Raw genomic sequence first — 57,671 nt, forward strand, 5'->3', positions numbered from 1 at the left:
ATCACGCCGGCGAGGCACAGGTGTCGAGCTCGCGGCGCGCAGAGGATCGCACGTGGCACACGTCTCGCTGCGATCGAGCGGGCACGAGGCGCGATCTTCTGCCCTCCGGCGGCCTCGACGCTCCTCCAGATTTCGCCCGGAGAAGCCTCGGTTCGAGGAGGAGGATTCAGGAGATCGTCACGGCGCGCGGGCTCCCTGGGCCGCCGCTCTCTTCGCTTCTGCCTTCAGCTTCCTCAGGTGTCCGTGCAGGGTCTCGGAGTCGAGGCCATGTAGCGTCAACCGGAAGCCGGCCTCGAGCGTCGAGCTGGGCACCATGGGATGATGGTTGTGCACCAGGGCGACAGGAAGCGGGTCGTTCAGGATCTTGCCGACGTAGAGCGCGATGATCTCGTCCAGCTGCAGCGAATTGCTCGCCCGCCAGAAATGGTGATCCGACAGGAACAGCGCATAGAGCGGCGTGTATATCTCGATGGCGGTCTGCAGGTCGACGACGTTCCGCCAGGTGTTCGGGAGATCGTCGATGCTCGCGTCGTCATCTGTGATGGCAGAGAAGTCGATCTCTTTCCGGGGCTCGATCTCACGCCCCTCTGCGCGAAGCTTCTCGTTCAGCTCGATGATGAAGTTGTAGAAGATCAGATCGTGGACCGTGAACGTGTTGTCCAAGAGGTCCTCCAGCCTCCTGGTCCTCAGCGGCGTCGTCGTCCGGATATCGATGCCCGGGACGTTGTCCTCGATGAACTTCAAGATCTCCGTGCCGATGGTGAAGTGGCGCAGGATGAGGTAATTGGCCTCCGGAGCGACGAAGAGCCTCAGGCCCCAGTAAATGGACCGGTGCAACAACCACGGAGATTGCCAGCTCGTCGGGACAAGAATCTTCATGAGCTTGATGCCGGAGATCGACAGGCGGGCGAACGGCCTGATGATCGGCATCACGACCCTGCGCGTGGTGCTGCGCTGGCTCTTCAGGAAGGCGGCTTTGGCCCTCTCGTCGATCGGCAAGGACCGGTCCAGGTACAAGGCCAGCCACGGATCGGGATCCCCGGGGTCGTGCTTCATTCTCCTGAAAAAGCCCTGAAAGTCCATGTCAGTAGCTCCCGATCTCCTCGAGCTGGAGGCGGTAGAGTCGCGCGGTGACCCGGGCGGTCTTGAGGATTCTCGGCGCCATCCGCGGGAGGTTCAAGATACCACAGTGGAGCGCCTCTTCCAGCTCGCCCAGGTGATCTTCGTCGGCCTTCGCGTGATAGAAATAGAAGCTTACCGCCTGCGCCTCCAGGCGAAGGGCGGACTGCACATGCTCGGCCCACTGGGCCGCGACCCGCTTGCCGAGGCCTTCGATGATGTACATGGCGCCGAGGAGATCGAAGGGGTTCGGCTGATCGGCTCGATGGAAGATCCAGGCAGACAGGGCCTCGCTGCCGATGTTCAGCTCGTGCCGCGCGAGCCCGGCCGGGTCGCCGCCGCTCTTCAGGTAGTCTTCCTCCAGCATCAGGTAATCGCGATGCTCCGCGGCCGCATGGCGGATGAAGCGCGAGCGCAGCTCGGCGAACTCGTGGCCGATGTTGGAGGCGGCGCGCGCGATCCAGAGCGCCCCGTTCATGACCTGCGCCCGGTGGTTCAGCAGGAGCTCGTGGTAATCGGCCAGGCGAATGCGACGCTCGATCACGCGCCGCACGATCGGGATGTGATGCACCTGGGACTCGAAATCCAGCCAGATGGACGACAGCCCGCGCAGGACGGCCTGCGGTGAATCTTCGTCTCGAGGCGATGTACGTTCCGGAAGCATGCTGAACCTCCCTGGTGATGACGGCGGGTCAGACGACCGTGAGCAGCATGAAGGCGATGACGCAGCGGCCGCTCTCCGGGATGAAGCCGAGGACCTGCTGGCCCGGCTGCAGATCCCGCTCCTCGATCAGCTGGTGCAGCATGAGGAGAATGGATGCGGCCCCCGTGTTCCCCTGGGAATAGAGGTTCGTGAACCAGCGAGCCTCGGGCACCATCGCCCCGGTCTTCGCGAGCAGCTTGACCATCTCTCCGCGGAGAGAGTGGGACGAGTAGTGCGCGAGGAAGTGGTCGATGGCTCCGGGCCTCAGACGTCGCCGATCCACGAGCTCAAGGTAGTGCTTCGCCCACACGGGGAACATGCGGTAAAGCAGATCGAAGTCCTGCTTGAGGACGACGGCGCCCTGCTGCGCCGCGAGCGCAGGGCTGTCGTAGTGACTCCAGGGCTTCCTCTCACCCGCCCGGTTCCTGGAGGTGCCCGCGTACATGCAGGGGTCGAAGCGGTCGGCGTAGGAGCAGAGATCGATCCATTCCACCCTCAGGGAGCGGCGCCCCTCGTTCGGCCTGGTCTCCAGGAGCCAGGCGCCGGCCCCGTCGGAGAGGGTCCAGCGGAGGAACTCGGTCTCCATCAAGGCGGAGGAGTCTTCGCCTTCCTGCTCCCGACCGGCGTAGAAGCCGGGTCGGAAGAAGCGACTGGAGAACTCGGCGGCGCAGGCCACGCCGCAGTCGTGCTCGCCCGCCTTCAGCTGGAGGTAAACGGACTTGAACGCCATCATGCTGCTGGCACAGACGCTTTGAAAGCTCGCGATCTCCATGGGCCGCAGGCCGAGCTCGCCGTGGACCGCGCTGGCAAAACCGGGGACAAGGAGGTCGCCCTGGGTGGTGGCCGCCGCCAGGAAGGAGAGCCTCTCCGCGGCGATCTCGCTGCGCGAAAGCGCGTCCCGGATCGCACGAGCCGCCATGTCTGCGCTGCTGTGAAGGTGCGCGCCGTCCGGCGTCAACGCATAATGACGTGTCTTGATGCCGTTCTGCCGGAGGACGAAGCGCCCGAGCCTGGAGCGCCTGTCGTTGATCTCGCCGATGTACTGCTCCATCTCCTCGTTGAGGACCGGCTTGCCAGGCAAGAAAGCGCCAGTGCTGGTGATGTAGACGGAACGATCCATGATCCTTCTCCGTGGCAGACATGGGCTTGGAGCTCGTCACGGCGGCCATCAACACTACCTCAGTCGCCCTCGTCGCGCCGAGGCGTAACCATGTCCCGTCTCGCCGGCCGCCGGCTTCGCCCGCCGGATGCTGGCCCGGCTTTCGCGTGTCCACGATCCCGGCGGCGGCACCTCGCAGCGCCCGGGCGCGATGAGGCGATTTCGTCGCGGGCGTATCCAGCGTCCCTGCCATCCTCAAGATGGGGTCGCTATGGATTCATCAGATCATGCCGGTCGCGTTTTCCCGCTCTCGCTCGCACCCGTCTTGGTCGGAACCTGCGCGATCGTGCTCCGGGCCGTCGAAGAGGCGAACCGCGCCGAGCTCGAGGGCATCCGCGCAGATCGAGCACGGCATGCCTGTCGATGAGCTGCAGAGCTCGGCGCCGCCGCCCAGGTTTATCCGCATCCTACGGCCGGTCGGCGCCATCCATGCGGGCCGACCTGGCTGCCGTCGTCGCGGCCAGACACGAGCTTCGTGCGCGGTGGCGCCCTGCTTGCATCAAGACGGCGGCGTCAGGTGAAGCCATGGCGCAAGAAGCCCCCAAGCCGGCCGAGAAGAGACGGCCAAAGCATGTACGCAGCCCCCTGAAAGACGTTGCGCCGAGCCGCCCCAGGGGACTGCCCGCGCAGGATGATCGAGAGCAAGCGCCGAAGGCCGAGAAGGATCGCTCGCCCGCGCCGTCTGGCGAGCGGTCGACCCAGGCGCCCCACGGGGTGCCTCCGCGTGGGCACGAACCGCGCGGCGGGCGCGACCGGACCGAGGGGCAACACCGAAGCAGCGCCGAGCAGGCTCACGGTCAGCGTGAGCTCGCTCAGCAGCTTCGTGTCGATAGCCTCCGCTGCTCGACGATGGCCGGCTCCGGGCACCCGACCTCCAGCCTGTCGGCGGCCGATCTCATGGCGGTGCTCCTCCGCGACTACCTCCGCTGGGACCTGAGCCATCCGGAGAACCCGAACAACGATCACGTGATCTTCTCGAAGGGCCACGCCTCCCCGCTGCTCTACGCGATGCTCAAGGCGGCGGGCGTCATCTCCGACGCGGAGCTCCTGTCGTACCGGCGCTTCGGGAGCCCGCTGCAGGGGCACCCGGTGCCGACGCTCCCCTGGGTCGACGTGGCCACCGGCTCCCTGGGTCAGGGGCTCCCCATCGCCGTCGGGATCGCGCTCTCCGGGAAGTACCTCGAGAAGGCTCCCTACCGTGTCTGGGTGTTGCTCGGCGACAGCGAGATGTCCGAGGGATCCATCTGGGAGGCGTTCGACCACGCGCGCCACACGAAGCTCGGCAACCTCATTGCCATCCTCGACATGAACCGCCTCGGGCAACGCGGACAGACGCCCCTCGGCTGGGACTCCGCGGCCTATGCGGCGCGCGCCCGCGCGTTCGGCTGGCGTGCCGTGGAGATCGACGGCCACGATCCAGCCGCCATCTCCGGCGCCTATGCCGAAGCCCTCCGCGCCTCGGACGCGCCCGCGCTGATCGTCGCGCGCACGGTGAAGGGAAAGGGCGTGTCCCTCGTCGAGGACAAGGACGGCTGGCACGGAAAGGCGCTCGACAAGGCGCAGTGCGCGAAGGCGATCGACGAGCTGGGGGGCATGCGCGACATCGTCATCGAGCCAGAGGCGCCTGCGGCGGGTGAGCCTGCTCCGCGGCCCGCCGCCGGGCCGCTGAGGCTCCCCATCTACGAGCGCTCCACGGCCGTCGCGACGCGGAGGGCCTACGGCGACGCGCTCGAGGCGCTCGGCGCTGCGCGCGCGGATATCGTCGCCGTGGACGCCGAGGTCAACAACTCGACCTTTGCCGAGGAGTTCGCGAAGGCTCATCCAGATCGCTATTTCGAGATGTTCATCAGCGAACAGCAGATGGTGGCCGCCGCCGTCGGGCTGAGCGTCCGGCGCTGGTCGCCCTTCGCGTCGACGTTCGCGGCTTTCCTCACGCGCGCCCACGATTTCCTCCGGATGGCCGCGGTGTCGAGGGCCGATATCCGCGTGTGCGGCTCGCACGCGGGTGTATCCATCGGCGAGGACGGCCCGTCGCAGATGGGGCTCGAGGATCTGGCCATGATGCGCGCCGTCCACGGGAGCACCGTGCTCTATCCGTGCTGCGCCAATCAGACCGCTCGGTTGGTCGCCGCCATGGCCGATCAGAAGGGCATCGTCTATCTCCGAACGACGCGCGAGAAGACGCCCATCCTGTACGATGCGACCGAAGCGTTCCCCATCGGCGGGAGCAAGGTGCTGCGCGAGACACCCCACGATCGCGTGACGATCATCGCTGCGGGCATCACCGTCCACGAGGCGTTGAAGGCCCACGCAGAGCTCGAGGCGAGCGGGCTCTCCGCTCGAGTCCTCGACGCGTATGGCATCAAGCCGATCGACGCCGCCGGCATCCGCGCGGCGGTGCAGGCCACCTCTGGAAACGCCGTCGTCGTGGAGGATCACTGGGCCGAGGGCGGCCTGGGGGACGCCGTGCTCGAGGCCCTGGCTGGCGAAGAGCCCGTCGTCGCGCGCGTCGTCCACCTCGCCGTGAGGGAGATGCCCGGCTCGGGCACCCCGGCCGAGCTCCTGCGCGCGGCGGGGCTTGATGCTTCCGCCATCGCTGGCGCGGCGAAGCGCCTCCTCTCCGACGCAGCACGCCGCGCGCGATAGCCCTGGCCTCGCGCGCGGCGAGCGCGGGCACGCCGCAAATCGGGCGATGTGGCGAAAGGGCTCGCGTCGTTGAAGGCGGACCTCGCGTCGGGGGAGTGGGATCGCAAGTACAGGGCGCTGCGACGCCTGGAGTCGCTGGACCTGGGTCATCGCGTGCTGCTCGCCGAGCTGGCGTGACGCACCACCTGGGCAGAGCGTGCCACGCAGCTCGTCTCCGGTGACAGAGGCGTGCCCTGCGTCTCGCGGTGACCCGCCTCGGCACCCGCGCGGGTGCCGAGGCGGAGGCGCGGACAAAAAGAAAAAAGAGCGCCCGTCCGACGGTGTGGGGGGGGAAACCGTCCCTCAGGCGCTCCGGGGTCAGGGTTATGCAGGAGCTAGGCCAGGGATCTCCTGACGAGGGTCCGTGAATTTACGTAGGCGTTGTACGGGTGAGGCTTTCGTTTTTGGTGTGGCGGATTTCGTTGGTGAAGCGCAGGGGCGCCATCTCCCGCGAGCGGTGGCACGGTGGCGCTCGCCCGAGCGCCAGACGAGCGCTGCGCCTGAGCAGCCAGGCGAGCGCTGCGCCTAGGCAGGGCGGTGGGGCGTGCCGGCGATGGCTCCTACGCGGCGCGTCTTCGCCACGCGCCTCGCCTGCTGCCGGATGTGCTCCACGGCCTTCTCGAGGAAGGCCTCGGGGGAGGTCTTGCTGACGGTGATCTGCTCTCCGCCGATGAGGACGACGAGGAGGCCCCTGTCGGTCCTGCCCACCGCGAAGAAGTCGACGGTGAACGGCAGCTCTTCCTCGACGGTGAGGGACAGCTGGCACTTCAAGACCTCGCCGACGCCGGGCTGATTCTCGACGACGAACCGCTGCAAGAGCCCGTTGGCGTGGGCGTCTCCGGCGATCCGGTTGAGCGCCCACTTGTCCCTCGGCCAGGCCATGTGGTCACGGAGCTCGGTTATCCATTGCAAGAGCTCCTCGGCGACCTGGCCGATCGCCGCCTTGGAGGCCTCATAGGACAGCTTGATCTGCTCGTATTTCGTCATCGGGGCTCCATCGCTCTCCGGCGCGCGCCCTCGAGGCTACCAGATCGCCGCGCCTCGCCGCACGCGGATCGGGCCCCTCGGCCTCGCCGACGCCGCGGGATTCTTCGGCGCAGCGCGCGGCGCGCGGCGTCGCGGGCGGCCTCGAGGCGCTCGCGCTCCCTGGTCTCTGGGCGCCGCGGCCGACGGGACCGGCCGGGCTCGCTCAGGCGTATTGTTGCAGCAGCGCGCCGCGCATGGGGTTGTCGCAGGCCTTCACCGCCGCGCGGAGCGCGTCCCTGTCGACCGGCACCCTGTGCAAGCTGACGTTGACCGCGCCGCCCTGCGCCTCCACGGTCGCGTACTCGGCGTGGTGCAGCAGCGTCGGCGGCCCGCCGTTCGCGTACTCCTTGAACGGCATCCCGACGCTCCCCGGGTTCACGAGGAGCGTCCCGCGGTGCTGGCGGAGCATCTGGAGGTGCGTGTGCCCCCCGGCCATCACCGTCGCCGCGTGGCCCGCGAGGCGGCGATCGAGCTCCTCCGGCGGGGTGTTCGCGAGGAGTTCCTCCATGTGAGACCGGGGCGAGCCGTGGAACACGAGGAGCGTCGAGTGCGCGTCGAGCGGGATCTCGAGGTGCGCCTGGAACGTGCGCAGGAAGGCGAGCTCGTCTCTCGACAGCCGATCACGGCACCAGTCCACCGCGTCGACGACGATGGGGGCCTCGGTGTAGGTGCGGATCAGCTCCGGATCCAGCATGAACTCGTCGTGGTTCCCGAGGATGCACGGGCACCCGAGCTCCTGCAGCATGTCCAGGATGGCCGAGGGCCGCGGCCCCAGCGTCGCGACGTCGCCGAGGCAGATCACCTGATCGACGCCCGTCGCCCGGATGCTGGCCAGCACGGCCCTGAGCGCCACTTCATTGCCGTGGATGTCGGATATCAGCGCGATCCGCATGGCAAGACCCCCTTCAGCGGCCATCGAGACGTTGGAGCGGCTCTCGGCGCCTCGCGGCGTCCGATCGGCGGACTCGTGACGATAGACCATGTCCGCCGGCGCCTCCAGCCCCTCGCGCCCTGCCGGGCGAGGCGGCGCGACGGCGCGGCGGCGCGACGGCTCGCGGCGATGGAGACGCGCGTCACAGCCGCGAAGTTTCCCTGGTCTCCCTGCACGCTCCCTGCACGCGCCGGACCACGAGCGGGTAGGATCGGCGCGTGCGCGCGCTCTGGCCGGTGGACATCGTCGCCTTGAATCCCGTGTCGTGCGGCGCGGTCCTGTGGCGCATCGGCGGCGTGCTGCGCGTCACGATCCTCGTGAAGGCGACGTTCGCCCTCGGCGCGGACGGCGACGCGGATCTCGTGGCGCCCGAGCCCGTCGAGCGCGAGGACCGCTTTCACGACGACGACCCCTCGCGGAGCCTGCGCTCCGCGAGCGACACCGCGCCGTACCTCCCCGGCGCCGGCGTCGTGCTCACCGGGCACGCGCATGCGCCGGACGCCACCGGGCCGGTGATCGGCCTCTCGGCGAGGCTCGCGCTCTTCCGCGATGGGCTGCTGCTCGACAAGACGATCCACGTCTTCGGGGACGCCACGCCCGGCAGCATCGCGCCCACGCCGTTCCAGAAAATGCCGCTCGTGTACGAACGCACGGCGGGCGGACCCAGCCATCCATGGAACCCGGTCGGCGTCTCCGAGGCCGGCGAGGGCGCGCGCGCCGACGCGCTGGATCCAGCGATGGGCGCAAGGCGAGCGCGCCCGAACCTGGTCAATCCTGCGAGCCCCCACCGGCCCGCGTGCTTCGGGCCGATCGCGCCTCACTGGGCCTTGCGGAAGCGGCTCTTCAACGGCTTCGAGCCGGGCGCCACGGGGCGTTCGGCGCAGCTCGGCCCGCTCGGCGCGGACCCCGCCGCCGCGGGGCGCGCGGAGGTGCTCGACATCCCGGCGGACTTCGACTTTCGCGCCTTCAACCCGGCGCCGTTCGATCAGCAGATCCCCTTTCTGCAAGGCGATGAGTGCATCCTCCTGGAGAACCTGAGCGCGGAGAGGCGTTTCGTCTGGACGCGCCTCCCCGCGGCGCGCGCTCGTGTGCGCCGCTACCGCATCGACGCCGCGCGGGCGGGCGGATCGCAGGAGATACCGCTGACGGCCGACACGCTCGTCATCGACGGTGATCGACAGATCGCCTCGCTCGTGTGGCGGGGCAACTTCGCCATGGAGAGCGAGGAGGCGCTCCAGGGCATCCGCCTGTTCGCGGGGGTCGAGACGCTCAAAGGGACCATTCCATGGCCGGAGCACGGCGCGTCGCTCCCCGGGGGCCCTGCGGCGACGCACCGGAGCTCGGCGCCAGCGGTGTCGCTTCCGAGGCCGATCGTGGCGCCCGCCGGGCTTGTGGAGACAGGCCCGCTCTCTAAGAGGAAGATGGAGATACCCGTGCTCCCCTTTCGTGATTCGCCTGCCGCGCCGCAGGCTCCTGCTCCTGTCGCCGTGAGCGGAGGCATCACGGGACCGCTGGGCCAGAGGATGCCGATCCCCGAGGACAGGCTCGCGGAGGTCGGGGCGGAGCGGGCGCAGTTCCCGGTGGCAGCGCCGGGGACGAGCGCGCCGCGCGGGGAGGACCCCATCCCGGGCGCGCCGTGGAGCCCGATGGCCGCGCCTCGGCTCGTCAGCCCCGCTGGCGCCGGGGGCTCGCAGGCCGGGCGCACGCTGGTCGACCGGGGAGATCCTGAGAGCGGTGTCGTGGAATCGGCGCCGCCGCCGGAGCCGGAGCCCATGGCGGCTCCTCGGTCGACGTCATCCGGGTCGACGCTCGTGGCGCGAGAACCATCGGGGCAGGAGGCGGTCTATCCGGCGGTGGAGGTGGCACCGCCCGAGAAGGTGAGTCCGCAGCTCGAGGTGGCGCCGCCGGTGCTGGCCGAGGTGGCGCTGCCGGCGAGGGGGAGTCGGCCGCCCGAGGTGGTGTCGCCGGCAGCCGTATCGCCGCCTGTGACGAGCGAGCCGCTCGCCGGGTTGGAGGCGCGAAAGCGGGCCGAGGCGAGGCTCGCCGAAGGCGGCGATTTCGATGGAGACGACCTGTCGGGCGGTGACCTGTCGGGGCTCGACTTCAGCGGGCGCTCGCTCGCGCGGTGCGCGCTCCGCGGCGCGAGGCTCCGTGGTACCCGCCTCGCAGGGGCCAGCCTCGTCGAGGCGACGCTCGACGAGGCCGACCTCCGCGGCGCGGATCTGTCTCGCGCCGATCTCACGAATGCGCGCGCCGACCGCGCGGAGCTCGTCGAGGCTTCACTCGAGGAGGCGGACCTCCGAGGCGCCTCGCTGCGCGGGGCGAACCTGGAGCGAGCGCGGCTCGCTCGTGCCCGCGGCGACGGCGCGACCCTCTCCGCGGCGAACCTGGCAGGCGCCGACCTGGAGGATGCGCGCTTCGTGGGCGCGTCGTTCGCCGGCGCCAACCTGCGTGACGCGAAGGCCGATCGCGCCGATTTCATGTCGGCGCGGTTCGACCGCGCCGACCTCGGCGCAGCCTCCTTCTGCAAGACCCGCCTCGTCGCCGCGGTGCTGGCGCACGCGAAGCTCGACCTGACCGATCTCCGCGGCGCCAACCTGGAGCGTGCCAATCTGCACGGGGCCTCGCGGAGGCGGGCGAAGATCGCGGGCGCCAACATGAAGGAGATCGACGAGACGGCGCCGGTGAGCCCGGAAGATCCGGAAGGCTCGTGAGCGATCGAGGGCCGAGTCCTCGTTGGGCCGTTCGTCGCTGCCGCCAGGAAGGGCGCGGGCGGCGGGCGGCTTTGGCGAGGTCCCCATGTGGGGATCGGGACCGCGCCGTCGAGACGGCCCTGGGGGCGTCGTGTCTCGGCCGATCGCCCGGATGGGCAGTGAGCCGCGGTGCTAGGCTCGACAGGATCAAGGAGACCCATCGCCATGAAGATCTCTCGTCAGTGTCCGAAGTGCCAGTCCAGGAAGCTCTGGGTCGTGGAGAAAGCCGAGTCCGCTGGCGACGGCGGGGGAAGCAACACGATGAGCGTGGCGTCCGGGTACGTTCTTAAGGGCCCCACGGACGACTGGGGCTCGCCGCTCGAGACCATTCATGCGGGCTTCTTCGAGACCTGGATCTGCGCGCTCTGCGGCTTCACCGAGTGGTACGCGCGCGACGCGAACGAGGCCCTCGCCCGGCTCGCGTCGCATCCGTGGCGGCCCAAGGTTCGCTACGTCGATGGGGAGGCGACCGGCACGCCGTACCGGTGACTGCGACGGGGCCGGGCCGGGTGACGGTTCGAGGCGCGCCGGCACCTCCCATGGCCAACGCCCTCAGGGCGCCAGAACGAGCACGTTGGTGACGCTGGGCACGATCTTGGCGCCTGGCGCATTGGTGTTGTTCTGGATCGTCATGCTGGTGAGCCGCGCGAGCGGCATCCCTCCGACCACCACGGTGAACGCCCCCGTCACCGTGCGTGCAGGGCCCATCACGGTGCCAGACGCGACGCCGGTCGCCAAACCGGCGTTATCACCGTTCGTGAGCATGGGCATCGTGGCCATGTTGTGCGCCGGCGTGCACGTCATGAGGACGTTCGGCACGAACCCCACGTCGGTGGGCTCCATCGCGATGTTCGGATAAGGCACCGGGACCGGAGCCGGCGCAGGTGGGGCCGGCGTGAGGCACACGTCGGGAAACGCCAGGCACATGCCGCCAGCGCTCGTCTTTGCCAACATATCGGGATCTCCTCTCTTCGCGTAGCGGTCAGCCGAGGTGGATCTGCTCGCCATCGACCTTGGCGAGGACACGGGCCGAGATGATCGCGTTCTCTCCGCGAATGCCGATCAGGTTCTGGGCGCGTAGATCGACGGTCCCCGCGCGTGTCTGATCGATCTCCTCCACGAAGCGGAACACGCGCTTGGCGCGCTGGGTCAAGCGGGTGAGGATTGTGTCGGCCTCCTGCGCCACGAGCGCGATCTTCGTCACCTCGGCCTGCACGAGCCTGCCGAAGAAGCCGAGCTCATCGATCGCGATGGCACCCTTCTTGGCGCGCACGTGCACCTCGGCGCCCGTCATGGCCACCTCGCGGGCGCCCACGATGTCGACGCGTTCCGACGCGCAGACCGCGATCCGCCCACCCCGCGCCTGTCTCAGGATTGATCATATTTTCCCCACCTCCCTCGCGGCGCTCCAGCCTTGGACGAGGGTGAGGAGTTGCTCGTAGCCACGGCCCAAGGTCTGCCAGCCGGGCTCGCCGTTTCGCCGGAGGTGTCCGCCGAGCCCGGCGATTGCCAGGAAGGCATCGCGGGCCGTGGCGTTCTCGGGCAGGGGCTTGCGCGCGAAGACCCGCAGCACCTCGATCTGGGTGGGCGTGAGCACGGCGGTCGCGGGCTGCTCCGGAGCGCGCCGAGCCTCGCTGCGCAGCAGCAATAGCTGCCAGGCGATGGGCGCGAAGAGCGCCAGCACGTTGCGCAAGCCGTGCAGGTCCTCGATCTGGCGCTTCTCGTAGGCGCATCCGGTCTTCAGGGCCTTGAAGAACTCCTCCACCATCCAGCGCGCCCGGTACCAGTCGACCAGCTGCGTCAGCTGCTCGACGGACTCGACCGGCTCGCTCGTGAGCAGCACCCACTCGACCGGCGCTTCGCCCGGCGGCGGCTCGATCTCCCAGACGCGTACGACCCACAGCGACAGCGTCGCAGGCAGCTCGCGCGGCTGGGATCTCGGTCGCCGCAGGGTCACGCGCGTGCTTCCAAGGGCGAGCTTGGCCAAGCGTCCTGCGCGCGGAGGATGCAGCCGTTTCTGTTGAGGGCTGCGATTGCCCGCCGGCCGCGGCGAAAGCTCTACCTCGCGTACGGCCACCGCTTGAACATGCGCGAGCGCCTGCTCGAGCTTGGCCTGCTCTCCGAGGGCGTCAGCCTCGACGAGGCGATTGTGCGCGAGCCGAATCACGAACCGATGCCCTGCGCTCAAAAGCTGCGCGAACAGGCCGTAGTCGTCGCCTTCGCGGTCCATGACGTGCACCACGTCGTGCGCAGTAGCGCCCAAGGCCGCGACTCGCTCCACCTGCTCTCCCCAGCGGTCGTGCTCGTTGTCCGTCCTGCCGTCGTCGCGCACGTGCGTGCTCAGATCGAGCACGCCGAGCGGGCGGCGCGTTCCATCGCCGCTGACCGCCAGCGTGAAGTGGGCGAAGAACGTCTGCCCCGAGGAGCGCAGCCGTCCGAGCCCCTGCCGCTGGCCGTCCGAGCGGAAGGACAGGGTCGTGGTGTCATGGATGGCGAGCACGACCGGCTCGGCCTCCATGCGCGCGAGGGTGGCGCGCACATGCGGAGCCAGAATCGCCGCGGGCGTGACGGCGTCGTTGCCGAAGAAACGGTACGCCGCCTCCAGCTCGCTGTCGGACAGCAGCGAGGGGAAGCTCTTGTCCGGCGCCTGCGCCAGCTTCTGCACCAGCTTGCTCTGGCGCTTCGAAAGCCGCGCATCGCCGAAGTGCGCGTCGCTCATCTCCTCGGCGAGCGCCGCTGCGTGCTCTGCTGCAGGTGAACCCATCCGCAGCTTTGATCACGTCGCTCAGCACACATCAAGCGAGATGTGTAGGATCCTGAGGCGCCTGTACCTCCAGGTCGCCGTCGGTCGCGAGCTTGGTAGGCGCGCCGTCGCGACCGTCGAGCACGGCCAGCACATAGACCCCCTCCGGCTCGATGGCGCAGAGCACCTTGTCCCCGGCCTCCGGGGCGACGAGGCAGCTCTTGGCGCGCCGTGCCTCGCAGCTCGACGCGGCGAGGCGTACCAGGAGCGTCGCGCCGACCCGCTCAACGCTCCCCGTCTCGAGATAGGCCTCCGGCCTCGCAAGCTTCTTTACGGCTGTCACGGTATCAACCCTTTCTCCACGTCGTCTGTGCTGTCCCTTGGGGAGCGTCTCCTGAACGACCTGCTCCTCGCCTCGATTGCAACCTGCTTCACGTCTTCACGGGGGGCGCCGCGCCGTGCGTCGGCTGCCATCGTTCCACCCTGGCCAGCTCCTCGTCATCGCCGAGCCACCCCGAGAGCCGTGGCAACACCGCGCCATCGCGCTTTGCGAGGTGGAACCTGGTCCGATACAGGCCCGCTCCGGAGAAATCGGCGGCCGACACGTCGGCGTGCGAGAAGTCCGCCTCCCGGAGCCTGGCATCGACGAACCGCGCTCCAGCTGCCAGCGCGCGACCAAAGTAGGCTTCCTCGAGGAATGCGCCGGAGAGGTCCCCTTTCAGCAGCTCGGCCTTCTCGAACACCGCCTGGGGGAACTGGCCGTTCGAGAGGCGCGCCCCGTGCAGCTTCGCCTCGCCGAAGAAGCACTGCGGCCCCCTCGCGCCCTCCAGCCGGGCTTCGCGCAGGTCGGCTCCCATGAAGTTGCACTGCGCGCAATCTGCCCCGGCGAAGCTCGCGCCGGCGAGATCGCTCTTCATGAACTGCGTGCGAAAGAGCTTCGTGTCGGCGAAGCTCTTGGGCCCGAGCCTGGCCTCGACGAGCGTGGTCAGCGCGAGGTTCGCGGCGGCGAGATCGGCAGTGCGGAGATCGGCCCGGAACAGCGTCGACTTCTCGAGGTTCGCCCCGGCGAAGCTCGTCCGGTCTGCGTCGATGTCGACGAGGTTCGCGCGGTCGAGGTTGGCGCCCGCGAACGACGCTCCTCGGAGCGAGGTCTTCACCCAGCTCGCGATGGGCGCCTCGACGAGCGCGAACGACGCGCCGTCGGCGGTGCACTCGACGAAGGCAGCCGCGATGTGCTTGCCGCCGTCGAAGCGCGCCCCTTCGAGCCGCGATCGGTAGAAGCTCGCGTGGCGCAAGTCCGCGTCGCGCAGATCGCACCGGGTGAGATCGCACGCGATGAAGCTCGACTCCTTGAGGAGCGCGGCGCGCATCGCCGTGGGGAAGCGCACCTCTTCGAAGCTCGCTCCTGACAGGTCCGCCCCGTCGAGCGCGAGGTGCGACAGGTCGACGTGGCGCACCGGCTCGCCGTGCCGGAGCTTGTCGAGGAGCTCATCGCGGTTCATGAGCCACCTCGCTCGGCGTCCGCTCTCGGGAGGAAGCGCACGTGGCCTACCTCGGCCTCGGCGAACGTGGTCCGCTCGTCGCCGGCGACCCGAGATAGGTCGGCGCGGAACAGGTTCGCTCCGGTGAAGTCGGCGCCCGCCAGCCGGGCCTTGGAGGCGAGCGCGTCCATCAGATTGGCCCCCTGCAGCGACGCGTCTCCGAGGTCGGTGCGGATGAGCAGGCCGCCCTTGAGGACGGCGCGCTCCAGGCTGGCCTCGGAGGCGTCGCATCCGGAGAGATCCGCGCCGCGCAGGTTCGCCCGGTCGAGCCGTGCGCCTGCGAGGACGGTGCCGCGCAGGTTGGCCCTCTCCATGTCGGCGTCGCTGAAGTCGGCCTCGGGAAAGGACGAACCGTGGACGACGACGCCCTGCTGAAAACACGCTGATCGAAACGACACACGCTCTCCGTGACAGGCGACGAAGGTCGTTTTCCGGAGCGTGGCGCTCGAGAAATCGGCGCCATCGAGCGTGCTCTCCACGAGGTTCGCGTCCGAGAGATCGGCGCCTGTGAAGCGGGCGCCGGACAGGTCGGCCTTCAGCAGGTTGCACTGCCCGAGCGTGGCGCCCGTGAAGTCCGCGCCTCCCGGCTTCGCCTCGATCCAGTCGGCGCCCGTGAGATCTGCGCCGGAGAAGCGCGCCCCCGCGAGCTCGGCGCGGCTCAGCACCGCCTCCTTCAGGTCGGCACGCTCGAGCGAGGCGCGGCGCAGCGTTGCTCCTCCCAGGTTCGCGCCGCGGAGCCGCGCTTCGGTGAGGTTCGCGCCCTCCAGGTTCGCCCTGGCGAGCACCGCGCCCTCGAGGTTGGCTCGGGAGAGGTCGCACCCCGAGAGGTCGGCCGACTCGAGGAACGCGCCGGAAAGGTCCACGCCGGACAGGGACATCCCCGCGAGGTTCGCACCGGTGAAATCGCGGTTCGCCAGGGGCTCGTCCACCTCCATGGCGAGCCCGACGACCAAGCGCACGCGCTCCGAAGCCTCGGGCTCCATCGCCGCGGCGGCGGGCTGCAGGTGCCCCATCCGCCGGTACATCTCGAACAGGCCCCGCTCCTGCTCCTCGATCGTCGCGTGATACCCCGGGTCGGCCAGCATCTGCTCCACGTCGTCCAGCACGACGCCGGCCTCGCGCGCCTCCGCCGCCATCGAGCGCAGCGCTGTCAGGTGCGCCTTTGCCGAGAACTTGGGCGGCCCTGCGCCCTCCTTGGCCGCCTTCTCCATGGCAGCATCGAAGTCCTCGCCCCTCTCGGCCCAGGCTCGTCTCGCCTCCTCGCGGGCCTGCGTCTCCGACGCTCGGGCTCGATCCATCAGCTCCTCGGTCCTCAGGGACGCGGCCTCGACATAGGCGGCGAGACCGTCGAGGTCGTCTGGCGGCGGCTCGGGGAGGGGAGGCAGCTCGTCGAGGCCGTGGTTCTTCGGGTCGAGCCCTTCGGCCTCGATGCGTGCGCGCGCCTCGGCGAAGCTCCGCTCCTGGCCCCGACGCAGGTTCTGGGCGGCCAGGTTCTCGCTCTTGACCCAGCGTCCCATGTCGCCAAGGTCGATGTTGGGCGCGACGCCCGACGCGCGCGGCGGCATGAGGTCGCCGTCGGAGATCTCTGCGACCGCGCCCTTGTCCTTGTCGAGGCGGCGCGCGAGGGCTGCCTGGTAGTGCTCGATCGGGCGCGGCGATCCGGGCTCCTCGCACGCGCAGAGCAGGTGCACGATGTCGGCCGCGTCGTCCTCGGCGATCGCGAGCACGCCGTGGAAGATGACGACGCCGAGCTCCTCGGCGGGGAACACCCAGACCGTGTCGGGGCGCATCGGGATCTCGAGGAAGCGATCGCCTTCCGGGGTGTGGTGGGTGACGAACGATCGCGTCACGAGGTCGGGCAGCTTACCCTCGAGGCGTGGCTTCTCGGGATGCATGTTCTCGATGAGGATCTCTTCGTTCCCGCGGAAGAGCCCATCGAGCCACTGATCCTCGGATGCCACGTTGAAGAATGTCGGATCCGTGTCCGCGGGGATGCCCGGGAAGTGCTCGTCGAGCCAGCGCTTGTCGTAGGTGCCGGCGCGCCCCCTGCGCTGCGCGAACGTGATGTCCATCGGCAGGAAGCCGGCGGGCTCCGGGCGCTCCGACGGCGTGCGGATCATGGCGCCGTAGAGCTCGACGTTCGGCAGCGGGTGGACGGAGCGACCGCCGAGGTCGAGCGGCCTGTAACCTTTGCCGTGAGGGTTTCTATCGTAGCCGGCCCCGCCGAAGGCGTGCGCCCAGTCGATGTGCAGCGTGGTCATCGGCGCGGGCTCGGTCGGCACGCCGTCGCGCCACGCCCGGTCGCCCACCACCGCGAGGCGCTTGTCGACGCTTCCGATCCGGGCCCTCACATACGAGGCGCGGGTGGGCACGCCGCCGGGGGCGTGAAAGCTGCCCGCGACGAGCAGCTCGCCGCGCGTCTTGGCGAAGCCTTCGTCGATCGCGCCCTGCTCGCCGAGGGCGCCGGTGACGGTGCGCCAGAACGATAGCTCGTCGACCAGGGCGCGAGGGCTGGTGAGCGGGAAGCCCAGCATGGCGGTCACATGGAAGTAGCTCCGCCGCCGGAACTCCAGCACCCGGGTCAACATGGGGACCTTCATCGGCTTAACGATCTTCACTGGACCTCTCGTCGCGCGTGGGTCTTCGAGTCGTGATGGCCGGTCGAGCTCGTCGACGGCGTCATCGATCAGCCGCGATAGGGCGGGCCTTGAGGGCGTCGCAGCTCGCGGACGTGCTTGCCGTCGACGGGGAGGCGCTCTTTCAGGTAGAGCTCGACGTAGCCGCACTGCTGGCAGGCGTACGCTTCGAGCTTGCCGCTGGCACCATCGAGGCCTGGCTTTCCAGTGACGGCGAGTTGAAACTTATTCGCCAGGTTAGCCGTTCCAGGATTAGGATCATTGTTGGCGACGTATTCCACATACCAAAGGCTCGTGCAGAGGCACTTGGGGCAGGTTCCGGTCGTTTTCATGATGGGCTCCGCCGCGATGCTGCGTCAAGTGAGTGCTTTGCATTCACGAGCTACATCGTGGTAATGTCCAGAGCTCAAGACACGCGCTGCCGAGTTACAGGCCTCTGTTGCGGACTCTCTCACGCTGGCATCGAGCATCTTCGACATGGATGTGTGCATCGGCGTCTCCCTCCCGCCCTATGTTCGCCGGCCGGTGATACTACGCTGGCACTCGAGCGCCGTCAAATGAAGTGTGTGCTCGCCGCACGCGAGCGGTGGTACGATGGCTGCGCGAGGACCCGACGCCCATGGACGACAACCCCGAGTCTGAGATCGTGCGACAGTTCCGTGAACTTGCAGGCGCCCCGCAGGGCACGAATGACTTCCACATGAGCACATGTGGCTGTCCGCTTCGGGTGAAGTACTCGCCGGGGTCCGTATCGAGCCTCACGCTGAGCGCGCCGTACCCGTCGCGCATGACAGCGCCCGCGCATGGGCCGCTCGCTGCTTATCGCCACCCGGGCGAGGTGTTCGTCGCCGTCCGCCCGATGAAGATCAAGCTCCGGCGCGAGACGGACGAGGACAGGGGCGCAAGATCTCGCGGCGTCGTGCGCGAGGTACAGACAGGCGATCCGCTGTTCGATGACGCGGTCTACGTCGACTCGCGCAGCGACCCTCAGACCGTGCTGCGAGCGCTCGCATCCCCCGAGCTGCGCGGCGGCGTGCGCGCCCTGCTCGCCGAGGGGATCGAGCATGTGATCCTCGACGATAAGGCAGGGGAGATCTCGGCGCTGCTGCTCCACTTCACGCGGGCCCCGCACTCTCCTGACCGCGCGAGCCGGGTACTGGGCGCGTTCGCTGCTGTTGTCCTCAACGTGCCCAGCGTCAGCACGTCATCCGAACAGAGGCCGGCAGACGTCGAGCGCGCGCTCTTGATTTTTGGAGCTGTTCTCTGCCTACTTCTGCTGTTTATTGGTGTGCCAGTTTATTTGCTTGCGGCAGGCCAGCGCTGCGATTTCGAGAATAATCCGGGCGCCAATGTGCTGTTCTCGCTGGACGGCTGTTTCACGCCGTTTTCGCTGGGTCTTGCGGCGGGGCTCCTCGTCGGACCCCTGCTTGCTGCCGCCGTCGCGAGGCGTTTCCATGGGCGCTCGGATTCTCTCGAGCGATCAAGCGCGGCGTACGCCGTCACCTTGGTCCTGTCTGTTCAGCTCGCGGTCTGGCTCTTCGCGGCGTTGCTGTGGCTTCGGTAGCGAGCCCAGGCCGCGCTGCTGTCGGCCGGGGCGAGCTCGCCGAGCTGGCATTCCAGCAGTCCGGCACTCACGCACTCGAAAGCGCAGCGCTAACCGAGCTTCGTGATGGCCGCGTTCCACATACGGGCCCCCGCGTTCCCGATGGCGGTGGCTCCCTGCTTGATGTGAGCGCCCATGGTGCTGAAGACGGCTCCGAAATTGTCTTTCTTTGCGCTGCCATTCTCGCCCTTGGCAACGAATAACGCCGCCGCGTAGCCAGTTGTCTCCACCTTCACTCCGTAGCCGCTATGGTAGATGGCGGCATAGTCAGCTTTATGAAGACCGATCGCGCTCTTGCTATTATAGCCCTCGAGCGAGCTTGCGGCCCAGCCCTTCCAGTACGCGGTCGACTTGGTCTGAATCTGATCCCCATTGATGGTCACTTGCGGCGCGTCGACCACGATATGATTTTGGCTCTTCAGCGTGATGCTTCCTCCCGTGCTCTCGATACGGACATTGCCGCCCATCTGCGCTGTCCACTTGCCATCGACGTCCGTCTTCCACTCTCCGTAGTCGTCGTGGTTCTGGCCGCTGATCTTTTGCAACCAGCTTCCCAGCACATCCTGCTTGCCGCCGGCCTCGATGGTCTGGGTGAACCCGCCGTGGATGTCCTGTGTCATGCCGCCGCTCTCGACCTTGTCGGTCCGGCCCGAGCGCACCTTGATGTTCTGATGGCTGTTGTAAAACTCGTTCGAGTCGCCGTCGACGTTGATCGTGTGGATGCCGACGTAGTGGATGGTCGCGTCGTCGCTGACGTCGACGTAGTACTTGCCGCCGACGTTCTGCCACCACTCGCCGCACACGTTGAAGCCGGCGTTGCCCTCCGTGGAAACGTAGAACATGCAGTCGACGGGCTGCATGTCGGGGTTCGCGTCCGGCGTCTTCGGGGGCACGACGAACGCCTGATGGGTGGGGCCGCCCATATGGACGTTGGTCGCGCCGACCGGGGTGAACAGGTCGATGTGCTGCTTGCCCTCGAGGTCCTCGACGACCATGTGGTTGCTGCCGCCCGTGCGCAGCACGTTCTGCGTCAGGTTGCGGCTCGTCACCGTGCTCGGCCGGTGAGCGTTCGGCACCACGCCGGCGATGAACGGCCGGTCCGGGTCGCCGCCCTGGAACGACACCATGACCTCGGTCCCCTTGCGCAGCGGGAAGTGCCAGCCCTCGACCGTGCCGCCGTGCGGCTGCATCATGCGCAGGTACGTCGACGTGGCGCCATCGGGCAGATCGCTCGCGTCGAACTTGAGGCGGAGCAGGTAACGACCCATGTCGTCGATCTGGGCATACTGGCTGTCGCTTGGCCCATCGACGACGCCGTTCTCGAAGCCGTAGATGCGCGGCCACGGCGTCGCCTGGGCCGCCCTGAACTGCACGTCGGCCGGGATCGCCACCACCTCGACGCGGTACGTCTCGTCCACGGCCATCCCCGTGAAACGCGTGATGTCGAACGAGCCGCCCGTGATCGCGGCCGCGTGCCGCACCTCGACGGCCAGGTAGCGGGTCGGCATGTCCGAAGGCCCGTCCTCCAGCTCGAAGACGTAGCCGGCCCGCAGCCCTGTCGCGTTGCCGGTCGCGTGCAGGGTGAGCTCACGGCACGCCATCGACTCCGCCTTGACCTGGGCCAGCCGCGTCGCCTCGTCCTGCGTGAAGACGCGGTAGCCGTACTCGCGCACCTCACCGTGGCCGCTCTTGGACACGGCGTGCTCTCCCGACACCGAGGCGGCCGGGTTCGCGTAGTTGTAATCGTTGATCCGCACCGCGGCCGGCAGCGAGCTGAGATCGACGTGCACCTCCCGGAAGCACTCGCCCGCCGACACGTCGTGGCTCGAGGTCGGGTGGTAACGAACCCGGCCGTTGCCGCTCAGCGGCTCGTGCTGATCCTTGCTGTCGACGATGACCATGACCTCGGCGCCGCCGTCGTCGACCGGGTGCTCGAAGTGGTAGTAGAGCCCTTCGCGCTCGAGCCATCGATGGGTGAAGTCGAGGTGGCTCTCCCGGTATTGACAGACGAACTCCTCTTCCGGATAGCGGTCCGTGTCGACGCTGAACCGGAAGTCGCTCGTCGTGAGGCCGCCGTGCGTGAGCGTCTTCGTCAGGAAGGCGTCGATCTTGCTCTTCGTGTGGACGAAGCTGCGCACCGAGTGGCGCTGGAGCCACAGCCTGGGCACGAGCGACCCATGGTAGAGCGCGCGGTCGGCCGACTCGCGCAGCAGCCGGAGGCGCACGAACACGCCGTGCCAGCACATCGGCGGCGAGTCGGCTCCGCGCTGGAGCGTGAGCGTCGCCGGGGCGTTGATCGCGACGCGGACGTCGGTGCCTGCCGGCACGGTGAACAGGACGTCGAACTCGAACGGTCGGCACAGCGCCTCGGTGCCCTTGAAGCCGACGGCACGGGCGGCCGGCAGCGCTGCGCAGTGCATGGCAAAAACGTCCACGCTCATGAGCTCCCCACCAGGTTGTGGTCCACCCGAGGCCCCCTTGAACGCAGCGGCCGCGCGCGGACGATGTCGCGACCGCGAACCCTACACAGAAGCGCGTCCGACGTGCAAGGTCGTCGATGTCACCGCACGACACCGTCGCGTGGTGGTAGCCTGGCCGAGCGAGGAGCCGACGCCGAGGGACGGGGAACCCGAGTCTGAGCTCGTGCGACAGTTTCGAAGCCTGGCAGGCGCCCTGGAGGGCTCGAATGAGTTTCACGAGCGACGCGCAGACCGTGCTTCGGACGCTCGCGTCGCCCGAGCTGCGCGCCGGCGTGCGCGCCCTGCTGGCCGAGGGCGTCGAGCACGTGATCTTCGACGACAAAGACGGAGAGATCTCGGCGCTGCTCCTTCACTTCACACGGGCTCCACACGATGCCCACCGCGCGAGCCGGATGCTGGACGCGTTCGCCAGCGTCGCTCTCAACCTGCCATGCGTCATCACGTCATCCGAACGAAGACCGGCCGACACCGAACGTGCGCTCTTGATCGCCGGCGCCATCCTCTGCGGAGTCAGCTCGCGATCTGGCTCTTCGCGGCATTGCTCTGGCTGCGGTAATGGGCGTGATCCTCGCGCGCGCTCGATCGCGGCGCACGCGCCGACCTGCTCGTCCACCGCTTCAACGGCAGGGCGCCCCGTCCTCGACGAGCCTCATCAGATCATCGATGTTATCGATCGATCGCGATGATCGGCCGAGCTCTGAGGCTACGCCCGTCCGACACCGGGAGACCACCCCCATGAAGAACTCTCGTCAGCGTGACGATTCAGGCGGCCGCGTGGATCCGCCACATGGACCGGCTGCGCCGCAGTTCCATCGCCGATCTGGCCCTCCTCGTCGGATCCCCAGAAGTACGGCGTTTTAGCGATCGCGAAAATGCGCGGAAAACTGGTGAAGACCTCCGCCGGGGGGCGCTCAGTGCGGGGCGACCTGAGATCCGTGGAGGACCTTGAGCCGGACCAACCAGCGGCGGTCTCCGAAGTGATGTGCGACCTGTGCGACGCGTCGGCCCGGAGCGCGGGATGATGAGCGTGCTCTTCCCGATGCCGGCCGCTCCGACCCGGCGCAGCCCTGGCCCGGCACCGCCTGACGCGTCAGCCAATGTGCGTGTGGAGGAACTCGACCGTGCGCTGCCACGCGAGCGCGGCGCTCTTCGGCTCGAACTTGGACGGATCGGTCGAGCGCATGAACGCGTGGCCGGCGTCGTAGACGTAGAGATCCATCGCGCCTCCACCGGAGCGCGCCGCCTTCTGGATCTCTTCGGCTACGGAAGGGTTCGCCCAGTCGTCCACCTTGGCGTAGTGCCCGCAGATGGGCGTCTTCACCTCGGCGAACTCCCCCGGTGCGATCCGCGGAAGACCGTAGAACGGGACCGCCGCCTCCAGGGCCGGCCGCACGTAACGTGCCGCAGCGAGGGTGAGCGCGCCACCCAAGCAGAAGCCCGCGACCGCGACCCTCCCGTTGCACCGGGGATGCGAGCGCAGGTAGCCGACCGCGTGGCCGAGCTCACCTACGGCCTTCTGGAAGTCGAAGGCGCCGATCAGCTTCGCCGCCTCCTCGTCGTTCTCGGCGAGCTTGCCGTGATAGAGGTCGGGGGCGAGCGCGAGGAAGCCCGCCTGCGCGAACTGCTGGCAGTGCGCTCGCATCACCTCGTTGAGGCCGTGCCACTCGTGGACCACGACGAGCCCCCCGACCTTGCCCGAGCCAGGCGGCTCGGAGAGGGCGCCCTTCATCTGCCCCGCGTTCCCCAACGAAAACGTCACCATCGTCGTCATGTTGTCCTGCTCCTTTCGTCACTCACTTCTCTTCACCAGGGCACGGGGCCGCGCGCGTCGAAGAACCCGCCGGTCGGGCCGGCGTCGTCGAGGAGCGCGAGCCTCACGGACGCGCGGGCGCCTTCCTCGACGGTCTGCGTGCCGCGGTGGCCATTCAGGTCGGTCGCGGTGTAACCGGGGTCCGCGGCGTTGACCTTGATGCCCGTCGGGGCGAGCTCCTTCGCATACTGCACCGTCACCATGTTGAGCGCCGCCTTGGAGGCGGGGTACGCGATGGCGTTGAACGACGCGTACTCCCACGCTGGGTCGCCGTGGTTCGCGAGCCCGCCGAGCCCGCTCGACACCATGACGATGCGCGCCGCGGGCGACGCTCGTCGGAGCAGCGGGAGCATCGCATTCGTCACGGCGATGGCAGCGAAGACGTTGACCTCGAACACGTGGCGCACCTCGTCGAGTCGCGTCGCGCTCGGCGTGGAGCGGCCGAGGAGGATGCCCGCGTTGTTCACGAGGACATCCAGCCGCCCGAGGTCGCGCTCGATCGTGCGAGGCGCTTCGGCGACGCTCGCGGCGTCCGTCACGTCGAGCGCGATGAAGCGCGCGTCGATGCCTTCTCGGCGCAGCGCCGCAGCGGCTCGCGCGCCGCGCTCCTCGTCGCGTGCTCCGACGAGCACCGTCATGCTCGCGCGGCCGAGCTGGCGGGCGGTCTCGAGGCCGATCCCCTTGTTCGCGCCCGTGACGAGCGCTGTTCGCTGGACGTTCATGCCCTCCATCTACGATCGAGCGTCCAGAGGAGATTGGGCGATCTTGGCTCGACACGCGTCGTTGGGGAGCAGCCCGAGAACGCCCTAGCGCCGAGAAGGGCCGCGCGGTATCGTCCTCGGCGTGGACCTCTCGGCGGCGCAGCGCGGGCGGAGCCGGATCGCATTCTCACGCCCGGCTGCGCTCCCCGGCCTCACCGTCGGGCAGTTCCGGAGCGACGGGCCCCTGTTCACCTGCGTGACGGACCGCTACGCCACCGCGCTCCACTTCAGTGGCCGCTCCGAGTGGTCGCTTCGAGGCGCGCGCTGGTCGAGCGGCCCGGGCACGATCGACGTGAAGGTCCCCGGAGAGGTCTTCGCAGAGCACGCCCGCCAAGGCCAGCGGCGGTTTCAAGTCGTGATCTTCGACGCGCGCATGGTCGACGAGGCGCGCGCGACGCTGGACTCTCCCGCGTCGCCCCCGACGGAGAACGCGCTCTGCGCGCACGACCCGCGCGCTGCACCGTTGGCGGCGTTGCATCGCTCGCTGCTTCGCGGCGACGCGACGCCTCTCGAGCTCGCGGGTGTGTCGTCCGAGGCGCTCGCCGCCCTGTGCGAGCTCACCACCATGCGCCGAGATCCGCCCCGTCCGCGCAGCGCGTGGGCTCGCGCGGTGACGCGCGCGCGCGAGCTCCTCGATGCCCGGTTCACCGAATCGATCGCGCTCGACGAGCTCGCCGCCCACGCGCGACTCGACAAGTTCCGCCTCTGTCGTGCCTTCCGCGAGGAGGTCGGGCTTCCCCCGCACGCGTACGTGACCTACCGGCGCGTCGGCCTCGCAGGGGCGCTGCTCGCCCGGGGAGTCCCTCAGGCGGAGGTCGCTGCGCGCGTGGGGCTCTACGACCAGAGCCAGCTCCACCGGCATTTCAAGCGCATCGCCGGGGTGACGCCGGGGGCGTACGCCCGAGCCGCCCGCTGACTCTTTCTCCTCGACGCGCCGCGCCTCGCCTACGCCTGCCGGATCAGCTTGTCGATCTCCGGCGGGATGCAGCCGTAGCCTTCGGCGGCGGCGAGCAATGCGGCGTTGTGAGCCGCGAACGAAGAAGGGCATCGCCGCGCCCGGGAAAAAGCGCAGGAAGAGCCGCCGCGAGTAACTGAGCACCATGACGAAAGCCCAGAGCGGGCGCAGCGCCCGGCCGACAGTCAGCTTGCCGAAGTGCGCCCAGTCGACCTGCGCTTGCTCGCCGGGCAACGTGCCGAGCCGCTGGAACGCCTCTGCGGGCTTCTTGGCGCGCAGACGGCCGATCACCCGGCGCAGATGATCGGGACCGCCCGGATAGCCGCGCTCCTTCAACATGCCGAAGAGCCGACTCGAGCGCAGCGAGGGATACTTGCCGAGTTGCTCGACGATGCAGGGCACGAACGGGTCGACCATCGACGGGCGCGGCGCGACGACCTTCGGGTCGACGCCCGCTTGCCCGAGCACGCGCTGCACGGTGGTGTGATGTAGCCCGAGCTGGGCGGCGATGGTGCCAATGGGCCACTTCTCGCCGTGGTAGAGGCGCAGGATCTCGGCCTCCTTCTCTTTCGCGATCACCGCCGCCTCCCGTCACCGTAGAGGCCCACGTGGGACGCGGGGAGCACGGCGCCGCGGGCGGCCAGCCAGGCATCCTGGCCGAACGGCTTGTCACCCGGCGCGCTGGGGTTGGGGGTCATCCCCGGGAGCCGGCGATGCTGCCCCCGCACCAGCGGTCGACGGCGGCGGCGCTCCCGGCCTCGACGAAGGCGTCGAGCGCCGCGTCGTCCGCGGGCGCGGCGCGCTTCCCTGGCGCCGCGCGGGGCGGGCCCGGGAGCCCGCCCCGCCGCGAAGGCGGACCTCAGTAACCGCGGTGCACGTTGAAGGCCAGGTCGTCCGCGACGGTGGTGCCGTCGAGGTTGACGATCGTCCACTTCGCGAGCGTCGTGTTGTAGCGCAGGACGCTCCATTTCGTATGGTACTTGATCACCCCGTCCGGCGCTCGGTTGACATGCGTGAAGAACAGGCGCGCGTCAGGCACGCCGTTCGTGTTCGGATCGTCGATGACGAGGGCGCTGCCGCTGCGCGTCGCCGCGCTCGATACCACGGTGTGGTATCCGCCCAGCTTCACCGCGAACGATGCCCCCATCGGCAGCGCGGCGAGGTCCTCGTTGTAGATGGCCCACCGCTGGATACCCACGTTGTAATAGACCCCCACCGGATGGTTGTTGTAGACGCCCGGCGCCCCCTGCGGGTTGTAGATGTGGCTCACCTGAGGGGCGACGTGGGGGCGCCCGTTCAGCGACGGATGATCGATGTACGTGAAGTTGCCCCCGGCGTTGCCGGCCGCGACCTGGTGCACGAACACGCTGTTGCTCGGCGACATGGCGCGGACGGCGAACCGCGCGCCCGCCGGCATCACGGTGAGGTCCTCGTTGTACACGGCCCATTTCTGCTGGGACGCGCTGTACCAGGCGCCCACGAAATGGTTGTTGGTGGTGATCGTGCCCTCGAGGGGCGACACGAGGACGATGCGGTTCGGCTTCCCGTTGAGCTCCGGATGATCGATGAAGCTCGAGTTGCCCGACGGCGACGTGACCTCGTGGATGAGCGAGACCGAACCCGGCTCTTCGTTGCGGGCGGCGTCGCGCATCGCCCTGCTGACGTTCATCGCCGCGGGCAGATCGATGGTGGTCGGCGTCATCTCCACGGGGTCGGGCAGCCCCTCGGGCCCCGTGGCCATGAAGAGCCACGTGGTCTGGTTCGGGATGTTGGGCATGCCGCCCGTGGGGCTCTTGAACACCTCCCCGCTCGGGGTGACGAGCTGGAACGTGTCTCCCGGCCAGAGCTCCAGGCTGTCGCCGACCTGGAGCGACTTGCCGACAATGGCCGTCTCGATCTGCGAGCTCGCGCGGACGATCCGCGCCTGCCCGCTCACCCCCACGATCTGCGCGTCCTTGGCCCAGGCCAGGAACACCCCGCCCCGCGCCGGCTGCATGGGTATCGAGCGGACGTGCGTCGCTCGCGGATCGATGGGCGGCGGACGTGTCGTGTACCAGTCTCCTGGGAACGCGCACGTGAGGCACGGCCACGGCCACGGCGGTCGGAACCGGATCTTGTCGATGTAAATGCAGCCGCCCTTCGGGCAGATGACCGACCAGTCGATGGCCGGAGGGAACGACTCGTTCGCGCAGTTGACCGAGATGCCGTCGAACGTGTTTGTCTGGTCGAGCCAGCTCTCGCAAGCGTCGCTGGGCGTGTCCGTCACCAGCGCGCCGCCGGGCCCCATGTCACCCACCTGGAGCTGAGGCGGTGAATCGAAGTCCGTCGCCGCGGCGCCGAGGCCGTGCGGGACGCCCTCCAGCATGAACTGCGGGGTCTTGACGAACACCTGGCAGAGATCCCTGAGGGCCTCGTTGCCGTCCGACGCCGCCGGGTACGCCGTGGCGAACGTCGTGGTCAGGGCCTTGCCCAGGAACGTCGCGAGCGCGGTCGCCTCGGCGGCGTCGGTCGAGAGGCCTCGCCCGAGGAGCCGGAAGCGCAGCGCCTCGACCGCGCCGCGCACCGTGACGCCGCCTGTCCTGGCGCGATCCGAGAGCGCGTCGATCCAGTCGCGGGTGAGCGCCGGCGGCCGTTCGCAGCGGCCGCCGGAGGCCTCCCACCCGAGCATGGAGAACTGCGACGAGGTCGGGCTGGCCAGGCTGAGGCGCGAGAGGTGGAGCCCCATCGCGGCCGCGTCGGAGCGGGTCGGGTACGTTGTCGCCGCGGGGAAGTGGGTGACCGGCAGGTTCCAGCCGAGCGCCGACGCCTTCATCCGGAAGAGCAGGTCAGCGGAGCGGCGATGAACGGCGTCGCCCACGTAATCGCTGGTCGGAGCGGCGATGAACGGCTCGAAGACCTTGGGCATGTTCTCCACGGAGGCCGGCGTGCGGTTGAAATACGGCGACGTGACGATCTCCGTGAGCAGTCCCTTGAGAGACCAGTCCCGCCCGACGACGTGGTGCTCGGCGAGGTTCCAGAGCCTCTTCTGTTCGTCGGTGTTGCGAGATACGAAGTTGGCGATGGTGAGGGGCGCGCCGAAGATCTCCCTCCAGATGTCGTTGGCGAAGGCGGCCGCGAGCCAGTACGCGCCGAGCGTGCGCCCCTCGTTCGCGAACCCCGAGCCCGTGTCGAGCGCGCCTGTCTTGTACGACTCGCGCAGCGCGAGGTAGCCCTCCTTCAGCCGGTCGTCGAGCGACCACACGGTCGCGTTGTCCTCGGGGGGGAGCAGGAGGCCGGACCCGTTCGTCGCGGCGGCCGACGTGTCGCTCGCGAAACCGCCGCACGCCGCCTTGCTCCAGCCCGCGAACGGGGCGATCGAGCCGCTCGTGTAGCGAAACGACTCTATCCAGTCGGCGTCCATCGGCGGGCTCGTCCACGGATCGAGCGCGGAGAAGACGCGGCGCTCCTGCCCTGCCGCCCAGCTGTATCCTGGCGTGAACTTCGACGGCGAACAGGAAAATTCCGACCGGTGGCAGTTCAGGCAGGTCATGGATTTGTTCGAATAGACCTGCGTGAAATGCTCCGCGACCTGGCGCTGGCCGATCACCGCGTCCTCGCCGGCGTTGCCCGAGTTACGGATCAGCGCGAAGACGAACCCGCGGTACGCCGGGAAGACGTTGTCGATGAGGAGGGAGCCGCGCACGACGTCGGCCATGTTGTACGTGCCTGGTGAGGCCGGCGCGTTGGGCTCGCCCGCGACGGACAGCGCCGGGTCGGCGCCGGCGCGGTCCGTATGGAGGACGATCTTCGCCGCGGTCTTCCTGGCGGCGTCCGTGGGCAAGAGCGGCTGGGAGAAGCAGTCTGCCTGGCTGTGATCCCCCTCGCGGTCCACGCGCAGGCGATCGAGCAGCACGCCCGTCCAGCGGTCGACGAAGGCCGGCTCGTTCATGAGCGCCTCGGCGAGGCGGGCGCGGCCGACGCGCGCGGTCATCACCGTGAGGAACTTGAGCTCGCCGAAGCTGCGGACGGGCCTCCCGAGGAGCGCCGGGACGACCTGCTCGACCCAGGCCGCGTCCCCGGCGTCCTCCCCTCCAGGGGGAGTGGGATCCGGCGCGAGCGCCGATTGACCCACGCCGAGCGGAGACTCCAGCGTGTCGGACCCGCTGCACGCCGCGAGCAAGCTGCCGGCGAGCAGCCAGGCGGCTCGGCGCCGCCTCGATGAGATGGTCTTCGGGTTCATGGTGTCTCCTCTCACGCCTGAAAAAACGGTGCCTCGTAGGGAGGCCCCGGCGGCAGCTCGCCGACCGCGAAGTTGTCCGTGACGTGCGGATCGATGCCTGCGGCCGTCAGGGCCACGCACGCGAGGTTGGCGGCCGTGTAGCTGCCGAGGGGGGCCCCGGTCATCCAATCGAAGCTGCCGATCCGCCTGGGCTCCCCCGAGACCGTGGGCTGGATCGGACCGCCGAGCAGCACGACCACGTAGCCTCGACCGTAGTGGTTGCGGCCAGCGGGCTGGTCCGGCTCGATGGTGCGACCGAACTCCGTGTTGAGGATGATCAGCGTGTCGTTGATGCTGATGCGTTCCGATTCCGGCGTCGTCGAGCTCGTCACCCGGCTCAGCTCCTTCAGGAGGTTGTACAGGTTGCCGAACGTCACGCCCGCGGTGTGCCCGTGCCCGTCGTACGCCGCCGCGGTGTCGGTGCCGATCCCGACGTCGACCATGCCCACGTAGCGCGTGCCCTTCGTGTTGAAGAGCCACGCCGCCATGTCGAGGCTCGCCTTCGTGGTGTTGAGCGGTGATCCCACGGCGGGTCCGGGGCTGGGGGAGTTCGTCGAGCAATGCACTGCCGTGGGGCCCTCGGTGCGGAGGCTCGAGTTGAACACCGGCACGAGGTCCGGGCTCCCGGGCAAGCTGTCGAGCGCGGCCGCGTAGGCGTCGAACCCGCGCGACCGGGATCCGTCGAGGCCGGCCTCGTAGAGACCGGCATAAACTTGATTCAGCGCGTCGCTCCCCGGAACGACGTTGCTCCGCGCTGCCCAGGCTGCCATGTCGCTCGCGGCGGCGCTCATGGGGACGATCACGGGCCGCGTCGCGGAGCCGTGCATGCCGACCGCGAGCCACGCGTCGAACGCGGAGGCATCCCCGGGGAAGAAGCGCGAGCTCGGGGGCATGAGGACGTAGGAGGTGTGCTGTTCGGGGTAGCGGCGCTTCATCGCCGCGCCGAGGCTGGCCGCGCGGCTATCGCCGAAGCGCCGCCCGGTGAGGGCATACGGGATCGCCACGGGGTGCGCGGTGAACTCGTGCGTCATCGTGACGACGCGCGTGCGGGCGAGGAGGTCGGGTCGACTCCAGAGCGGGGACGTCGCGGGGCTCCACAGCATCCCCCCCTTGGTCTGGGAGTTCGTTCCGTTCCCTGAGCCGCCGCAGCCGGAGATCGACGTCTCATTGAACGCGTCGAGCAGGCCACCAGAATACACCTCGCCGCGCTGCTCGACGTGGAACGTTTCCCATGGAGAGAGCCCTCCGTAGAGGAAGATTTCGAGGATCTTCTTCGGGCCGCCCCACGTGGCCACGTTAGGATAAGGGGCCCACTCCTCTCCTGAAGGGCCATCGGCCCAGGCAGGTTCACGCGGCAATGCCGCCGCGGCGGCGAGCGCTCCGGCGCCCGTCAACAACTTCCGTCGAGTGATCATTGGGTGCTCCTCCTGGTTCACGACAGGACGCGTGAATGGAAGCTCGGCGTTCGGCTTCCGGCGCGGCCGAGGTGTCTCGCCGCGAAGCTGCAGGCGCGCTCGCGAGCTCCGGCTCGCCGGCGCACCGGTGCATCAGTGCACCCTGTGTGCCATCCCCGAGATGGCCGTCTCCCTGCCAGGGTCCTTGTGCAGGCTTCGCGAAGGCGGCTGTCGCGCAGCGTGGGCGGCGTGCGCTCGGCCGCGCCGGGGGCGCAGTCGCAGCGGCGCTGGCGTGACATGTCACGATCGATCCGTGACATGTCACGATCGATTCGTAACATGTCACGGTCGATCCGCGACATGTCACGCCGCGCGCGGAGACAAGGGCTCACCCGGCGCGAGGACGGGCCGTGGACCGGCCCTCCGCGAGCTCCAGTCAACTTCGGGAGGAGCGTGCGGAGAGGGCTGCTGCGCGGCGGCTCGCCGCCCAGGCGAGGCGCGCGCCGTCAGCGGAGCTCGAGGCGCGGCGCCACGACGGGCGCCGCGCCCGACAAGGCGCCTGTCACGAGCGCCGCTCTCGCTCAGGGCTCGAACTTGACCGCGACCGGCGAAGGCTGGTCGCCGACCCCTTGGCCCACGCCGAGCTGCCCGTCGGCGTTCTCGCCCCAGCAGAGGATCTCGCCGGTCGCCTTCAGCGCGCACGTGTGCTGGTAGCCCCCGGCGAGCTGCGCCACGCCGTCGATGGGCACGTCGACCGGCGGCGTGGACAGCATCCCGTCGCCGTTGCCCAGGTAAGTGTCCCGGAGCAGCAAGTTGCTCCTTGGTCAGCTTTTTACGCTGCCGCTCTCCGCGCGGAAAGCCGCTCTCGCCGGCGGGCGCGGTGGTCCGGTCCTGCGGGCGTGGGCGCCTGGCGCGGGCTCGATGCACTCGCGGCGCGGGGCGCGGCGCTCGCCGAGCGCTGCTGGGACCTGCTCCGGCGGCCGACATGAAGTAACCTTTCCCCCGGCGCGGATCGACGCAGTGCGCCGCGCCCGCGCCACGCCGAGAGCCCCCTTCGAGATGAGATGCAGCGCATGAGCGCCGACGGCCGGGATCCCGGCGCCGCGGCCCCCTTCGACTGGAACCGCGCAGAGCCCGCGCCGGGGGAGCGCCCGCCGCGCCCCGGTGAGCTGCTGTCGCCCCCCGGCTTCGGCGGGCAGCTGTCGCCCCCCGGCACCGGCGGGCTGCGGCCGCCCCGCGGTGGCCTGCAGCCGCCCCGCGGTGGCTTGCAGCCGCCCCCTGGCGGCCTGGTGGCCGACGCGTGGGGCGCCGCGCGCGCCGAGGGCGAGGCGTGGCTGCCCTTCGACCGGGGAGCCCGGCCCGTCGAGGTGCTCGACGAGACGCTGCGCGACGGCATCCAGGGCGTCTCCACGGTGAACCCGCCGCGCGCGCTCAAGATCGAGCTCCTCCACGCGATGGCGAGCGTCGGCGTCGACGTCGTGAACCTCGGCATCCCGGCGGCCGGGCCGCGGCAGTTCGACGACGCGTGCCTGCTCGTCCGGGAGATCGTCGCGTCCCGCCTGCCGCTCGGCCTGACCGCGGCCGCGCGCACCCTGGCCGCGGACGTCGAGGAGGTCGCCCGCGTGGCCGAGCGCGCCGGGGCGCCGATCATGGTCTACGCGTTCATCGGCAGCTCGCCGATCCGGCACTTCGTCGAGGGGTGGGGGCCTGACTTCCTGGCCCGCAGCGTGGACGAGGCCGGGCGGGCGGCCGCGGCGGCCGGCCTGCCCTTCTGCCTCGTCGCGGAGGACGCGACCCGCTCGCCGCCCGACATGCTCCGCACGCTCTTCCGCGCCGCCGTCGACGCCGGCGCGGCGCGCCTCTGCCTTTGCGACACGACCGGCCATGTCACCCCGCCGGGGGTCGAGGCGCTCGTCGCGTTCGCCCGGCGGGAGCTGGGCGCGCTGGGGGCGACCGGGATCGAGCTCGACTGGCACGGCCACAACGATCGCGGGCTCGGCCTCGCGGCCGCGCTCTGGGCGGTGGCGAGCGGCGTCGAGCGGGTCCACGCCACGGCGCTGGGCGTCGGGGAGCGGACGGGCAACACCTGCCTGGAGCTGCTCGTCGACAACCTCGGTCGCCTCGGCGCGCGCGCCCCGGTGCCACGCGAGCGCCTCGCGGCGTACTGCGCGGCCGCGTCGCGCGCGCTCGCCTGGCCCGTCGCGCCGGACCATCCGATCGCGGGGGCGCTCACCCGCCGGGGGTGACGTTGCCCCCGCCGACGCGCGCCAGGGCGGCGCGGACGATGGGCGCAGCGGGCGCGACGGCGTCCGCGAGCTCGCCGACGCGGCCCGCCGCGCGCTCGGCGCGGGCCCAGGCCGACGAGAAGCCGAGCGTGCCGGGCGGATGGGCCTCGGCGAGGGCGATCGCTTGCCGGAGGTCGTCGCCGACCGCGGCGATGGCGTGGAGATCTGCCACGCTCGCCCCGCGTGTACGCGCCTCGGCGTAGAGCGCGCGCACGATGCCGAGCAGGTCGCGGGCGGCCTCCAGCGGGAAGGGGTCGTGGCGGATCGAGAGCACGCTGGCCGCAGATCAGGGGGGCCGGGCGGGGGCGTCAAGCGGTGGGTCGAGCGGTCGTGCGTGTGATGCGGTTTGAAAATTGCAGTGGAAGGCCGTCATGAACGACGACAAGGATGAGCTCGCGAAGACGGACATTCCCGGCGACGACGAGGATGCCCCGCTCCCGCCGAACCCGGGGGATCCGGGGCCGGAGCAGCCGGAGCCGCCGTCGCCCGATCCGACGGAGGACCCGCGCTTCCCGCCGCTGGGCGACTTCCCGCGCGGGGTTTGAGGCGAGGTGAGGGCTGCGCTTGGTCGCGTGAGATACGCGGGGCGACGCGTCTGTCGGTGATCATCGTGTCCCGCGTCGGGTCGGTGAAGGACCACCGCGTGCGCCGCCGCGGCGGACGGCTTTCCGCAGTGCGCCCGTGGCCGGCGCCAAGCGGCGACGCCGGCCGGCGGGACTCGCGGCCCGGCTACGGGAGATCCACGATGTGCACCTCCGTGGAATTCGTGCCCGTCGCGTTCTTCTTGATGGCGAACAGATCCCTCTGGGCCGCGATCGCGAAGGCGAAGTTGCTCCCGGTCGGGTGGAGCACCGTGCCAGTCTGGAGAGTGAACTGCTGGTAGTTGCTGGCGGCGGCCAGCACGTGGACCTCGGTCGTGTTGGTCCCTCCGCCTTCCTTCTTAATTGCGAAGACATCTCGGTTCGCGGCGAGGGCGAAGGCCCAGTTGTCGTCCGTGGGGTGGAGCCTCGTCCCGGTTTGCAGGCTGAACTGCTGGTAGTTGCTCGCCGCGGAGAGGACGTGCACCTCGGTGGAGTTCGTTCCGGTTGCCTGCTTCTTGATGACGAAGACGTCGCGGTTCGGGGCGACGGCGAAGGCCCAGTTGCGGTCCGTGGGGTGCAGCGCCGTCCCGGTGTGGAGGATGAACTGCTGGTAATTGCTCGCGGCGGAGAGGACGTGCACCTCGGTCGTGCCCGTCCCGGTTCCCTGCTTCTTGATTGCGAAGATGTCGCGGTTCGGCGCGATGGCGAACGCAAAGGTGTCGTCGGTGGGGTGCAGTGCCGTGCCGGTCTGGAGGATGAACTGCTGGTAGTTGCTCGCGGCGGAGAGGACGTGCACCTCGGTCGTACCCGTCCCAGTTCCCTGCTTCTTGATCGCGAACAGATCCTGGTTGGGGGCCAGGAGGAAGTCGAAATCCTCGTGGGTCTCGTGCAGGACGGTCCCCGTCTGTAGCAAGAACCTCGTGGTCGGAGCCGGGATGGGCGTGAGCGGAGGTCCGCCGGCGACCTTCTGGCAGATGCCGGGGCCGATCGTGCTCGCCTTCTGGATGGCCTCGGCCTCGAGCCCTAGCCGGTCGTGAGCCTCCTCGGAGCTGAAGGAGCCGGTCTGTGCCAGGCGCGCGATGATGGCGGGGAGCTCGGCGGCCACTTGGGAGATGTACTTGACCATGAACTGGACATGTCCGCCGAGGACGCGATATTGCTCGCAGTGCTGGAGCTCGTGGATCAGCCACTTGATGTCTCCACAGTCGTTCAGATCGATGGGCCGCGGGAAGTAGATGTGGCGCTCGACCGTGATGGCCTGCCCATGGATCGTGTTGATGTTCTCGGCGTAGTAGACGTTCCCGAGGTCCACGCCGTAGTGCGGCTGCAGCCATCCGCGCAGCGGCTCGGGGATCGCCTTAAGCTTCCCGCTCGCCTGGACCTCGAGGAACTGGAAGTAGCTGGCGATCAAGGCGGCCGCCGCCGGCGACAGCCCCGCCGCGACCGAAGCGATGGCGAGATCGGCGAACCACTGAAACAACTCGGGTGGGTTCTTGAGGGGGAATAGCAGGTGGGGGACGACAGGGCCGATGACGGGATCCTGGAACACGTCACGGGCGACGTTCTTCAGCCTGTCCAGCACCGGGTTGATCGCCGATCCCGTCACCCTCGCGATGTGATCCCAGAACGCCATGGTTGCCCCCTACGGCTCGCCGGGCGAGCCCGCGCCGCCTGGCTCCGATAGCCGGGTCCGGCGAGCACCCCGCATCCTGATCCAAATATCGAGCGAGCCACGCCCCGGTCAATCGGCGCCGCCGCCGTCCGGGGAGGCATTACCGGCGCCGGGGCCATTCTTCAGCGGGCAGCGTGATGTTGTTCAAGAATCACGATCGGTCATTTAGATGCGGAGTCGTGGCATCGCGACACCGCGCTGCTCGTCGGTTCCGCCGCGGCGTGGGCGTGCGCCCTGCCACGGTCCCCGAACCGCGGTCGCGCTGTGGGCCGTGGCGTGTGGCGTCGAGCGGGTCCACGCCACGGCGCTCGGCGTCGGCGAGCGGGTGGGCAACAGCTGCCTCGAGTTGCTCATCGACAACCTCGGCCGCCTCGGCGCGCGCCCCCCGGTGCCGCGCGAGCGCCTTGCCGCGTACTGCGCGGCCGCGTCGCGCTGTTGACGCTCAGGCTGGCTGATGGTCCGCCGAGGAGTCCGACTGATGGCCATCGCGGGCGTGCGCGGCGACGGCGCGCTACGTCCACACCTCGTTCAGCGGAGGAGCCTCCGTAACTGCTTTCGCCCACGGCGCAGCCGCTTGTTCGTCGTGCCTGGATGCGCACCAAGCTCTGCTGCGATCTCCTCAGCGGTATTGCCCACGGCGGTGCCCGCGAACACGGCACGGATCTCGGGCTTGAGCCGCTCCAGGCAACGAAGCGCCATCCGGGCCTCGATCTGGCCGAAGGGCGAGGGTACATGCCTCGCTATCCCTGGAGCCGCGAACGCCGCAAGCTCCCTGTGCCACCGGTGCAGGCGTTCCCGATAATGGAAGACATGGTGCCAACTAACAGCGAAGAGCCAGCTCTGTAGAGCCTTCTTCGGCGGCACCTCCGGACGGGGCCGAAATCCTCCGCCTTCGACGCTGCGCCAGGCGGACAGGAAGATCTCCTGCATCACATCGGGCTGGTCGCGAGCGGGCACGCCGAACTGGCGCAACACCGCATGGATCATCCTCGAGTGGCGCATGATGGCCTCGAAGGGAACGTGCACTGCCGGGGGCGCACCAATCTCGACTCGACGGGACGTGCGCCTATGCTCCGCCACAGCTTCCTTGCGTGTCATGGACCTGCTCATTCTCCTGGCCCGGCGCAGGGCGGATCTCGGCCTGACGTCGCTCAAGAACCCCGCCGCCTCCACCGCTGGCTATCTGTCTCCAGGGCCGCCGCGGATTCAGCGAAGTTGTAGCAGCAGCGCCTCGCGCTCCCGGGCCAGCTGACCCCGAGGGAACTCCATGGCGTGCATGTCGAGCAGGCGTCGCGCCTCGACGTCAGCCCTGGCGTTGTAGGCTTCGATGGCCTTGCGCGCTTGGAGGATCAAGTCCTTCTCGCGCTCGCTCGCGACCGGGCGCACGGCGCGGACGGGCGGCGAGGAACGCGCAGCTGTTGCGGCCGGTGAAGCAGGCTTGCCGTTCATCGCGACCGGTGCATTCTCGCCGGGTGCCGGGATGCCGCCCTGCACCCGGGGCGAGGCCGCGGCGACCGCGCGGCGTGCGTCTGGCTCGTCGAGGGGCGGCGCGGTGTGCTGCTGCGGGCGCGTGGCCGCACCGGCGTGGATCGCTGCCGGCCGTAACCGCGGGGTCGTACCGGCCGAGCTTGACGAGCGTGGCGCTGTGGCGACGACGGCGCCTGTCAGCACGACGAGCGCCGCCTGCGCGAAGACCTTCGCCCCGACCTTCTGCAGGTGCAGCGCGGTCGTCCACCACGAGCGACGGAACAGGCCGAACGCCACCGGAACGCAGGGCACCTTGTCCCAGCCCCGGAATTCTTGCTGCGCCATCCAGCGCCGCTTCGCCTCGTCCAGCTGCTCGCGTGCCCTGCGGTGCTGGCTCCTCACGGCGTCCAGCTTGAGCCCCAGCTTGGCGGCGATCTCGGCGAGCGACTTCTCCTCGAGCTCGTGCTCGACCAAGAGGTCGCGGTACTTGGGGTCGACCTGCTCGATCAGGTCGCGCATGACGGCTTCCCGCTCCTGCCTCCGGAGCAAGGCTTCCGGGCTCGGTTGGTCCCCGCGGAAGTCGTGCTCGTCGAACGGGGTCAGGACCTCACCCCGACGGCTCGCGTCCCGTAGGTGGCTGCGGGCGAGGTTCAGGGCGATGGTGACGGAGTACGGCGCTGGATCCACGCCCGTCTCGATCCGCCCTCTCGCCTCCCAGTCCCGTAGGAGCGCTTCCTGCGCGAGGTCCTCGGCGTGTCGCGCGGGGACACCGAGCCGCCTGATGAGGCGGCGGAAGCGCTCGAAGTGGGGGGGAGTTCGTGCTGGCTTGCCCACAGCTGGTAGCACCCCTGAGCTGGCCGGAAGGGTTCAAGAAAGAGAAGGGTCGGTCAACTTTGGTAGGATAATGTACGCTTTGTGATGTGCGTACCTGGGCAACTCCACTGCGCGGAGGGGCGACGGGCGCCTTTGCGTCGTCGGGCCGATCTTTGCCTGGCAAAACGTTCTTTCCCTTCGAATTTGTCGCCGTTGACGCCGCGCGCCGGGCGTAAGTACGTTCCGCGCATGCGTGACGTTGCGCCTTCGTTGTTATTCTGCCTGATGCTTGGCGCCGCTGGTGTCTACACGAGCCCCGCCAGCGCCGAGGACATCTATTCGACGCTGGAGCGAAGCGGCAGCTCGACGGTGAAGGACCATGTACGCCGTGCGCAGAGAGCCCGTGACGCAGGTCGGTGGACCGAGGCATACGCGGCCTACAATGCGGCGCTCGATGCGACAGACCCGGCGTCGAACACGGAGAAGGAGCGCGCGGAGATCGCCGGAGAGCTCGGCCTGTGTGAGCTCGAGCTGCGCAAGTACCGTGATGCTGCCGAGCATCTCGCCTGGAGTCTCGAGCAGCGCAACGTCCTGCCCCTTGAACTACAGCTGCGGTTCGAGGCCGGGCAGCGCAAGGCAGCGTCGCACGTCGCGACCCTCTACCTGTCTGTCGACCCGCCGGACGCGGAGGTGCTCATCGACGGCAAGCCCATCAGCGCGCCTGCGCGGAGCTACCGGCTGTTCTTGGAGCCCGGTCAGCACATGGTGCGGGCCCGGTTGGCGGGCCATGAGGAGGCGTTCGCGTCGTTCGACGCGCAGGCCGGGAAGCCGACGACCATCTCGCTGCAGGTACCGCGCGCCGCAGCGCCGGGCGCTCCTGCGAAGGAAACCTCGATGCGGAGCTCGACGCCAGGGGCGCAGGCGTCGTCTTCCGTGGAGCCGTCCTCCACGGCGTCGAAGCTGCGCATCGCTGGCGCGGTCGTGGCAGGGGCAACCATGGCAGCCGGCTGTGGATTGCTGATCTGGAGCGCGTACACCGAGGATGAGCTCCACGACCGAGCTACCGCGCTGCGCGGCGCGGACAAGGATGCGAGCCGATGTGCCGGCCCCAGTGCACCGCGCGCGTGCTCGGAGCTGCGCGACCTGCAGGAGGAGCGGGATCTTCTGAAAACAGCCGGATGGGTGACCCTGGCCTCGGGCGGCGCGATCGGTGCGCTGACGCTCGTGTCTCTGCTCGTGGACCGAACCTCACCGTCCAGCGATGGGGTGCGTGTGGTACCCACGGTGAGCGGGCAGCGCATGGGGCTTGTCATGGCGGGTGTGTGGTGACAAACGTGGAGCTTCGGAGCATGGATACCTCATCGAAAGGTCGACGCCGGGTGGCTGTGGCCACCTTGGTGCCTATCGCGTTCGGGTTCGGAATCGCTTCTGTCGTGTACGGGTGTTCCTCCGGTCACGAGGATCCCATCTGTGTCGACGACCCCACGGTGGAGCCTCCGCAAGATGGGTGCGGCCTGTTCGTCAGCGCAAGTCTCGGCGACGACGCGAATCCAGGAACGCGCGCAGCACCCCTGAAAACACTGCGCAAGGCCCTCGAGCTCGTGGAGGCGGGCGGTCACCCCCACCATGTCTACGCTTGCGCTGAGACCTTCGACGAACGTATCTGGTTCTACGACACCAGCATCTGGGGCGGGTTCGACTGCACGAACGGCTGGCAGCACCTCGGTGCCGATGCGAAGACCGTCATCGCCCCGAAGCAGCCCGAGCGTGAAGTCGTGACGTTCGGAGGGCGGGAAGTCACGCTCGCGAACCTGCGGATCGTGGCGCCCGATGGTAACGAGATGGACCGAACAGCAGCGTGCTCGATCGGAATCGTCGCTGTGCGCGATGAGGCCGAGCTCAAGCTCGTTGCGAGCGAAGTCATTACAGGACGGGGCGCGATGCCGGGCGGCAACTCGATCGGGATCTACCTCTCCGCTGGCAGCGAGATCGAGGTGATCGACAGCCTCATCGTTGCAGGTGACGGAGCCGACGGTGAGCCCGGAGCTCCGGCGGAGGACGCAGCGGCGGCCGATGGGCGGCCTGGACACGCGGGAGCCGACGCGTGCACGGTCGATGACGTGCCTGCAACCCGAGAGGTCACGACGGAGTGTGACGACGAAACCTCGGTCAGCGGCCAAGGCGGCCCCGGTCTGCCCGATGAGGGCTTCAACGCAGGTCATGGGGAGCCGCTGCCCGACCCGAACCCGACGGGCGCCGGTACCGGGGGTGTCGGTCAGCAGGGAAACATGGCGTGCACCGACGGCCAGCGCGGCCTCGACGGTGCGGCGGGTGTGCACGGTCAGGGGGCAAGGCTTCCTGGCGTTGTGGGATGGGTCCGCACGCTGGGCAAGGGTCAGGACGGGACCCTCGGACGCCCGGGTCAGGGAGGCGGAGGTGGTGGCGGCTCGCGCGGCGGTGCGACCGCCTGTGGTGCCGGGCCGGTCGGGGGGGCGTTCGGCGGCTCGGGTGGTTCCGGCGGTTGTGGCGGCAAGGAGGGGACCGGCGGTTTCGCCGGAGGTGTGAGCGCTGGCATCGTCACAAGAGGTTCGAAGGTCACCATCCGCGGATCGACCCTTCAGACCGGCCGCGGTGGTCGGGGTGGCGCGGGAGGGGCGGGACTGCCAGGAGGAAGCGGAGCTCCCGGCGGTGAGGGAGGCGGTGGAGTGCCCGGGGCGCTCCCAGGGTGCCGCGGAGGCGACGGCGGCAACGGGGGGCCCGGTGGTAGCGCAGGCGGCGGGCTCGGCGGTCATTCGGCAGCCATCGCGTACCTGGAGACCGCGGAGGTCACGCGCGAGAACGTCCAGGCGACGTTTCTCCTTGGAACTGCTGGGAAGGGAGGGGACGGCGGCGATCCGAATGTCACGGAGAGCAAGGGCGACGATGGCGTGGCGGCCGAGTTCCTGCCGTTTGCGGCCATCGATCCGAACGACCCAGACTCTCATGAGCTGCAGTAGGGGGCGCAATGTGGGAAGAGATGACGAGATGGGAATCGGGCTTCCGCGCGCTGGGTGCTCGGCCTTTGCTGTTCGGAGTCGCTTTGTTCAACGGGAGCGCGGCGCTCGGATGCGGTAGCGAATCGGGTGTATGGGAACGTTGCGAGGAGACCCTCACATGCGCGCCGGTGGAGTCCTGCAACGCGGATCCCGGCAACGCCGATCGTCCGGTCGACTGCGAGGGCGTGTATGTGGCAGACAAAGGCGATGATGCTTGGCCTGGCACGCCGAATCTGCCGGTAAAAACGTTTGCGCGGGCGTTCGAGCTTGCCCGCGAGCGTGGCATGCGGGTGTACGCATGCGCCGACACATTCTCTGTCGAAGTCCGTGTGCCGGCAGGAATGGACGTGTGGGGCGGTCTCGACTGCCGCGGTCTGCCAAGTCATTGGCCGTTGCATCCACTCGGCGAGCTCACCACGATCGCACCAGGTCCGAACCGGATCCCGCTCACCGTCGTGGACCAGGCGGCGGAGCCCTCGCCCGAGGCCGGCGTGATCACGACGCTGACGAGAATCCGTATGATCGCACAAGATGCCACCGTGCCGGGCGGCGCTTCCATTGCCATGCGCGCCCTGCCGGCAGTGACGGTACAGCTGCGCTTGAGCGAGGTCGTAGCCGGGGACGGTGCAGATGGAGCTCCTGGCGCGGATGGAGGCGTCGATGCAGCACAAGAGGGGGCACCAGGGAACCCGGGAGAGGTGGCGTGCTCTGCCGATACGGTGACGGGAGGGGCGCGAGTCACAACCTCGTGTGACGATGGCATCTCGTCGGGGGGGATGGGTGGTATCGGCACAAACGATGATGGTGGCGACGGTGAAAGTGGTTCCCCTCTGCCAATCACGAATCCGATGAGCCACGGTCTGGGTGGAACTGGGCAAGCCATCCTGTCCTGCACAGAGGGGAGGGGCGGGCTGGCGGGGGATGACGGCGCGAACGGGAACGGCGCATCAGGGCCGGGTCGGGTCACAGACACGGGGCTGGAAGGTGGCGCAGGCGAAGATGGCCACGCAGGGCAGCACGGTTACGGGGCCGGCGGTGGAGGCGGCTCGCGTGGCGGCTCAGCGTACTGCGGCGCAGGAGCGGCACAGGGCGGCGCTTCTGGCGGTTCCGGCGGTGCTGGCGGCTGCGGCGGCAAGCCTGGGAGGGGCGGCGGCCCAGGCGGATCCAGCATCGGGATTCTGTCTTACCACGCCAGCGTCCGCGTAAGTAAAACCAGCGTCATCACGGGTCGTGGCGGAAACGGTGGACGGGGCGGGGACGGCCAGTACGGCGGCGTGGGTGGGTACGGTGGCACTGGCGGAGGCAACAGGGCTGGATCGCAGCCAGGCTGCCGTGGCGGCGATGGCGGGAAGGGCGGCAACGGGGGCCGGGGCGGTGGAGGCCACGGAGGACACTCACTTGCGGTGGCACATTCCGTCGACCAGGGCCCTGACGTCGAACCCGACTCTCCGATCAAGTTCGGCATCCCTGGTGACGGCGGAGGTGCCGGCGATCTGAACGCGAACTCGGGCAAGCCCGGTTCCGCGGCCGTCTCGATGGGCTTCCTGGATTAGAGGCGCGACGCTCCTAAGGCGCCGGCCCGGCATCGTGATCCGCCCCATCGCCGACCTCGGGGGCGAGCGCCTCGTCGCCGCTACCGTCCCGCCTGGCCTCGCGGCGGCGCGGCGAGGCGCCGTAGCGAGCCGGCGCGAGCTCGCCCGGCGGATCATCGCTATCCCGCAGCACGGCGGTGCGGTGCCCAGAATGGCGCACAGGGAATGACAGCGCCACACGGGTGGCCTCCGAATCAGGCGTCTTCTGACCCTGTGCATGCGACGAGCGCACGATTGCGACGCTGGGCATCCGTCATACCGAGCCGCGCCAGGCGCGCGCCCGCTCCGTCGGAGACGCGCGCAGCCAAGCAATCGACCAAGCGCTGGACCGCACAATAGATCGATGAGCACAGCAAACGTCCTCGCTGTGACAATATCGATCGGCGAGCCATACTGTCCCCACTGTGACGGTATTCCTGCTGAGATTGATGCTGTCTAAGGCGTCTCATCAGGTGTAACGTCGCTGGTGGAGGCGAGCTGTCCACCACCGCCGCCCACCGCCTGACCTTTGCCAGCAGCCAGCATCGGGGGAAATCGATGGCACCTCACGAGACGGTTCTCCAATCGCACCATGGTGAGCTTGCCGCCCTGCGCGCTCGTGTGTCCAGGCTAGAGCAGATCGAGCGGGACCTGCGTGCCGAGCTCAGCCGTACGAACGCCGTGCTACAGGCAATTCCGTACCTGCTCTGCGTCCACGATCCGGTCGAGCAGCGAAAGCTCTACGAGAACCGCTCGCTGGCCGGCGAGCTCGGATATGCGCCGGACGAAGCGAGCCTCGCGGGCCTCGACGCGTTCGTGACGCTGGCGCACCCCGACGATCAGACCCGGGCTCGCGAGCAGCTCGATCACGCGGGAGAAGGCCAGGCGAGCGACTCGGAGGAGCTCGCGTATCGGCTGCGCAAGGCCGACGGGTCCTGGTGCTGGGTCACGAGGCGCGAGATCGTCCTCGCGCGCGACGGCGCTGGCAAACCGCGCCAGGTCATGAGCGTAGTCCAGGACATCACGGGTCGAAAGGACATGGAGGTGGAGCAGCGCCTCCAGGCCGAAGAGCTCGGCGTGTCGAAGACATTGATTGACAATGCGCTAGACGGCATCACATTGACGTCCATGAGCGGGCAGGTCGTCTATGCCAACACCGCCTTCAAGGCGATGAGCGGCTTCGGCGACGGCGCGGTCGGCTGTGGGCTGACCGACTTCTATGCACCCGAAACCTTCCGCCAGCTCTCCAACGAGGTCTTGCCGACCCTGATGAAGGACGGCGCATGGCGCGGCGTCCTCAAGATCCGGCGCCCCGACGGGAGCGAGTGGATGGGGCAGACCACCGCCTTCGTGGTCTTGGGCCCGGCGGGCGAGCCGACGGGCATGGCGGCGTTCTTCAGGGACATCACGGAGCAGCTCCGGTACGAGGAGGAGACGCTCGCCCAGATGCGGGTGATCCAGGCGCAGCAGGCGGCGCTCCGGGAGCTCGGCACGCCGCTCATCCCGATCGCCGACGGCGTGATCGCGATGCCCCTCATCGGGACGATCGACCGGGAGCGCGCGCAGCAGATCCTGGAGACGCTGCTGAACGCGCTCGGCGAGAAGCAATCGGCGGTGGCGATACTCGATATCACCGGCGTGAAGGCCGTGGACGGAGAGGTGGCCGCCGCGCTGGTCCGCGTCGCGCAGGCGGCGAGGCTGCTCGGCGCCGACGTCGTGCTGTCAGGCGTCCGCCCCGTCGTCGCGCAGGCGCTCGTCGATCTTGGCACCGAGCTCAGAGGGCTCGTCACCTGCGGCACCCTGCAAAGCGGTATCGCCTACGCGCTGAAGCGCAAGGCACGCTCGATGACCGTCTGAGAGCTCCCACGCATCGTCCTCTGCAGTTCAACAGGGAGGTTCGATCATGCGCGCTCACGCGACACAGGCTCGTCTATCCCACGCACCGGGGGAGCTCCCGCGCGAGCTTTCCGCGCTCGATCTCGCGACCGATCGCCCACGCCCGCCCGCGCCTTCGCGATGTCGCGCGTCGGCGTCGCGAGAGCTGCCGCCTCGGCTCGCCCTGGAGCTCGACCGCGTGCGCCGGGGCTCGGGCGCGACGCTCTTCGTCACCCTGCTCTCTGCTTATGCGGCGCTGCTCTACCGCCATACCGTTCAGAGCGAGATCCTGATCGGGACACCCTGGCCTCGCCGCGGCGGCCGGTGGGGCCGGCGCGCGGCGCCAGGGCCTCGCCATCCGCTCGTCCTTGCCGCCCGCATCGACGAGGAGCTCAGCTTTCGAGATCTCCTCGCGCAGATCGGCGCGCAGATCGCCTCGGCCGAGGACTGCCGCCACCTGCCTCTGGACCAGCCGCTCGCGGGGCTCGGGGCGGCGGAGGACACAAGCGATCACCCGACGTTCCAGACCACCTTCGCGCTCGCGCGACCCGGGGATGTCCTGCGCCGCGCCGCGGTCAGGGCGGCGACAGCGGCGCGGCGCTCGCGCGCCCGCCCGGCAGCGCCGGTCGAGCTGTCGCTGTCCGTCACGGCGCTGGAGCAAAGGCTCGTCGCGACGATGACGTACAGCACCGACGTGTTCGATCCCGGGACGATCGAGCGGATGCTGGACCACCTCGGTCTCCTGCTCGCGGGCGTAGCGGAGGACGCCGAGCGGCCGATCGCCGAGATTCCGTTGCTCACGCCGGACGAGCGGCGCCGGATCACCGTCGTCTGGAACGCGACGCGGACCGCCTACCCGCGCGACGCGTGCATTCATGCGCTCTTCGAGGAGCACGCCGCGCGGACGCCCGACGCCATCGCCGTCATCGAGGGCGACAAGGCGCTCACCTACCGCGAGCTGAACCATCGCGCCAACCGGCTCGCTCATCGGATCTCCGCGCGCCGCGCCGGCCCCGACCTGCGCGTGGCCGTCCTCGTCGAGCGGTCGTCGCACGCGCTCGTCGCCCTGCTCGGCGTCCTCAAGGCCGGCGGCGCCTACGTGCCCCTCGATCCGAGCATGCCAGACGAGCGGCTGCGCTTCATGCTGGAGGACGCGGCGGTGAGCCTCGTCCTCGGGCGGCGAGCGCTGGTGACGCGGCTCGACTTCCGCGGGGACGTCATGTGCCTCGACGAGGACGACGGGGCGCCCGGCGACGACAGGAACCCGGCCATCCCTGCTGCCGCGACCGATCTCGCCTACGTGATGTTCACCTCGGGCTCGACCGGCCGGCCCAAGGGCGTCGCTGTCCCGCACCGAGGGGTCGTCCGCCTCGTACGGGACACCGGGTATGTCGCGTTCGGGCCGTCGGATCGCGTGGCGCACGCCTCCAGCCTCTCCTTCGACGCGTCGACGTTCGAGATCTGGGGCGCGCTGCTCAACGGCGCTTGCCTCGTCATCGTGTCTCGCGAGACGCTGCTGTCGCCGGAAGCGATGCCCGCGCTCCTTCGCCGCGAAGGCATCTCCGTCCTGTTCCTGACCACGGCGCTCTTCCACCACCTCGCGCGTGTGAGCCCGGACGCCTTTCAGGGGCTCTCCTACCTCGTCGTCGGCGGCGACGTGCTCAATCCGAAGCTGTCCAGAGAGGTGCTCCTGAAAGGCGCCCCGAAGCACCTCGTGAACGGCTACGGTCCGACCGAGAACACGACGTTCTCCACGGCTCACCTCGTGCGTGCGGTCCCGGAGGGCGCGTCCCGCGTGCCGATCGGACGGCCCATCGCGAACACGCGCGCCTATGTCCTGGACCGCCGGCTCCAGCTGGTGCCCGTGGGCGTGCCCGGCGAGCTCTACGTCGCCGGCGACGGGCTGGCCCGAGGCTACCTGAATCGACCCGATCTGACCGCCGCGGCGTTCGTCCAGAACCCCTTGCCCGAGGAGCCGGGAGAGCGCCTGTACAAGACGGGCGATCAGGTCCGTTATCTGGCCGATGGGTCGCTCGATTTCCTGGGGCGGATCGACTGCCAGGTGAAGATCCGTGGCTTCCGCGTCGAGCTCGGGGAAATCGAGGCGGCGCTGTGCGCGTGCCCCTCCGTGCGCGAGGCCGTGGTCGTGCTCCACGAGCACGCGCCCGGCGACATGCGCCTCGTGGCGTACGTCGTCTCGGACTTCGGCCTAGGCGGCCCTCCGTCGCGCCCCCCGTGCGGGGATCGGTGGCAGGGAGCGGAGGCCGGCGTGGACAGCAGCGGCCCCGCGTCTCGCGACCTGTCGAGGAGCCTGCGCCGGTCTCTGCAGGAGAAGCTGCCCGACTACATGATCCCGGCCGCGTTCGTCGTGCTGCCCTCGCTGCCGCTCGCCGCGACAGGGAAGGTCGATCGCCGGGCGCTGCCGCCGCCCGACGTCGGCCGGCTGCACACCGGAGCGCCGGAGAGCACCCGCTCTCCGATCGAGCGCCGGGTGGCCGAGATCTGGGCGTCCGTCCTCCATACCGACCGCCCGGAGGTGGACGATGACTTCTTCGAGCTCGGCGGAAACTCCCTGCTGGCGGCGCAGGTGCTCCTCCAGGTGCGGACGGTCTTCCACGTCGACGTGCCCGCGCGCCGGCTGTTCGAGTCGCCCACCCTGGCCGGGCTCGCCCGCGCCGTCGAGGAGGCGCGGCGCTGGAAGGCGCGCGGCGCCGCGGCGTCGATGGGCGCGATCGACCTCCGCGCGGAGGCCGCCCTCGCCCCCGACATCCGCCCTTGCGGCGCGTTCGTCGACACGAGCGCTCCGCCCCGTCACGTCTTCCTCACCGGCGCCACGGGGTTCCTGGGCGCCTTTCTCGTGCGCGACCTCCTCACGCAGACGCGCGCCACGATCCATTGCCTGGTCCGCGCCCCCGACGCCGCCGCAGGCCTGGCGAGGCTCCGGCGGAGCCTTACGGCCTATTCGCTCTGGGATCCCGCGACGAGCGCGAGGATCGTCGCCGTGCCCGGCGACCTGAGGGAGCCGCTGCTCGGGCTCACCCCGGCTCGCTTCGAGGCGCTCGCGCAGCGCGTCGACGCGATCTACCACGCCGGCGCCGAGGTCAATTACATCAAGCCGTACGCGTCCCACAAGGCGGCGAACGTGCTGGGGACACAGGAGATCTTGCGGCTCGCCTGCCTGGGCCGGACGAAGCCCGTGCATCACGTCTCGACGATCGGGGTCATCGGCCAGATCGGCTATTTCACCGGCGCCCAGACCGTGCGGGAGAGCGACGATCTCGATCGCTGGGTGGACCACCTCCACACGGACATGGGGTATTCCCAGAGCAAGTGGGTCGCCGAGAAGCTCGTGTGGATCGCGCGCGCGCGCGGGGTGCCCGTCACCGTCTTCCGCCCCGGGTCCATCCTGGGCCACAGCCAGACGGGCGCCGCCAACGTGACCGACTTCGTGAGCAGGATGATCAAAGGCTGCGTCGAGATGCGCTGTGCCCCCGACCTCCCCGCGCAGAGCAAGGAGCTCGTGACGGTCGATTACGCCAGCCGGGCGATCGTGCACCTGTCGTGCCGGCCGGGCTCGGTGGGGAAGGCGTTCCACCTGGTGCCCCCGCCGCCTCAGCGGCTCGATCTGAACGGCTTCTTCGATCTGCTCGTCTCCCGCGGCTATCCGCTGGCGCGGCTGCCGTACGCGCACTGGTGCGAGCAGCTGCTGGCGCGGGTACGGCGATCGGGCGACAGCCCGTTCCTTCCCCTCCTGCCGATGCTGACCGAGAAGGTCCACGGCGACCTGACCCGATGGGAGCTGTACGCGCGGATGCCCGCCTTCGACTGCCAGAACACGATCGAGGGGCTGGCCGGCACGGCGATCGCGTATCCCCCCATGAACGCCCGGCTGCTGGACACGCTCCTGGCGTATTACCTGCGCAGCGGGCACCTGCGCGCCCCGGCGCCGGCCGCGAGCGGCGTGCGCCTGGCCGCGCCGAGGGCCCGCAGCCCGCTGCGATGGCAAGATGCCGCGCGCCTGCCGCGGCGGGGCGCGCGCGGCTGAGCGCGCCTCCCACGCGCGCTCCTCGCGGAGGCTGTCCTCGCGGAGGCCGCGCGGGCTACCCGCGATCCTCTTCCCGACGCACCTTCACCGCGCAGGCCTTGTACGACGGCTGCCGGGAGTACTGGTCGAAGGCCGGGAACGTCAGCTTGTTCGTGATCTCGTAGTGCATCGGCACGAAGATCTCCCCGGGCTTCACCGAGTTCGTGACGAACGCCCGCGCCTTGATCTCCGCGCGGCGGGACGCGATGACCACCCACTCGTTCATCTCGATACCGATCTTCTTCGCGTCGACCGGGCTCAGCTCGACGTAGATCTCCTTCGGATAGAGCCGCTGCAGCACCGCCGACTTCTTGGTCCGCGTCTGCGTGTGCCACTGGCTGGAGCTCCCTCGCCCCGTGAGCAGCGTGAACGGATACTGCTCGTCGGTCGGCTCCGGCAGCTGGCGGGGCGCCTGGAACGCGAACTTCGCCTTCTGATCCGGGCGGTAGTACTGGCCGTCCTCGAACAGCCGCCGCTCGTTCGTCTCGAAGGCAGCCCCCTCGGGGTAGGGCCACTGGATGCCGCCGCGCTCGTCGAGCATCGTGTAGCCGTCGATGCCCGTGATGTCGCACGGCTGCCCCTTCGAGAGCCGCTTCATGATCTGGAAGACCGCCTCCGGGCTCTTCCACTCCTTGAACAGCTCGCCGCAGCCCCAGTACTGGGCGACCAGCTGGAAGATGTGAAAGTCCGCCAGCGCCTGGCCCGGGGCCCGCGAGACCTTCTTGACGAGGCCGATGCGCCGCTCCGAGTTGATGAACGTGCCCTCCTTCTCGGCCCACGAGGCCGCCGGGAGGACGAGGTGGGCGCGCTCCGCCGTCTCCGTCGTGGCGTACATGTCCTGCACCACGAGGAACTCCAGGCGGCCGAGGAGCTCGTGCAGATCCTCCTGGTTGATCCAGGAGTGGGCCGGGTTCGTCGCGATGATCCAGAGGCCCTTGATCTTCCCCTTCAAGATGCCTTCGATGATCTGGTCGTAGGCCAGGCTGTTCCGGGTCGGGATGACCTCCTCCGGAATGCCGAGGATCCCGGCGATCTTCTTCCGGTGCTCCTCCTTCGTGAAGTCGTGGCCGGCGAACAGGCCCGTCGTGTTGCTGAACATCCGCGAGCCCATCGCGTTGCACTGGCCCGTGATGGAGTTCGCCCCGGTGCCGGGACGGCCGATGTTCCCCGTCATCAGCGCCAGGTTGATGAGCGACTGCGCGACCCGCACGCCCTCGTGGCTCTGGTTGACGCCCATGGTCCACCAGAACGACACCCGCTTCCCGTTATGGATCTTCTCCGCGAACGACGCGAGCTGCGCCTCGCTGAGCCCCGTCGCCTCGGAGACGCGCGCCGGCGTGAAATCCTCGACGTGCGCCTTGAACGCCTCGAAATCGACCGTGTGCGCCTCGATGTACCCCGGGTCGATCCACCCGCGCTGGATGAGGATGTGGGCGATTCCGTAGAACAGCGTCAGATCCGACTTCGGATTGAGCGCATAGTGCGCCGTCGCCGCCATCGCCGTCTCGGTCTTGCGCGGATCCACGACGAGGATCTCGGGGCGGTTCTTGTTCTTGCAGAGCCGTTCCCACATGATCGGGTGGGCGATGCAGAGGTTCGAGCCGACGAGCACCACGACGTCGGACTCCTCGAAATCGCGGTAGGTGTAGGGCGGCGCGTCGAACCCGAACGCCTCCTTGTACGCGACCACCGACGTCGCCATGCACTGCCGGGTGTTGCCGTCCCCGTGCAACATGCCCATCCCGAACTTCGCGAGCGCCCCGAGGAAGGCCATCTCCTCGGTGACGATCTGCCCGGTGCTGATGAAGGCGACCGACTCCTTGCCGTGCGCCTCCTGGATCGCCTTGAACCGGTCGACGAACGTGCGGAGCGCGACGTCCCACTCCACGCGCTCCAGCTTCCCGCGCGCGTTCCTGAGGAGCGGCGTGGTCGCGCGATCGGTCGCGCGGAGCGGCGTGAGCGCCTCCCAGCCCTTCGGGCACGCCATCCCGAGGTTCACGGGATAGTCCGTGTTGGGCGAGAGGTTGATCGCCTCTCCGTCCTTGAGGTGCACGTTCAGCCCGCACCCGGTCGAGCAGAACCCGCACACGACCGTCGTCGTCTGGTCGGGCTTGAGCCGCGCAGGCACCCTCCCGAGGCCGAACTCGCCGGGCGTGAGCAGCAGCTCGCGCGTCAGCGGCCCGTTGCGCTGCAAGAGGAGGTTGTCCGTCTGCTTGGGCGCCGGAGACGTCTTCTTCGCATCGCTTGCATCGCTGGTCGTCATCAGGAGAGCCCTCCGGGCATCTTGGAGGCGGGCGCCGCTGCGAAGAAGAGGTACCGCTCGAGGAACTCGCCCGCGAGGCAGAACAGGAACGCCACGACCGCCATCGCCATCAGAACTTCAGAGCTCACGCCGCTGTTCGGCGCCGAGAAGAGGCTGAGCGCCGGCAGGACGATCCCGCCGAGCGCCCCGCAAGCGAAGCGCCAGCCCGTCGCGCCCTTCAGCTCCCCCGTCATCAGGATCGCGCTCCGCTTGAGCGTCGAGTGGCTCCGCTTCCGGAGGTGCCGGAACATCGACAGCTCCACGAGCAGCTTGAGCGCCGTCGTCACGCACAGGAACGCGCTCAGCGCGCGGAAGCCCCGCGTCAGGAGCAGCGCCGCGTGCTCGGCGCTCAGGAGCAGCCCGATCATCAGGACCGTCGAGCTCCCGAGGATGGCCGCCGTCGTCGCGAACTTGAAGCCCGTCAGGGCCCCGCGCCAGTGCTCCCGCTGCGTCGCGGCGTACACCATCACGGAGCAGAAGACCCCGAGGATCCCGCTCAGCGCGACCGCATAGGAGAGCGGCGCCTGCAGGTGCTCGATGGGGGGCAGCGCCGAGAGCACCGGGAGCGCGGAGATCGACGGTAGCGCAGGCAGCCAGAAGGACGCCGCGTACAGCGTCGCGGCCCCGGCGAAGAGCGAGAACCCCAGGATCTCCCGGCTGAGCCACGACGTCTTGAGCCCCAGGAAGGCCCGGAACGCGAACTGCGGCCGGCCAAGGTGAAAGAGGCTCGCCTTCAGCGCGGCGATCCCGAAGACGAGCGCGAACGTGGCGCTGTGGCCGCCGAAATCACGCGTCGCCTGCGCGCCGAGCAGCTCGTTGAGGGCCAGGCTCACGCAGAACGCGCCCACCGAGAGCTGCGTCAGCACCAGCATCGCGACGAGCGGAGGGTGGGAGTGCTCCCGGCTCACCTGGTAGAAGTCCGCGGGGAGCATGTTGCGCGGGAGCGACTTCTGCGTCTTGTAGGTCGTCGTCGGGATCGTGATCTCCGGCGCCGCCGCCCCCGGCAAGAAGAGGCTCGTCTGGCTCTCTTGCACGGCCTGCTGCTGGTCGACCATCGTGATCCGGATGGCGCCGTTCGGGCACGACTGCACGCACGCCGGGGCCTCGTCGTTGGCCAGCCGATCGCTGCACATGTCGCACTTGCGCACGATCCCCCGCTCCGCGTTGAACTTCGGAGCGTCGTAGGGGCACATCAGGATGCAGTACTGGCAGCCGATGCACTGGTCATCGAGGTGCTTGACGATGCCGGTGATCGGGTCCTTCTCGTAGGCCTTGACCGGGCACCCCGACATGCACGCCGGGTCCAGGCAGTGGTGGCACGCCGTCGTCACGCTCTGCTGCGCCGGCGTCTGGGGCGTGCCGCCGTGGAGGAGCCCGACCGAGCGCCACACCTCGTTGTCGTCGAGGCCGTTCAGGCTGTGGCAGGCGGTGACGCACGCCTTGCAGGCCGTGCACGCGTCGAGGTCGACCTCGAAGCCGTACTGCTGGCCGGGCTTCGGCTTCTCGAGCGGGATCAGGTCGCGGTAGTACTTGGACTGCGCCGGGAGCGCGTGCTCCTCGTGCATCCTGGAGAACTTCTCGACCGCCGTGAGCTTCTGCTGGTCGGCGAGGAGCGAGTCCAGCAGGCTCTTGTTGTTGTCGTGGATCTTCGGCGCCGAGTTGACGATGGGTAAGCGAAAATGAGTGTCCGAGACCTTTGCAACGCTCATCGAAATTCCCTGTCTACCCGGCGCGGAAGCCCAGCCCCGAGAACTCCAAGAGAGACACCGCGAACGGCGGCGCGTCCGCCGCACGGAAGCGCCTGGCGCTGGCTCGCCAGGTCATCCCGTCAGCTCGCCGCCGCGAGCGGCTCCGCCGCGGCCTGGATCTCGACACGCCCGTCCCGGACCCGGAGGGGATACACGGGGATGCTCACGCCCGGGTCGTCCAGGCACTGACCCGACCGCAGATCGAAGCTCTGCTTGTAGATCGGCGAGGCGATCTTGGGGACGCCCCCCTTGTCCCCGACGATCCCGCGGGAGAGGACGAACGCCTTGCTGAACGGGTCGAAGTTGCTGATGGCGTAGACCTCCTCGCCCTCGCCGACCCGGACCAGCGCGATCTGGCGCTTCCCGACGAGCGCGCAGACCCCCGTGTTCGGGATGATGTCCTCTACCCCGCAGACGTCGATCCAACCCTGGGTCATGGTCTCGCTCCGAGGCGCTTCCGAAGTGTGCAGCTCGCTCATGACGGTTTCCCTCAGACAGGGCCCCTCGGCCCCGCTGTCAGATCATCTCCTCGACGACGTTCGACTTCTCCTGCCACGCCGCGGGGCGGTGCTGCGCGCGCTCGCTGACGAACACGATGCTCCGGTCGGGCTCGCCGGCGTTCACGAACTGGCGGAACTGCTTGAGCTTCTCGGGGTCGTTGACCGCGGCCTTCCACTCGCACTCGTAGGTGTCGATGAGGTGGGCCATCTCCTTCTCCAGCTCATCGCAGATCCCGAGCGAGTCCTCGATGATGACCTGGCGGAGGTAATCCATGCCGCCCTCGAGGTTGTTGAACCACACCGACGTGCGCTGGAGCCGGTCCGCCGTGCGGATGTAGAACATCAGGAACCGGTCGAGGTACTTGATGAGCGTCGCCTCGTCGAGATCCGAGGCGAAGAGCTGGGCGTGCTGCGGCTTCATCCCGCCGTTGCCGCAGAGGTAGAGGTTGTAGCCCTTCTCCGTCGCGATGATGCCGAAGTCCTTGCCCTGCGCCTCGGCGCACTCGCGCGCGCAGCCGGACACCGCGGACTTCAGCTTGTGGGGGCTGCGCAGCCCCTTGTAGCGGTTCTCGACCGCGACCGCGAAGCCCACCGAGTCCTGCACGCCGTAGCGGCACCAGGTGCTGCCCACGCACGACTTCACGGTGCGCAGCGCCTTGCCGTACGCGTGCCCCGACTCGAAGCCGGCGGCGATGAGCTCGCGCCAGATGTCGGGCAGCTGCTCCAGCCGCGCGCCGAACAGGTCCACGCGCTGGCCGCCGGTGATCTTCGAGTACAGGTTGTACTTCTTCGCGACCACCCCGAGGGCGATGAGCTGATCCGGCGTGATCTCGCCGCCCGCCACGCGCGGGACCACCGAGTAGGTGCCGTCGCGCTGGACGTTGGCCAGGTAGCGATCGTTCGTGTCCTGCAGCGGGAGGTGCTTCTTGCTCAGGATGTGCTCGTTCCACGTCGACGCGAGGATCGACGCCACCGCGGGCTTGCAGATCTCGCAGCCCTTGCCCTGGCCGTGGCGGGTGAGCAGGTCGTCGAACGTCTTGATCTGGTGGATCCGGACGAGGTGATAGAGCTCCTGGCGCGAGTGGTTGAAGTGCTCGCAGATGTAGTTGTTGACCGCGACGCCGGCCTTCTTGAGCTCCTTCTTCAGGATGTCGGAGATCAGCGTGGTGCACGATCCGCAGCCCGTGCCGGCCTTGGTGTGCCCCTTGATGCCGGCGACCGTGACGTGCTTGTCGTCGCAGATGGCCGAGCAGATGGCCTTCTTCGTGACGTTCAGGCACGAGCAGATCATGGCGGTGTCGGGCAGCGCGTCGACGCCGAGGCCCGCCGGCTTCGCGCCGTCCCGCGCCGTGACGATGAGGTCCTCCGGGTGCGGCGGGAGGACGATCTTGTTCTGCACGAGCTGGAGCAGCTGGCCGTAGTTCGCGGCGTCGCCGACCAGGATGCCGCCGAGGAGGAGCTTGCCGTCCGCGCTGACGACGAGCTTCTTGTAGACGTTCGACGTCGCGTTCATGAAGCTGAGCACGCGCGCGCCCTGCTGGGTCGCGAACGCGTCGCCGAAGCTCGCGACGTCCACGCCCATCAGCTTGAGCTTCGTGCTCATGTCGAAGCCGCTGAAGGTCTCCTTCCCGCCGGTGATGGCGTCGACCGCGACCTTGGCCATGTGGTAGCCGGGCGCCACCAGGCCGTAGAGCTGGCTGTTGTAGCTGGCGCACTCGCCGATGGCATAGATGTCCGGGTCCGACGACTGACAGCGCTCGTTGATGGCGACGCCGCCGCGGTTCCCGAGCGCGAGATCACACGCCCTCGCGAGCTCGTCCCTCGGGCGGATGCCGGCCGAGAAGACGATCATGTCGGTCGAGAGCTCGCTCTGGTCGGCGAAGACCATCCTCGCCACGCGGCCGTGCTCCGCGACGATCTCCGTCGTCGACTTGCTCGTGTGCACGTTCACGCCGAGCGACTCGATCTTCGCCCGGAGGATCGCGCCGCCGGCGTCGTCGACCTGGAGGGCCATCAGGCGCGGCGCGAACTCCACGACGTGGACCTGGAGGCCCATGTTCTTGAGCGCGTTGGCCGCCTCCAGCCCGAGCAGGCCGCCGCCGATGACCGTGCCGACCTTCGCGACCTTGGCGTAGGCGTCCATGGCCTCGAGGTCGTCGATCGTGCGGTAGACGAAGCAGCCCTTCGCGTCTTTGCCCTTGATCGGCGGGACGAACGGATACGAGCCGGTGGCGAGGATGAGCTTGTCGTAATAGACCGTCTTCCCCTTCGCCGACGTCACCGCCTTCTTCCGCCGATCGATCGAGACGGCCTTGTCGTTGAGATGGACCTGAATGCCCGCCTCCTCGTAGAGGCCGGGCTTGACCATCGACAGATCCTGGGCCGATTTGCCGTTGAAGAAGGCGGACAGGTTCACCCGGTCGTAGGCGAGCCGCGGCTCCTCGCAGAAGGTCGTGACGTTCCACTCGCGCAGGAAGCCACCGAGAACCATGTTCTCGATGAACTTGTGCCCGACCATGCCGTTGCCGATGACGAGGAGGTCCTTCTTCTTGCTCATGAAACCCACCTTTGGACCCGGTGAGTCCTTCTCACCGTCACTGCCGCGCTGCCGTCCGAACCATGCATCAGCCACAGTCCCGGACCAAAAACTGTGTACTGTGGGCTCTGTTTCGCAACTGTTTCGCAGGAATAAATTGTCGGCCCGACGGCGCGCTAGGCCTCTTGCAATCGCCTATGCCACCTCATGTTTCCTGCATGTTTCGCGGCCATCGGCGAGCGCAACAGGGCACCGAGCGAAGGCGGGACGCGACAGCGCCAATGAAAGGAAATGGGCGCACCGTTCAGAACTGGAATCGTCTGTTTCAGCGCTGTATCGCGCCCCGGCGCGGCTGCATTGCACTTCTGAAATGGAGCGCGGGCCGATCAGCCGCGCGGGGCGGCTTCGGCGAGCAGGGACAGGAGCTGCTCCGTCGCGACCGGCTTGGTGAGGTGCGCGTCGAAGCCGGCTTCGCGCGAGCGGCGGCGGTCCTGGTCTTGCCCGTAACCGGACAGGGCGGCGATGTAGGAGCGCGTGAGCTCGGGCTCGGCGCGCAGGCGCCGGACGACCTCGTAGCCGTCCATCCCGGGCAGGCCGATATCGAGCAGGACGAGATCGGGCTTCGACGCCCGCGCGGCCTCGAGCGCCGCCGGGCCGTCGTGGGCCATCGAGACGGCGTGGCCGTGGAGCTGGAGGACGCGCCGGAGGCCATCGGCGGCGTCGACGTTGTCGTCGACGAGGAGGACGTGGAGGGGGCGCGTCTTGGCGCGCGGAGGGGCGGCGCCGGGCGCCGGCGGAGCGGGGGCTTCGGCGGGCGCGCTCGGCGCGCCGGCGAGCGGGAGCCAGACGCTGATGGTCGTCCCCTCGCCGGGGCCCCCGCTCAGCGCTTCGACGCGGCCGCCGTGCAGCTCGGCGAGCCGCTTGACCAGCGTGAGCCCGATCCCGAGGCCGCCCTGGGAGCGGTCCAGCGTGCGCCGGGCCTGCATGAACGGCTCGAAGACGCGCGGGAGCAGCTCGGCGGAGATGCCGACGCCGGTATCGGTCACCCGGATCCGCGCGTCGCCGGCGATCGCGGCGCAGGCGAGCGAGACGCGGCCGCCGGGGTTCGTGTACTTGATCGCGTTGTTGAGGAGGTTCACGACGACCTGCTCGAGCCGGACGCGGTCGCCGTGCACGAAGACGCCCGGATCCACCGACAGGACGAGATCGTGCCCGCGCTGGACGAGCAGCGGGCGGACCGACTCGACCGCGGTCTCGACGACCGAGGCGACGTCGAGCCGCTCCAGCGTCAGCTCGATCTTGCCCCGCGTGATCCTGGAGACGTCGAGGAGATCGTCGACGAGCCGGACGATCGTCTTCACCTGCCGCTCGAGGGTCGCCAGGATCTGCCGGTCGTCGCGATCCGCGCGCTCGCCGGCGCTCATCTGGGCGCTCATTTGCAGGAGCTCGAGGCCGGTGGTGATGGGCGCCAGCGGGTTGCGGAGCTCGTGCGACAGCATCGCGATGAACTCGTCCTTGCGCCGGTCCGCCTCGTGGGCCTCGCGGTAGAGCCGGGCGTTCTCGAGGGCGACGCGCCGCTCGCGCTCGACGAGAGCGGCGCGCTCCTCGTGCAGGCGGGCGCGCTCCATGGCCTGCGCGCACTGGCGTGACACCGCGACCAGGAACTCCTGCTCTTCCCGGTCGAACGGGCGCGGCTCCGCGAAGCTCAGCCCGAGCACGCCGATGGGCCGCTCCTGGACCACGAGCGGGAGACAGCAGAGCGACACGGTCGCGCCGGACAGCGCGGCGCTCGCGATGCGCGGGTAGCGGGCGGAGCACTCCTCGCGCGAGCGCAGCCAGACGGGCGCGCCGGTCCGCAGCGCGTCGGTGAGCGGGAGGGCGGCGTCGAGGGGCATCTGCCGGAAGCGCTCGACGGTCTCGCGCTCGTAGCCGACCTCCTTGAGGCACTCGAGCTCGTCGCCCGCCGTCACGACGATGATCCCGGCGTACGCGCCCGCGGCGGCGACGCCGATGTCGACGACGACCTGCGCCACGGCCTCGCTGGTGAGCGCGTCGGCGAGCGCCGCCGTGATCCGCTGGAGGCCGGCCATGCGCTGCGCCGCGCGCTCGGCGGCCCGGCGCGCCTCCTGCTCGGCCAGGAAGCGCCGCCGCGCCTCGGACTCGGCGTCGCGGGCCATGTCGTAGAGGCGCACGCGCTGCAAGGTGACCTCGATGCGCTGCGAGAGCTCCTCGGCGAAGGCGAGATCGGCGGCGCCGTAGGTGCGATCCACCTCTGCGGACGCGAGCGTGAGCGCCGCGAGGACGCACGCGTCGCCGCGGATGGGCACGATCACCGCGGAGCGGCAGCCGAGCTCGCGCAGGGCGGCGAGGTGGTCCGCGCCGGCCAGCGCGGGGTCGGCGAGGTCGGGGAGGAGCCGGGCGTGGCCGCCGTGGAGCACCTCGTGCAGCAGCGACGTCCGCGCCCCGGGCTCCGGAAGGGGGCGGCCGAGCCGAGCCAGCCGTGCCGCGAGCTCCGCCTTGGCCGGATCGGCGTGCGCGACGACCCGCGCGTGGACGGAGCCGTCCGGTTCGAGCGTGTGGACGGCGCACAGATCGGCCACCGAGGCGACCGCGAGGGCCGCGACGCGCCGGAAGCCCGCGTCGCG

General features: G+C 69.2%; 44 protein-coding genes (1 of these 44 cut by a window edge). 16 read left to right on the plus strand and 28 right to left on the minus strand.

Translation table 11 applies throughout. The features are described from left to right. Positions 1-177: 177 nt before the first annotated feature. From WME82_RS45925 to WME82_RS45935, 3 genes are read right to left on the minus strand one after another with little or no spacing between them, the layout of a single operon-like run. Positions 178-1,056: a DUF6999 family protein gene (locus tag WME82_RS45925; RefSeq protein WP_438040497.1), complete on the minus strand. Its 879-nt coding sequence runs from the start codon at positions 1,054-1,056 to the stop codon at positions 178-180. A gap of 28 nt (positions 1,057-1,084) precedes the next feature. Continuing rightward, positions 1,085-1,783 carry an iron-containing redox enzyme family protein gene (locus WME82_RS45930; protein WP_437913815.1) on the minus strand — a complete coding sequence of 233 codons (699 nt, stop codon included), beginning with the start codon at positions 1,781-1,783 and terminating at the stop codon, positions 1,085-1,087. A gap of 28 nt (positions 1,784-1,811) precedes the next feature. Next, on the minus strand, positions 1,812-2,942 hold the full coding sequence (locus WME82_RS45935; protein ID WP_438040498.1) for a beta-ketoacyl-ACP synthase III: 1,131 nt from the start codon (positions 2,940-2,942) through the stop codon (positions 1,812-1,814). Positions 2,943-3,695: 753 nt separating this feature from the next. On the opposite strand from WME82_RS45935, the gene WME82_RS45940 reads away from it, so the two are divergent. Then, positions 3,696-5,627, plus strand: coding sequence for a transketolase (locus WME82_RS45940; RefSeq protein ID WP_438040499.1), 1,932 nt, complete (start codon positions 3,696-3,698; stop codon positions 5,625-5,627). A gap of 48 nt (positions 5,628-5,675) precedes the next feature. Beyond that, positions 5,676-5,804 carry a hypothetical protein gene (locus tag WME82_RS45945; protein WP_438040500.1) on the plus strand — a complete coding sequence of 43 codons (129 nt, stop codon included), beginning with the start codon at positions 5,676-5,678 and terminating at the stop codon, positions 5,802-5,804. Positions 5,805-6,191: 387 nt separating this feature from the next. On the opposite strand, the gene WME82_RS45950 is transcribed toward WME82_RS45945, so the two are convergent. Continuing rightward, the gene (locus tag WME82_RS45950) at positions 6,192-6,653 is read right to left on the minus strand and encodes a hypothetical protein (RefSeq protein ID WP_437742749.1); all 462 of its coding nucleotides are present in this window, start codon (positions 6,651-6,653) and stop codon (positions 6,192-6,194) included. Between the two features lie 202 nt (positions 6,654-6,855). After that, positions 6,856-7,674: a metallophosphoesterase family protein gene (locus tag WME82_RS45955; RefSeq protein WP_438040501.1), complete on the minus strand. Its 819-nt coding sequence runs from the start codon at positions 7,672-7,674 to the stop codon at positions 6,856-6,858. 167 nt (positions 7,675-7,841) lie between these two features. On the opposite strand from WME82_RS45955, the gene WME82_RS45960 reads away from it, so the two are divergent. Then, entirely contained in the window at positions 7,842-10,337 is a 2,496-nt protein-coding gene (locus tag WME82_RS45960; protein WP_438040502.1) for a DUF2169 domain-containing protein, read from the plus strand. 204 nt (positions 10,338-10,541) lie between these two features. After that, on the plus strand, positions 10,542-10,865 hold the full coding sequence (locus tag WME82_RS45965; RefSeq protein ID WP_438040503.1) for a hypothetical protein: 324 nt from the start codon (positions 10,542-10,544) through the stop codon (positions 10,863-10,865). Positions 10,866-10,928: 63 nt separating this feature from the next. Here the strand turns inward: WME82_RS45965 and WME82_RS45970 are convergent, their stop codons facing one another. From WME82_RS45970 to WME82_RS46000, 7 genes are all read right to left on the minus strand, one after another. After that, positions 10,929-11,330 (minus strand): DUF4150 domain-containing protein, encoded by a 402-nt coding sequence (locus tag WME82_RS45970; RefSeq protein ID WP_012241080.1) that lies wholly within the window; start codon positions 11,328-11,330, stop codon positions 10,929-10,931. Between the two features lie 28 nt (positions 11,331-11,358). Then, on the minus strand, positions 11,359-11,751 hold the full coding sequence (locus WME82_RS45975; RefSeq protein ID WP_438044997.1) for a DUF3540 domain-containing protein: 393 nt from the start codon (positions 11,749-11,751) through the stop codon (positions 11,359-11,361). 3 nt (positions 11,752-11,754) lie between these two features. After that, entirely contained in the window at positions 11,755-13,140 is a 1,386-nt protein-coding gene (locus tag WME82_RS45980; protein WP_438037969.1) for an IS4 family transposase, read from the minus strand. Positions 13,141-13,171: 31 nt separating this feature from the next. Further along, entirely contained in the window at positions 13,172-13,462 is a 291-nt protein-coding gene (locus tag WME82_RS45985; protein ID WP_438040504.1) for a DUF3540 domain-containing protein, read from the minus strand. Between the two features lie 88 nt (positions 13,463-13,550). Next, positions 13,551-14,621: a pentapeptide repeat-containing protein gene (locus WME82_RS45990; protein ID WP_438040505.1), complete on the minus strand. Its 1,071-nt coding sequence runs from the start codon at positions 14,619-14,621 to the stop codon at positions 13,551-13,553. Continuing rightward, positions 14,618-17,278, minus strand: a complete 2,661-nt coding sequence (locus tag WME82_RS45995) for a DUF2169 domain-containing protein (protein WP_438040506.1) — start codon at positions 17,276-17,278, stop codon at positions 14,618-14,620. Before WME82_RS45995 ends, WME82_RS45990 begins: the two co-directional genes overlap by 4 nt. A gap of 68 nt (positions 17,279-17,346) precedes the next feature. Then, positions 17,347-17,628, minus strand: a complete 282-nt coding sequence (locus WME82_RS46000; RefSeq protein WP_438040507.1) for a hypothetical protein — start codon at positions 17,626-17,628, stop codon at positions 17,347-17,349. Between the two features lie 287 nt (positions 17,629-17,915). Between WME82_RS46000 and WME82_RS46005 the strand changes: the two genes are divergently transcribed. Next, entirely contained in the window at positions 17,916-18,860 is a 945-nt protein-coding gene (locus WME82_RS46005; RefSeq protein WP_438040508.1) for a hypothetical protein, read from the plus strand. 89 nt (positions 18,861-18,949) lie between these two features. Here WME82_RS46005 and WME82_RS46010 read toward each other — a convergent pair whose 3' ends face one another. Continuing rightward, a complete protein-coding gene (locus WME82_RS46010) occupies positions 18,950-21,340 on the minus strand; it encodes a type VI secretion system Vgr family protein (protein WP_438040509.1) in 2,391 nt (796 codons plus the stop codon). A 311-nt stretch (positions 21,341-21,651) separates the two neighbouring features. Here WME82_RS46010 and WME82_RS46015 point away from each other — a divergent pair, with 311 nt between their 5' ends. Further along, a complete protein-coding gene (locus WME82_RS46015) occupies positions 21,652-22,065 on the plus strand; it encodes a hypothetical protein (RefSeq protein ID WP_438040510.1) in 414 nt (137 codons plus the stop codon). A gap of 404 nt (positions 22,066-22,469) precedes the next feature. On the opposite strand, the gene WME82_RS46020 is transcribed toward WME82_RS46015, so the two are convergent. Together WME82_RS46020 and WME82_RS46025 are read right to left on the minus strand one after the other, a co-directional pair. Continuing rightward, positions 22,470-23,150 carry a dienelactone hydrolase family protein gene (locus tag WME82_RS46020; protein WP_438040511.1) on the minus strand — a complete coding sequence of 227 codons (681 nt, stop codon included), beginning with the start codon at positions 23,148-23,150 and terminating at the stop codon, positions 22,470-22,472. Between the two features lie 32 nt (positions 23,151-23,182). Continuing rightward, the gene (locus tag WME82_RS46025; RefSeq protein ID WP_437537056.1) at positions 23,183-23,911 is read right to left on the minus strand and encodes an SDR family oxidoreductase; all 729 of its coding nucleotides are present in this window, start codon (positions 23,909-23,911) and stop codon (positions 23,183-23,185) included. A gap of 604 nt (positions 23,912-24,515) precedes the next feature. Here WME82_RS46025 and WME82_RS46030 point away from each other — a divergent pair. Both WME82_RS46030 and WME82_RS46035 read left to right on the plus strand, forming a co-directional pair. Then, positions 24,516-24,866 carry a helix-turn-helix transcriptional regulator gene (locus WME82_RS46030; protein ID WP_276596603.1) on the plus strand — a complete coding sequence of 117 codons (351 nt, stop codon included), beginning with the start codon at positions 24,516-24,518 and terminating at the stop codon, positions 24,864-24,866. 237 nt (positions 24,867-25,103) lie between these two features. Next, positions 25,104-25,397: a hypothetical protein gene (locus WME82_RS46035; protein WP_438040512.1), complete on the plus strand. Its 294-nt coding sequence runs from the start codon at positions 25,104-25,106 to the stop codon at positions 25,395-25,397. Positions 25,398-25,480: 83 nt separating this feature from the next. Here the strand turns inward: WME82_RS46035 and WME82_RS46040 are convergent, their stop codons facing one another. From WME82_RS46040 to WME82_RS46055, 4 genes are all read right to left on the minus strand, one after another. Continuing rightward, a complete protein-coding gene (locus WME82_RS46040; protein WP_438040513.1) occupies positions 25,481-25,603 on the minus strand; it encodes a hypothetical protein in 123 nt (40 codons plus the stop codon). A 161-nt stretch (positions 25,604-25,764) separates the two neighbouring features. After that, positions 25,765-29,124: a DUF7452 domain-containing protein gene (locus tag WME82_RS46045; RefSeq protein WP_438040514.1), complete on the minus strand. Its 3,360-nt coding sequence runs from the start codon at positions 29,122-29,124 to the stop codon at positions 25,765-25,767. Positions 29,125-29,135: 11 nt separating this feature from the next. Next, positions 29,136-30,578: a DUF1501 domain-containing protein gene (locus WME82_RS46050; protein WP_437742765.1), complete on the minus strand. Its 1,443-nt coding sequence runs from the start codon at positions 30,576-30,578 to the stop codon at positions 29,136-29,138. 560 nt (positions 30,579-31,138) lie between these two features. Beyond that, positions 31,139-31,369, minus strand: a complete 231-nt coding sequence (locus tag WME82_RS46055) for a hypothetical protein (RefSeq protein ID WP_438040515.1) — start codon at positions 31,367-31,369, stop codon at positions 31,139-31,141. Between the two features lie 261 nt (positions 31,370-31,630). Between WME82_RS46055 and WME82_RS46060 the strand changes: the two genes are divergently transcribed. Continuing rightward, positions 31,631-32,803 carry a 2-isopropylmalate synthase gene (locus tag WME82_RS46060; protein ID WP_438040516.1) on the plus strand — a complete coding sequence of 391 codons (1,173 nt, stop codon included), beginning with the start codon at positions 31,631-31,633 and terminating at the stop codon, positions 32,801-32,803. Here WME82_RS46060 and WME82_RS46065 read toward each other — a convergent pair. Further along, on the minus strand, positions 32,787-33,116 hold the full coding sequence (locus tag WME82_RS46065) for a hypothetical protein (protein ID WP_437742767.1): 330 nt from the start codon (positions 33,114-33,116) through the stop codon (positions 32,787-32,789). The genes WME82_RS46060 and WME82_RS46065 overlap by 17 nt on opposite strands. A gap of 97 nt (positions 33,117-33,213) precedes the next feature. Between WME82_RS46065 and WME82_RS46070 the strand changes: the two genes are divergently transcribed. Beyond that, a complete protein-coding gene (locus WME82_RS46070; protein WP_437547347.1) occupies positions 33,214-33,387 on the plus strand; it encodes a hypothetical protein in 174 nt (57 codons plus the stop codon). A gap of 184 nt (positions 33,388-33,571) precedes the next feature. Here the strand turns inward: WME82_RS46070 and WME82_RS46075 are convergent, their stop codons facing one another. After that, the gene (locus WME82_RS46075) at positions 33,572-35,056 is read right to left on the minus strand and encodes a hypothetical protein (RefSeq protein WP_438040517.1); all 1,485 of its coding nucleotides are present in this window, start codon (positions 35,054-35,056) and stop codon (positions 33,572-33,574) included. A 208-nt stretch (positions 35,057-35,264) separates the two neighbouring features. Here WME82_RS46075 and WME82_RS46080 point away from each other — a divergent pair, with 208 nt between their 5' ends. Beyond that, complete coding sequence (locus WME82_RS46080; RefSeq protein WP_438040518.1) at positions 35,265-35,534, plus strand: hypothetical protein; 270 nt, start codon at positions 35,265-35,267, stop codon at positions 35,532-35,534. 89 nt (positions 35,535-35,623) lie between these two features. On the opposite strand, the gene WME82_RS46085 is transcribed toward WME82_RS46080, so the two are convergent. After that, entirely contained in the window at positions 35,624-36,193 is a 570-nt protein-coding gene (locus WME82_RS46085; protein ID WP_438040519.1) for an RNA polymerase sigma factor, read from the minus strand. Between the two features lie 108 nt (positions 36,194-36,301). Further along, positions 36,302-37,408, minus strand: a complete 1,107-nt coding sequence (locus WME82_RS46090; protein WP_438040520.1) for a sigma-70 family RNA polymerase sigma factor — start codon at positions 37,406-37,408, stop codon at positions 36,302-36,304. A 216-nt stretch (positions 37,409-37,624) separates the two neighbouring features. On the opposite strand from WME82_RS46090, the gene WME82_RS46095 reads away from it, so the two are divergent. From WME82_RS46095 to WME82_RS46115, 5 genes are all read left to right on the plus strand, one after another. Further along, positions 37,625-38,704, plus strand: a complete 1,080-nt coding sequence (locus tag WME82_RS46095) for a hypothetical protein (RefSeq protein WP_438040521.1) — start codon at positions 37,625-37,627, stop codon at positions 38,702-38,704. 20 nt (positions 38,705-38,724) lie between these two features. Further along, positions 38,725-40,371 carry a hypothetical protein gene (locus tag WME82_RS46100; RefSeq protein WP_438040522.1) on the plus strand — a complete coding sequence of 549 codons (1,647 nt, stop codon included), beginning with the start codon at positions 38,725-38,727 and terminating at the stop codon, positions 40,369-40,371. A gap of 1,442 nt (positions 40,372-41,813) precedes the next feature. Continuing rightward, complete coding sequence (locus WME82_RS46105) at positions 41,814-41,963, plus strand: hypothetical protein (protein WP_438040523.1); 150 nt, start codon at positions 41,814-41,816, stop codon at positions 41,961-41,963. A 699-nt stretch (positions 41,964-42,662) separates the two neighbouring features. Next, complete coding sequence (locus tag WME82_RS46110) at positions 42,663-43,838, plus strand: PAS domain S-box protein (RefSeq protein WP_438040524.1); 1,176 nt, start codon at positions 42,663-42,665, stop codon at positions 43,836-43,838. A 46-nt stretch (positions 43,839-43,884) separates the two neighbouring features. Beyond that, complete coding sequence (locus WME82_RS46115) at positions 43,885-47,901, plus strand: non-ribosomal peptide synthetase (RefSeq protein WP_438040525.1); 4,017 nt, start codon at positions 43,885-43,887, stop codon at positions 47,899-47,901. A 55-nt stretch (positions 47,902-47,956) separates the two neighbouring features. On the opposite strand, the gene WME82_RS46120 is transcribed toward WME82_RS46115, so the two are convergent. The 5 genes from WME82_RS46120 to WME82_RS46140 all read right to left on the minus strand — a co-directional run. Then, complete coding sequence (locus tag WME82_RS46120; RefSeq protein ID WP_438040526.1) at positions 47,957-50,203, minus strand: molybdopterin oxidoreductase family protein; 2,247 nt, start codon at positions 50,201-50,203, stop codon at positions 47,957-47,959. Further along, on the minus strand, positions 50,203-51,951 hold the full coding sequence (locus WME82_RS46125) for a DmsC/YnfH family molybdoenzyme membrane anchor subunit (RefSeq protein WP_438040527.1): 1,749 nt from the start codon (positions 51,949-51,951) through the stop codon (positions 50,203-50,205). The genes WME82_RS46120 and WME82_RS46125 overlap by 1 nt, the downstream gene beginning before the upstream one ends. Positions 51,952-52,070: 119 nt before the next feature. Beyond that, positions 52,071-52,469 carry a nitrite reductase small subunit NirD gene (gene nirD / locus WME82_RS46130; RefSeq protein WP_438040528.1) on the minus strand — a complete coding sequence of 133 codons (399 nt, stop codon included), beginning with the start codon at positions 52,467-52,469 and terminating at the stop codon, positions 52,071-52,073. A 37-nt stretch (positions 52,470-52,506) separates the two neighbouring features. Beyond that, positions 52,507-55,047 (minus strand): nitrite reductase large subunit NirB, encoded by a 2,541-nt coding sequence (nirB, locus tag WME82_RS46135; protein ID WP_438040529.1) that lies wholly within the window; start codon positions 55,045-55,047, stop codon positions 52,507-52,509. Between the two features lie 365 nt (positions 55,048-55,412). Further along, on the minus strand, positions 55,413-57,671 hold the 3' portion of the coding sequence (locus WME82_RS46140) for an ATP-binding protein (protein ID WP_438040530.1). 444 nt of this gene lie beyond the right edge of the window; 2,259 of the gene's 2,703 nt are visible here — the last part of the coding sequence; the start codon falls outside the window, past its right edge; the stop codon is at positions 55,413-55,415.

Source organism: Sorangium sp. So ce128 (genome assembly GCF_051525245.1).
In the GTDB taxonomy this organism is placed as follows: domain Bacteria; phylum Myxococcota_A; class Polyangia; order Polyangiales; family Polyangiaceae; genus Sorangium; species Sorangium cellulosum_B.

Coding starts and splice junctions, on each gene's coding strand:
- WME82_RS45925 (WP_438040497.1), bottom strand. CDS start 1,056: ATGAAGCACGACCCCGGGGATCCCGATCCGTGGCTGGCCTTGTACCTG.
- WME82_RS45930 (WP_437913815.1), bottom strand. CDS start 1,783: ATGCTTCCGGAACGTACATCGCCTCGAGACGAAGATTCACCGCAGGCC.
- WME82_RS45935 (WP_438040498.1), bottom strand. CDS start 2,942: ATGGATCGTTCCGTCTACATCACCAGCACTGGCGCTTTCTTGCCTGGC.
- WME82_RS45950 (WP_437742749.1), bottom strand. CDS start 6,653: ATGACGAAATACGAGCAGATCAAGCTGTCCTATGAGGCCTCCAAGGCG.
- WME82_RS45955 (WP_438040501.1), bottom strand. CDS start 7,674: ATGGTCTATCGTCACGAGTCCGCCGATCGGACGCCGCGAGGCGCCGAG.
- WME82_RS45965 (WP_438040503.1), top strand. CDS start 10,542: ATGAAGATCTCTCGTCAGTGTCCGAAGTGCCAGTCCAGGAAGCTCTGG.
- WME82_RS45970 (WP_012241080.1), bottom strand. CDS start 11,330: ATGTTGGCAAAGACGAGCGCTGGCGGCATGTGCCTGGCGTTTCCCGAC.
- WME82_RS45980 (WP_438037969.1), bottom strand. CDS start 13,140: ATGGGTTCACCTGCAGCAGAGCACGCAGCGGCGCTCGCCGAGGAGATG.
- WME82_RS45990 (WP_438040505.1), bottom strand. CDS start 14,621: ATGAACCGCGATGAGCTCCTCGACAAGCTCCGGCACGGCGAGCCGGTG.
- WME82_RS46000 (WP_438040507.1), bottom strand. CDS start 17,628: ATGAAAACGACCGGAACCTGCCCCAAGTGCCTCTGCACGAGCCTTTGG.
- WME82_RS46005 (WP_438040508.1), top strand. CDS start 17,916: ATGGACGACAACCCCGAGTCTGAGATCGTGCGACAGTTCCGTGAACTT.
- WME82_RS46010 (WP_438040509.1), bottom strand. CDS start 21,340: ATGAGCGTGGACGTTTTTGCCATGCACTGCGCAGCGCTGCCGGCCGCC.
- WME82_RS46020 (WP_438040511.1), bottom strand. CDS start 23,150: ATGACGACGATGGTGACGTTTTCGTTGGGGAACGCGGGGCAGATGAAG.
- WME82_RS46025 (WP_437537056.1), bottom strand. CDS start 23,911: ATGAACGTCCAGCGAACAGCGCTCGTCACGGGCGCGAACAAGGGGATC.
- WME82_RS46030 (WP_276596603.1), top strand. CDS start 24,516: ATGCGCCGAGATCCGCCCCGTCCGCGCAGCGCGTGGGCTCGCGCGGTG.
- WME82_RS46040 (WP_438040513.1), bottom strand. CDS start 25,603: ATGACCCCCAACCCCAGCGCGCCGGGTGACAAGCCGTTCGGCCAGGAT.
- WME82_RS46045 (WP_438040514.1), bottom strand. CDS start 29,124: ATGAACCCGAAGACCATCTCATCGAGGCGGCGCCGAGCCGCCTGGCTG.
- WME82_RS46050 (WP_437742765.1), bottom strand. CDS start 30,578: ATGATCACTCGACGGAAGTTGTTGACGGGCGCCGGAGCGCTCGCCGCC.
- WME82_RS46060 (WP_438040516.1), top strand. CDS start 31,631: ATGAGCGCCGACGGCCGGGATCCCGGCGCCGCGGCCCCCTTCGACTGG.
- WME82_RS46070 (WP_437547347.1), top strand. CDS start 33,214: ATGAACGACGACAAGGATGAGCTCGCGAAGACGGACATTCCCGGCGAC.
- WME82_RS46075 (WP_438040517.1), bottom strand. CDS start 35,056: ATGGCGTTCTGGGATCACATCGCGAGGGTGACGGGATCGGCGATCAAC.
- WME82_RS46080 (WP_438040518.1), top strand. CDS start 35,265: ATGCGGAGTCGTGGCATCGCGACACCGCGCTGCTCGTCGGTTCCGCCG.
- WME82_RS46085 (WP_438040519.1), bottom strand. CDS start 36,193: ATGACACGCAAGGAAGCTGTGGCGGAGCATAGGCGCACGTCCCGTCGA.
- WME82_RS46095 (WP_438040521.1), top strand. CDS start 37,625: ATGCGTGACGTTGCGCCTTCGTTGTTATTCTGCCTGATGCTTGGCGCC.
- WME82_RS46100 (WP_438040522.1), top strand. CDS start 38,725: ATGGATACCTCATCGAAAGGTCGACGCCGGGTGGCTGTGGCCACCTTG.
- WME82_RS46115 (WP_438040525.1), top strand. CDS start 43,885: ATGCGCGCTCACGCGACACAGGCTCGTCTATCCCACGCACCGGGGGAG.
- WME82_RS46120 (WP_438040526.1), bottom strand. CDS start 50,203: ATGACGACCAGCGATGCAAGCGATGCGAAGAAGACGTCTCCGGCGCCC.
- WME82_RS46125 (WP_438040527.1), bottom strand. CDS start 51,951: ATGAGCGTTGCAAAGGTCTCGGACACTCATTTTCGCTTACCCATCGTC.
- nirD (WP_438040528.1), bottom strand. CDS start 52,469: ATGAGCGAGCTGCACACTTCGGAAGCGCCTCGGAGCGAGACCATGACC.
- nirB (WP_438040529.1), bottom strand. CDS start 55,047: ATGAGCAAGAAGAAGGACCTCCTCGTCATCGGCAACGGCATGGTCGGG.